The following is a 56622-nucleotide window of genomic DNA, read 5'->3' on the forward strand; positions in this document are numbered from 1 at the left end:
AGCCGCGCCTCGGCGAGGCGGGCGAGCTGCCCCCGTGGCTGGGCGACCGGGCGCTGCACCTCAGCCACAGGTCGGCCCTGGTCCGCAAGGACCCGTCCTTCTACGGCCCGATCTTCGCCGGCACCCCGGACGACCTCCCCTACCTCTGGCCCGCCTCCGACCGGGCCCCGTCCCGCCCGTGCTGAACCCACGGGCCGATCAGGAACCACACCGTCGTCGTCGCGCCGGTCCGGTGGACGCCCCAGCCGGACGACAGCAGGTCCACCAGCAGCAGCCCCCGCCCCCCGGGGCTGCCGGGAGCGGCCACGCGGAGGGCGGGGGCGCCGTTCCCGGGGTGGGACACCTCGGCGAGCAGCCGTCCGGCCGTGGCGGACAGCCGTACGGTCACCGGTCTCCGGCCGCCCTCCGGCGCGTGGACGACGGCGTTGGCGGCCAGCTCGCTGAGCAGCAGCACCGCGTCGTCCAGCCGCTCGCCCGCCATCCCGCGGGCCAGCACGCGCCGCGCCCACCGGCGGACGGCCCCCACGGCCGACCGCTCGCCGGGGAACGTCCGCAGCCCGAGCGGGTGGAGCACGACACGAGGCCCGGACTCCCGAGCCGTGCGCGAACGCGTCTCCACCGGCGCCGACGTGCTCTTCCGCATCGCTTCCACCACTTCTCCGGCAGGGTCGAGGGCAGGCCGGGAACTCAACCGGAACTCAGAAGGTGATCGACCAGGCGTCGATGGTCCCGGCGTCGTAGGAGTACAGGTCGCGCACCCGCAGTTGCCAGGCGCCGTTCCTGTTCTCCGCCGAGGTGTTCACCGTGTACGTCTGGTGAACCCCGTCGGCCGTGCCGACGCCGCCCGGCTTCTTGAGCGTGAAGACGGCGCCGCTCGGCCCCACCAGGTCGATGGCGAGGTCGGAGGTGAAGGAGTGGACGACGTCCACCTTCACGGAGGTCGAGGTCGTGCCCTTGCCCTCGCAGTTCTGGATCGTCACCGGGCTGTTCACGGCGGAGCCCGCGTCGGGGATCGCCACGTCGGCGTCGTTGCCGCCGCCCGCGCACGTCGGCGGGTTGGGGCCGCCGCCGCCGATGAACCCGGTGTAGAGCAGCTTGTTCGGCGACCCGGAGCCGGGGCTCTTGACCACGTTCGGGGTCGCGTTGCCGGTCAGCGCCTTGGTCACCTCGGCGGGCGTGGCCGACGGGTTGGCCGACAGGTACAGCGCCGCGGCCCCGGCGACGTGCGGCGACGCCATCGAGGTGCCGCTCATCGTCGCGGTGCCGCCGGAGTTGGCGGTGGAGACGATGCTCGACCCGGGCGCGAAGACGTCCAGGCAGGTGCCGACGTTGGAGAAGGAGGACCTGGTGTCGGAGGAGTCGGTCGCGCCGGCCGTGATCGCCGACGGCGCCCGCGCCGGGCTGTAGGAGCAGGAGTCGGCGCCGTTGTTGTTGCCGCCCGCGACGGCCATGGTGATGCCCGCGGAGGTGGCCCGCGCGACGGCGTCGTCCACCGAGGAGTCCGGGTCCCCGCTCAGGCTCATGTTCGCCACGGCGGGCTTCCTGACGTTCTTGACCATCCAGTCGATACCGGCGATGACCTGCGACCACTCGCCGTTGCCCGAGCAGTCCAGCACCCGGACGCCGACCAGCCTGACGCCCTTGGCGACGCCGTACGTGGCGCTGCCGACGGTGCCGGAGACGTGGGTGCCGTGCCCGTGGCAGTCGTTGGCGATCGCGTCGTCGTCGATGAAGTCGTACCCGTCCGAGGCCCGCCCGCCGAAGTCGCCGTGCGCCTTGTAGAGGCCCGTGTCCAGGATGTACGCGGTGACGTTCTCCGCCTTGTTCCCGTAGGTGTAGCCCTTGTCCACCGGCAGGGCGCGCTGGTCGACCCGGTCCAGGCCCCAGGAGGGCGGGTTGGTCTGGGTGTCGGCGATGTGGGCGCGGCCGTCCTGTTCCACGTACGCGACGCCCGGCTCCGCGGCCAGGCGCGCGGCGGCCTGCTCGCTCATCTTCACCGCGAAGCCGCGCAGCCCGGCGGTGTAGACGTAGGTCAGCCGGCCGCCGTGCCTGGCCGTCAGGTCCTTCGCCTTCGCGGTGGTGACCTCGGCGAGGGCGGTGGTGTCCTTCAGGACGACGATGTAGGCGCCGGGGACGGAACCGGGGCGGTTCGCGTTGCGGATCGGGTCCTGAGCGGCCTGCGCCGGTGTGGACCCCAGCCCCAGCAGCGCCGTTCCTGCCGCCAGGAGGCCGGCGAGCGCGCCGTGCCGCCAGGAGGGATGATCTCTCATGGGGGGTTCTCCGTTTCCTACGGCCGAGCGGTGGCCCGGCTCCAGAAAGTGACCGCCGCGCGGGCGGCGACCGGCGGTCGTATGCGAAGCACCATCCGGCTCCGGGGCGTGGCCGATCAATCCGTAGGGCCGTAGGTAGGGATACGTGATTCGGTGAAACATCCGATATTCCAAATACGAACCAGAAGTCCTAAGCTCGGCAGTCCACGGGGTTCAGCAAGGCGACGCGGACGGGACACGGAATGGCCGCAGCTCCGAGGCAGCGAACACCTGGACGGTCACAGACGGCGTCGCCGATCCTGATCGGACGCCGGAGCGAGCTGGAGGAGCTGACCGCCGCGCTCGTCTCGCCCCCGGCCGTCGCGATGATCGAGGGCGAGGCCGGCGTCGGCAAGAGCCGCCTGGTCCGCGAGCTGATCGCCCAACCGGCACTGAGGCGTCTGCGGATCCTCCCGGGGTACTGCCAGCCGCTGCGCGAGCCGTTCCGCTACGGCCCGATCCTGGAGGCGCTCGGCACCCTGCGCGGCCATCCGCCGCCCTTCGACCGCGACCGGCTGAGCCCGGTCACCGGTATGCTGCACGCCCTGCTGCCCGAGCTGTCCGAATTCCTGCCCGACCCGCCCGAGCCCACCGGCGACCCGCGCTCGGAACGCCACCGGGTGTACCGCGCGGTGCGCGAGCTGCTGTCCGCCGTCGGCCCCGCGATGCTGCTCGTCGAGGACCTGCACTGGACCGACGACGGCTCGCGCAGCCTGCTGAGCTTCCTGATGGCCGACCTGCCGCAGAACCTCGCGATCGTCGTGACCTACCGCCGTGAGGAGGCGCCCGGCGGGGTGCCGCTCGGCAGCGCCTACCGTCCCCCGCCCGGCGCGACCAGCGTCCTGGTGAGCCTGAAGCCCCTCGACCTGGCCGAGGTGCGCGCGCTGGCGTCCTCCATGCACGGCGGGCGCTCCATCACCCTGGACTTCGCGACCAAGCTGTACGAGCGCACCGCCGGCCTGCCGTTCGTCGTCGAGGAGACCATGCGGGCGCTCGGCGACCCGGCGGGCACGTCGCGCCTGGAGGGCCCGGCCGCGCGGCAGCTCTTGGAGAACGTCGAGGTGCCGGTCCTGCTGCGCGAGGCCATGGCGGAACGGCTCGCGGGGCTGCCCATCGCGGCGGTGCGGCTCGCCGAGGCCGCGGCCGTGCTCGGCGTGCCCGCGACCGTCGAGCTGTTGCAGGAGGTGGCCGGGCTGACCGGGCAGCGCTCCCGGGCCGCGCTGGCCGCCGCGCTGAGCAGCGGCGTGCTGCACGAGGCCGACGACTGCCTGTACGGGTACCGGCACACCCTCGCCCAGCAGGCCGTGTACGACACCATGGCCGGGTTCGAGCGCAGGCGGCTGCACGCCCGTGCCATCGAGGCGCTGCGGCGCCGCGAGCCGAGGCCGCTCGTCCGGCTCGCCGACCACAGCCACCGGGCCGGCCGCGCCGGGGACGCGCTGCGGTACGGCGAGGAGGCCGCCGACCGGGCCATCCGCGAGGGCGACGCCTCCACCGCCACCCAGCAGTTGCAGCGCCTGCTGCTGATGCCCGAACTGACCGCGGCCGACGTCGACCGCCTGGCGGTCAAGCTCGGCGAGATCGCGCACACCGGGCTCGACCAGCACGACCCCGCCGCCACGCTGGAGAGGGTCCTCGGCGACCCCCGGCTGTCCACCGCGGCGCGCGGCGAGGTGCGGCTGTTCCTCGGGCTGCTGCTGATCCGCCAGGCCGGCGGGCTGCAGGCGGGCCTCGACGCCATCGAGACCGCGATCGGCGAGCTGGACGAGCGCCCCGACCTGCTGGGCCGCGGCGTCGCCGTGCTCGCCCTGCCGTACTTCGGCACGACCCCGCTGCCTCGGATCAGGCCGTGGACCGAGCGCCTCGGCGCGATGATCGACGAGGCGACCGGCGAGGAGCTACGGCTCACGATGCTGGCCAACTACGCGCCGGCGCTGGTGCAGGTGGGGGAGCCGGGCGCGCTGCGCGCGTTCGCGCCGCCGGCGCGGGACGCGGCCATGACCCCCGCCGAGCAGCGCAACCTGTCGCGCCTGCACTGCAACCTCGCCGACGCCTGCGCCTGCACCGGCCACCACCGGGAGGCCGGGCCGCTGCTGCGGGAGGGGCTCCGGATGGCCGTCGAGGTCGGCGCGCCGTTCGTCGTCAGCACCGGACGTGCCACGACCGCGCGGCTGGACTGGCTGCTCGGCGAGTGGGACGGCCTGGAGGAGCGCGCCCTCGGCATGCTGGACGAGTACCACGACCTGCTGCCCAACGCCAGCGAGCTGTCCCTGGTGCTCGGCTGGCTGGCCGGCGCGCGCGGCGACTGGGACGAGGCCGAGGGGTGGCTGAACGCCACCGGCGTGGCCGCGCCGCACGACTCCATCACCCCGGTCGTGGTGAGCGGTTTCGCCGCCCTCGCCAAGGTGCGGCTCGCCCGGGGAGAGACCGATGCCGCGCTCGCCGACGCGCGGCGCGGCCTGGAGATCGTGCGGCGCAAAGAGGTGTGGGCCTGGGCGGGGGAGCTGGTCCCGGTGGCGGTGTCCGTCCTGCTCGAATGCGGCAGGTTCGGCGAGGCGCAGACCCTGGCGGGCGACCTCGCCCGCGGCGTGGCGGACAGGGACGCGCCCATGGCCAAGGCGGCGCTGGAGATGGCGAGCGCGCTGCTCGCCGAGGCCAAGGGCGAGGTGGGGCTCGCGCTGCGGCACTACGAGCGGGCCCGGCGGGCCTACGGGGAGCTGCCCGCGCCGTACTACGCGGCCCTGGCGGCCGAGCGCCTGTGGGTGTGCCGCTTGGAGAACGGGTCCCCCGGCGCCGCCGAGGAGCTGGCCGCGCTGGCCGACGCGTTCGCCGCGATGGGCGCCACCTGGGACGCCGACCGGTGCGGGCACCACCTGCGCGTCCACGGCGTCACGCGCTCGTCGCGGCGGGGGAGGCGCGGATACGGGGACACCTTGTCGCCCAGGGAGCAGGACGTGGCCCGGCTGCTCGCCCGGGGGCGGACGAACCGGGAGATCGCGGAGGTGCTGTTCCTGTCCCCGCGCACGGTCGAGCAGCACGTGGCCCGTACTCTGCGCAAGCTGGGCAAGCGCTCCAGGAACGACCTTCTCGACGGGTGATCCCGCGAGGCACCCGAGCACGTCCTCAAAGGTACGTATACCTACGCATATTTCCCCTGATTGTTCGGGCAAGGGCCCTGGCTGACAGTAGTCCGCAGCATCCCGCCTCCTCCTCCCCCGAGGAGTAAGGAAAGGACTACACGTGAATTCTCCCCACCTCCGGGGCCTCATCCCCCTGGCCGTCGCCGCGGCGGTCCTGGTCCCGATCGGGGCGTTCCCGGCCCACGCGCAGGGCGAGCCCACGCTTCCCGTGACCAGGACCGCGGCCAACTACGAGGGCGGTACGGTGCCCACGCCCTCGTCCGGCGGCGGCGCCTCCTTCTACGGCGGCCAGGACGCCACCGTCGACGAGTTCCCCGCCATCATCGCGGGCCTGCGCTCGGGCGGCTCCCGCCCCCAGGGCCAGTCCTGCACCGGCTCGGTGATCGCCCCGCGCAAGATACTCATCGCCGCGCACTGCGCCGACGCCGAGGGCGACAAGACGTTCCTGTACGGGCTCGACGACCTCAACGCCGGCGGCGGCTTCCGCACCCGCGTCGTCGAGTACAAGAAGCACCCGAAGTACGTGAACTTCGACCAGGGCTACGACGTGGCCGTCGTGACCGTCGCCGACGACATCCCGGTCCGCGGCGGCAGGTACGCCCAGTACGCCACCTCCGCCGACGCCGACCTCGCCACCCCGGGCAAGAACGGCCAGGGCTTCGGCTACGGCAAGAAGGACTTCAACGACACCTCCCAGGACGTGACCCTCGACAAGGCCACGCTGCCCATCGTGGACGGCGACCGCCTCTGCCAGGGCGTCGGCGCGGGCTTCAAGTCGGCCACCATGATCTGCGCCGGCTACTCCGACGGCCGTGTCACCATCCTGCCCGGCGACAGCGGCGGCCCGCTCGTCGTCGACGGCAAGATCGTGGGAGTGGCGTCATGGAGCCGCAGCGACTTCAAGTGGTACAGCGTCTACGGCCGCCTCACCAACGACATGGGCGACTGGGTCAAGGAGCAGGCCGGCGGCACGGACCCCGGCGACCCCGGCGCCTTCGAGCTCGCCGTCACCCCGGACGGCCTCAAGGTGTCCTCGGGCAAGTACATCTCCACCACGGTCACCAGCCTGCCCGACGGGGACGCGGAGTCCATCGACCTCACCGCTACCGGGCTGCCGTCCGGCGCCAAGGCGGTCTTCCAGCCCAGCAAGATCATGACCGGCCAGAACGCCAAGCTCACCATCGAGACCGCCGCCACCACGCCGTCCGGCGCCTACCAGGTCAAGGTCACCGGCACCACCGCGGGCGGTAAGACCGGCACGGCGAACGTCACCCTCACCGTCGAGGGCGGACAGCCGCCGACGGGCGAGGTGAAGGTCACGCTCAGCCCCGCCTCCGGCACGGTGACCCAGGGCTTCTTCGCGAACCTCTCCGCCACCGCCTCCGGCGGCACCGGCAACCTGAAGATCACGGTGTCCGGCCTGCCCGCCGGAGCGCAGTCGTTCATCACCCCGTCCACCATCGGCCAGGGCGGCCGCAGCGGCATCACCCTCATGACCGGCTTCCAGACCCCGCCGGGCACCTACCCCGTCACGGTGCGGGCCACCTCCGCCGACGGCAGGACCGGCACGGCCACCTACACCCTCACCGTCCAGAAGTTCGCCTGACGCCCGCCTCCGCGGAGCAGGTGACCCCGGGCCCGCGCCCCCGGGGTCACCGTGACGCCCCGCCTGACCTCGGTCGTAGGGTCGGCCCCGTCGCTCTTCTCGCCGGGCGGGGCCGGTCAGGACTCCTTCGTGCTCCTCCTGCCGAGGCGCCTGCGGGTCCAGCGGACGGCGCGCTGGGCGACCGGGCCGGCCAGGCTGATCTCCGAGGTCGCCTTGCGCAGCGCCGTGGTGGTGGCGCGGGACTCGGCGAGCGACCGCTTCAGGTCCTCGGACGTGCGCTTCAGCTCGGAACTGAGGCGGCGCAGGCTCGCCGCGTCCACCGGAGGCTCCGCGGGCTTCTTCTTCTCGTTGACGCGCAGCAGATCCCGGTCCCCGAGCGGGTCGACGGTGAACCACAGGTCGGAGCTCTTCTCCAGCCACGTCCGCAGGCGCGCCCGCAGCGGCTCGGGGTCGCCCCACGTGCCGTACAGCTTCTGCGTGCTGATCGCGACGGGCTCCAGGCCGAGGTTGGCCACCGCCTCCCACACCGCGAACGCGACGCCCGGCGTGTGGACGCTGCGGTAGTCGTCGAACACCACGACGCCGTCCGGCCTCAGCACCTGCCGCGCCGCCAGCACGTCGCCCCGGACGTGCGTGTAGAGGTGGGACGCGTCGACGTGGACGAACCTGCACGAGCCCGGCGCGACGTGGTCGAGGATCACCGACGTCGGACCGTGCACGATCCTCGGCAGCGCGTCGTGGAAGGCGAGGTAGTTCTCCTCGAACCTGTCCCGGGTGAGCGTGCTGTAGGAGCGGCTGGTCTCGGTGTTGTTGGTCTCCTCGGGCGCGTCGGACTCGAAGAGGTCGCACACGGTGAAGGTCTCGCCCTCGCGCAGGTGGGCGCCGATCAGGATCGCGCTCTTGCCCATATAGGCGCCGAGTTCGAGCAGGTCGCCCGGAGGCTCGTCGGCGGCCTTCTCCGAAAGGAGCCAGGTGAAAAGACGCTGGTCCGTACCCCAGAACCAGCCAGGGATCCGGTCGAGAGCCTTGGGGGTGAGTTCTTCCCTAGCCGCCATTGGCGCATCGTAACAGGACGAAGTTCTAGATCATGATTTATAGCCCTTTTATTACCTCATATAGCCCATTAGGCACCAAGTGTTTTCCCGTACGTCACTTTCCGTCCCCGCGACCGTCCATGGAACTCGACCCCTTGCCGTCCACGTTGACGTATCCGATGGTTTCGATGACGCATGGGGGAACCTTTGACACGGATGACGATGCGATTAGTGTGCCTCCCCGGGGTCGCCTGGTACTACCTGCCGATCAGGGCCAAGGTGCCCGCCGTCGGCGCGAAGGCCGCGCACGGCTCGTTCGAGCAGCCGTCCGGCACTCTCGTCCGGGCGCGCGGGAACGGCGGCGAGGGGCCCGCCGTGATCGTCGACGACATCGAGGACCGGGTCGAGATCTGCGTATTGAAGAAGACGCGTACCCGGGTGTCCGACGACGAATGCGATGACGTGGAGGAGCGCTACGCCTGGTACTACATCCGAATGGACGATCGCCGGGTGCCCGCGGTGGGAAAGAAGGCCGAGAAAGGCTCGTTCCGCGAACCGGACGGGATGACCCACCGGGCCCGAAGGTCGGGTGGCCCCGCGGAAACCGCCGCGATCGACGAGGAAGCCGACGACACCCGTGACGTGGATGACGACGTGCACGGCACCGACGGCACCGACGGCACGGGCGGCACACACGGCACGGATGACTGGAACCGTCTGCGCCGGCGCGGACGGCGATGACGGCCCCGGGAATGCGTCGCCGAATCCCCACGTCGGCGGGCGGCTGTGGCGAGCAGGTCCGTCGCATCTCCTGACTCCCAGCCGATCGCCGTCCCCATCCGCCACTCCGCCACGTTTGGAATAGGACTTCGCGGGGCAGAACGCCGCCTGCGTCACCGTCCGCCGATCCACCGGGCCGACGGTCTCATGGCACGACGACTCACACAGGCACGACGACCGGGCGTGGTACGTAACGCGCCGCCCGGCCGCGCACGTCGGTAACCGCCGCACCCCCTGACAGATGGGATGTCGTCCAATGAAGGTGGCAGCTTTCGTAACGGGGTTCCTCGCCCTCCTCGTGTCGACCCCGGCCGTCGCGACGGCCGAGGCCGCGACCGGAGCCGCGAGCCCCGCGTCCGCCTCCGCGAGCAAGCCCGCCTACCCGCCGGAGTTCTCCCTGCCGAACGGTTTCCAGCCGGAAGGGATCGCCATCGGCCCGGGACCGGCCGCGTACTTCGGCTCACGTGCGAACGGCGCGATCTACCGCGCCGACCTGCGCACCGGAGAAGGAAAGATCATCAACCCCGGGCCGGGCACCCCGTCCCTCGGCCTCAAGGTCGACCCGCGCGGCCGGCTCTTCGTGGCCGGAGGCAACGGCGGCAACGCCCGCGTGATCGACGCCCGCAGCGGCGAGGTCATCAAGAGCTACCAGCTCGCCGGCGGCGCCGCGTTCGTCAACGACGTCATCGTCACCCCCGACGCCGCGTACTTCACCGACTCCATCAACCCCGTCCTGTACAAGCTGCCGTTCGGGCACAGGGGAGCCCTGCCGGACGAGGCGGTGAAGGTGCCGCTGAGCGGCGACATCGTCTACACGAACGGCTTCAACGCCAACGGCATCACGCCGACCCCGGACCACAAGGCCCTGGTGATCGTCCAGTCCAGCACCGGCAAGCTGTTCCGCGTCGATCCCTCGACCGGTGTGGCGACCCTGGTGGACATCGGCGCCGAGACCCTGGTCAACGGGGACGGCCTGCTCCTCCAGGGCCGCACGCTCCGCGTCGTCCAGAACAGCCTCAACACGGTGACCTCCGTCGAACTGGACCGCCACGCCACCACCGGCAAGGTCGTCGGCAAGCTCACGGACCCGCGCTTCGACGTCCCCACGACGATCGCCGCCTTCCGTGACCGCCTTTACCTCCCCAACGCCCGCTTCTCCACGCCGCCCACTCCCACGACTCCCTATAACGCGGTCTCGGTGAAACGCCCCTGACCGCAGGCGCGAAGAATGCCATGGCGCTGTATTTGAGAACCGAATACCGCTGTGGCCGACCGTCCGCACGGAAAACGCCCTCTTGGCCGTCCTCGTATCGAGCGGCCAAGAGGGCGTTGCGCGTCCGTCCTGTTCACCCGGACCACCGGGACGCGGGCGCCTTGGAGCGGTGAATCAGCAGGCGTCGATGAGCTGACTCGCCCACTTCGCGGAGTCGGTCCCCAACTTCTCCAGTGCCTTGATGGCGGTGTCGTCGTTGGTGACGTCGAGGTTCTTCAGCTTCTCCGCGACCTCGGCGGCGGCCTTCTTGAGATCGTCGTCACCGGCCTTCTCGCCGAGCGCGGCCAGCTTGGCGGCTCCGTCGTTCAGAGCCTTTTCCATCGCCGCGGGGTTCTCGGAGGCGGCGGTGGCCTTCTGCACGGTGTCGGTGACGATACCGCCCGCGTCCAGGCACTCCTGGGTGCCACCGGAACACCCCGCGCTGACCAGGAAGGCGGTCAGCGTGGCTGCGGTGACGGCCGAGATACGTCCTAAAAAGGGCTGCATTAAATAATCCTAACTCGGATATAACGCGAGCAATTCCGAGAGCTCTGCTCAACGGGTCACCGCAGTATAGTGGAGCCCGCGACCTCTCGCCATCGCACTTACTTGAATCACATTCCGCGACAGCGCGACCACGATTTCCGCCGGTTTTGAACGCCGGATCGGGTCGAAATGGGCGTCGTCAACTGCGATCATCGCGCAGCGTCGGCCACTCGGCGCTTTCCGTTATTGCGCGCGCCCCTGTTGACGCCGGATCGGCAAGATCGGGACGCGATGGCATATAACGAACAACGGGCGCAGGGGGAGTACGGCCGGCCGGTGCCGCGACCGCCCGCACGGTCCGAGGGATGTATTGGAACCGTCCACAACGGGCGGCCCGCGTGCCAATTCAACGCGATATGTTCCGTCGCTAAAGGCCTTCGGCGATCACCGATACCTGATGCGGCGCCGCATGCCCCCTCTGACGGGCCGGGACGCCCGCCGCCGGGGAGACGGCCCCGGCGTGCCCGAGCCCGGCATCCCGGATGCGCGTGAGTTCAGTACTTCTGCTGAGGAACTCGGTATGCCCTCCTGCGTAGCGTGATCACTACGCCAGGACATCCCGGTCCGTCACGCCGGATGGCGCCGGACCTGACGAAGCCCCCGCATGATCCGTGATCGCTACCGGCCGTCGAAAGGCCCGACGGGGTGATCGACGAACACCGCCGAGCCGAGGAGGCGCATAGGGAATCACAGGCTTGACCATTGAATGCTGATTTTGCAGCGGCACAGGGGGCCGGGCGGGGAATTCGTGCTGCCTTGATATCCATCCCGCGACCCCCGATGTGCTGGTTTTTGAGGATTTATCGGATGTTGTAGGGATTTCATGGCCGTGATACGCCTGGCGTGAAATGACATCATCTGCGGATTCAGGAGGGAAACGTGTCGACCAGACCTTGGTTACGCGCCGCCGTCGCCGTAATAGGCGTCGCGACGGTGGCTCTCCCCCTCGCGACGACCACCGGCATCACCCGGCCCGCCGAGGCCGCGAAGCGCGCGTCCAGCGCCGAGACGATCCAGGACGCCCGGGCCGCGGGGCACGGCAAGCCCGACCTCGACAATCGGCGGGGCAGCGTCCCGCCCCCGTCGACCGGCCTGGCCGCGCGCGGCGCCGGGACGGGCACCCAGGTGCGCTGGAACGCGCTCGGCACCCCGGCCGTCATCACCGGGTCCACACCGCTGGCCGAACACCTGGGCGCCGACCCGGTCCAGGCCGCCCGCGCGTACCTCAAGAGCCATGAGGACCTCTTCGGCCTGTCCGCCGCGGAGGTGGACGCGCTGGAGCGGGTCGGGGTCAACCCGATCGGCCCCGGCCACGCCGTCCTGCTGCGGCAGCGCTTCGGCGGTCTGCCCGCGGGAGTGGACGGCATGGTCATCGTGGGGGTCGTGGGCGGGAAGGTGGAGTACGTGACCTCCTCGCTCTCGCGGGACACGGCGTCGCCGCCGGCCGCCGCGATCGCCGAGAAGCAGGCCGTGGACATCGCCGCGAAGGACGGCGGCATCGACCTCGCGGCGCTCACGGCCAAGCGCGTCACGCCCGTGGCCGTCCCGGCGCCCGACGGGGTGCACCGCGCGTACCAGGTCGTGCTGATCGCGGCGGGTCAGGACGGCGCCATCGCCGGATACACCACGCACGTGGACGCGGCCAGCGGCGCGATCCTGGTCCGCGACAACCTCGTGGACGGCTTCGCGCACGCCGACCCCGGTAACCCGTCCTGGACGGTCTTCCCCGCGAACCCGCCGAGCGACTACTCCTCGGCCGACACCCGGCGGCGCCTGTGCCACGCGCCCGGCCCCCGCTGTGACCTCGTGACCGGTGGTGACCCGGGGAGCGGACGGGCCTGGGACGTGGACCCCGTCACGAACACCCCGACCTTCACCAGCATGGGGAACGCCGTGCGGACCTTCGACGCCCAGGCGTACGAGGATCAGCATGGCGGCGGCACCCGCGGCAACGCGCCGTCGCCCAGCCGCGACTACACCTACCCCTGGACGAACGCCTGGTACGAGTCCAGGTGCGACCCGGCGACCATCACCCGGCCGGACAAGGGCGGCCTGGAGGCGGCGGTCGCCAACCTGCACGCGGCGGTCAACCGCCTGCACGACTGGTCCTACCGGCTCGGCTTCACCGAGACCGCATGGAACATGCAAGCCGACAACGGCGACCGCGGCGGGCGGGGCGGGGATCCCGAGCTGGCGAACGCCCAGTCGGGCGCCGCGGTGGGCAGCCGGGGTACGGCCGCTCAGATCAACACCCCTGACGGCATCTCGCCGGTCATCAGCATGGGGCTGTGGGGGCCGTTCGGCGCCGGCTTTTACACCCCCTGCGTGGACAGCGACTACGACATGACGGTCATCGGCCACGAATACACCCACGCGATATCGAGCCGCATGGTTGGCGGACCGGACGCCGGATGGGCCAGTTGGCAGGGCGGAGGGCTGGCGGAGTCCACCGGCGACCTGTTCGCCATAGAGTTCCTCAGCGAGTACGGCTTCCTCCCGTCCGGTGACACGCCGTACGTCATCGGCGGCTATGGCACCGGCGACACCGGGCACGGCATCAGGAACTACGACATGTCGAAGTCGCCGCTCAACTTCAGCGACATCGGATACGACCTGTGGGGTCTGCAGACCCATTCGGAGGGTGAGATCTGGTCGGCGACCCAGTTCGAGCTGCACACGGCCTTCCTCAAGCGGTACGGCAAGGGCACCCTCGCCCAGCAGCGGGCCTGCGCCGACGGCCTGCGGCCCATCGATCGGTGCCCGGGGAACCGGCGGTGGGTCCAGCTTCTCTTCGACGCGCTGCTGCTGACGGACTCGAGCGCGGACGGCTTCGTCGACGAGCGCGACGCCCTGCTCGCCGCCGACCGCATCCGGTTCGGCGGCGCGAACCAGGACATCATCTGGCGGGTGTTCGCGGGGCGCGGCATGGGTGAAGGCGCGGACGGCACCGATCCGAACGACCAGGATCCGGCGCCGAGTTTCGTGAACCCCAAGGGCGAGAACGGCTCCCTCCGTCTGACCTCCGACGACGCCGGGGCGGTGCTGCGGCTCTACGTCGGCGACTACGAGGCCCGCGCGCTCCCCGTCGCCGACACCGATCCGGCGACCCCGCTCGGCGACACCGTCGAGATGACGCCCGGCACCTACCGCCTCCTGGTCGTCGGCGCCGGCTACGGCCACACCCGGCTCACCACCGCCGTCAAGCCCGGCCGGACACAACGGCTCCGGGCACCCCTGTCGCGCAACCTCGCCTCGGCCGCCGGCGGGGCGACGGTCTCCGGTGACGGCGAGAACCAGGACAAGCTGATCGACGACACCGAGGCGTCCAACTGGGTCTCCAGAAGCGGCCCGGTCGCCGGCAAGTCGGTCGTCGTGGACCTGGCGGGCGACCGTCCGGTCACCGTCCGCCGGGTCCAGGTCAGCGCCATGCTCAGGCTCGACTGGGCGGACCCGGTCGACCCCGGCTCCCAGGACCGCTTCACGGCCCTGCGCTCCTTCGAGGTGCTCGCGTGCCGCGCCGGCTGCGCCGACACGGCCAACTTCCACTCCATCCACACCAGCCGGCCGGACGCGTTCCCCGCGGTCCGTCCCCGGCCGATGAGCACCGAGCTGATCATCAGGTCGTTCCGCGTGCCGGCGACCGACGCCACGCACCTGATGCTGCGCGCGCTCACCTCGCAGTGCACCGGCAACCCGCTGTACGCGGGCCAGCAACTCAGCGACCCGAGCGAGCCGACCGACTGCACGACGGCCAGCCCCAGGCGCGACGAGGTGCGGGCGGCCGAGTTCCAGGCGTTCTCCCACTGACGCCCCAGCGCAGGGCGGCGGCACCCCCGCCGCCCTGCCCGTCCTGGCGTCCACGTGGGAGGACGTCGTCTCATCTCCTCGACGGGGGCGGTGCTAGCGTCCACGTCCGTGACAGAGAACGTCTACGTGGGGAACGCCAACCTCGATTCGGTCACCGACCGTGGCTGGCTGCTCGGTCATTTCAAGCCCGTCGATGACGTACGGCACAGCGACGACGTCGAGATCAAGTGGTACGCGCATCCCGCCGGGGACCGGCGTGCCCAATGGGTCACCGAGGAGAAGCGCACCGCGCTCCTCATCCTGATCAGCGGCCGTTTCCGCGTCGACCTCCCTGGCCGTAGCGTGCTCCTGACCGAGCAGGGCGACTACGTGGTCTGGGGCCACGGCGTCGACCACTCCTGGCACGCCGAGGAGGAGTCGGTCGTCCTGACCGTCCGATGGCCGTCCATCCCCGGCTACGCGCTCCCCGCCCCGGGCGTCACCTGCGAGGAGGACGACGACCACTCTTTCCGGTCGATTCACGAGTGAGACCACTTCCACGACCGAAACTCGTCGCCGCCCGGCCGGGGTCTCGATGAATAATGCGGTGGGCGCTGATCCGGGGGAGCGCTCTTCCCCCGGATCAGCGCTTACTCAGGCCGAGGCCAGGCTGAACCGTTGCTTCTCCGCGTCGATCGCGAGAATCCGGACCGAGACGCGGGTACCGACCGGCCAGGTCTGCTGGTACGCGAGACCGGTGAACCCGTCGGATTCGACGAACGACCCGAACGGCACCTGCTGGGTCACCACGCCCTCGATGACGTCACCGATCTTGTGACGAACGAGAAAATCCTGCCAGCTCATAGATTTCACCTCCTTCCGTTACGAGCGGCCGTGGCACTTCTCGCAACGAAGGGCGGGCCTCTCGCCCGCACGGTGATCAAGCAGTGGCCGGGTACCCGTCCTGTGCGCGGCGCAAGGCCGACCCGGCAGTCATGGCCCAAGATTATCTATCTCCGGCGAAGACCGACAACCCCCGGCGACCGTGAACCAGACCGACCGCTCCGAGATGACTGAGCCGGGCCGGCGACGGAGTAAAAGGCTCTACGAATCGGTGATCACTGATCGCCGAGAAATCCGCTCGATGATGAGTATGAATATGGAGATGGACGGCGAAAGCCGGCGACATGTGATCTCGCCGGGAGACATCGGTCCTCGCTCCCGGGTGACTTCTTCACCCGCACGCATCGCGCGGGATCCCCGTGCCGAGACAGCCGGCTGGCTGCTTCTGGCCGTCACGTCGCTGAGCGCGCTACCGATGATCTTCGACCTGGACTTCGCGCCGGCCGTGCGACTGTGCCTGGTCGCGATGACGGTCGTGGCGTACGGCGCCGGGCATGATCGTTGTGGACCAACGCGGATCCCCAGAGGAACTACCCCGCGACCGGGAACATCATCAAGTCGAACACTTCGAGAATCCAGCCCAGCCGATGCCCGTCCATGCTCGCTGAGGCCCGTCGATCTTCCCCGTCGCTCATCCGTGACCGCTACTCGGCGGACCCGAGCCATCACAGATAGTCGATTTCGGGCCGGCGTTGACACAGCCGGGCGGGAACTCGACATGAAGGGGCATGAGTATCCACGACACCGGACCGCCGGAGCGGGAGCGACGGTTCGCCGATCTCTTCACGGCGACCTATCCGGCCGTGCTGCGTTTCGCCGAACGCCGGGTCCATCCGAGCCACGCCGAAGACGTCGCCGCCGAAGTGTTCGTCGTGGCCTGGCGCCGTCTCGACGACGTCCCGGCCCATGTGGACGACGCACGCGCCTGGCTGTTCGGCATCGCCCGCCTGACCCTGATGGCCAGCATCCGAGGCGAGCGGAGACGACAGGCGCTGGCCGTGCGCGTCTCCGAGGACCCGACGGCTCACGGTCACGTCGCGGACCTCGACCCCGATCTGGTCGCCCGGCGGGTCGACCTGGCCCGGGCGTGGTCCCGGCTGTCCGCGGCACATCAGGAGGCGCTGGCCCTGACCGTGTGGGACGGGCTGGACGCGCCCCGCGCGGCCCAGGTCCTGGGCATCTCCCCGGTCGCCTACCGCCTGCGCCTGAGCCGTGCCCGCAAGGCCCTGCGCGCCCACGCCAAGGCCTTGCCCCAGACCCCTGCCAGCCGTGCGGTCCCCGCCACGCCCCGAGGGAGTTCGACATGAACGACACCGAGAACACGTTCACCGACGGCCGGCTCGACCAGATCCTCACCGGCCTCGACCCGGCCGTGACAAGCCCCGGCCTCGTCACCGGCTCTGACGCCAAGGCGCAGGCCGTGCTGCGTCGGGTGCTCTCCGGGGCCGAGGACCAGACATCCGTAACGACGGCGGTGCCCCCGCAGCCCCGACGGCTGCTGACGGCGGCACGACGAGCAGCCGTCTTCGGCGCCGTCGCGGCCACCATCACCGCCGGTTTCGTCGTCGGCCCGTCCTTGTTCCGCGGCGGTCAGGCGCTGGCCTGGTCGGCGACACCACAAGCCCTGTCCACAAGCGCGGCACACCAGGCCGAGACGGCGTGCGTCAAGGCGGTCCTCGACGACCCTGCGCCCGTCGAGGGCGCGGACCGGTCGAGGATGCGTCCGGTGATCACCGAGGCGCGTGGTTCCCTGGTCCTGGTCTACCTGACCGATCGCGCGCCGAGCCCGAGCGAGTCGACGTGCTACGTGCGCGACGGATCGGTCGTGGGCATGGGCGGCAGCCTCGCGACTCCGCAGTCACCCCCGGCGCCGGCCGTGGCGCCTAAGTCGGTGCTCGTCGCGCTGGGAGGGGTGTTGAGCACGTCGTCGGGCAGCATCCGGGGCGTCAGCGGGCGCGTCGGCGCCGATGTCGTCGGGGTCGTCTTCGACACCGTGGCCAAGGGGCCGGTGACCGCGACCGTCCGGGAGGGACACGTCGCCGTATGGTGGCCCGACGCTCCGACGACCGAAAGCCGGGAGAACGCGGCGACCGCGCCGGAGATCCGCGGCGCCACCCTGACGCTCCGCGACGGCTCCACCCGGCAGGTCACCGTCGAGGAACTCACCGGCCGCACAACCCAGGAGCTGAACCGGCCCGCCTCGGGCGGATCCGCCACGGAATGACGGATCCGGCCTATATGGTCCCGGCATGAATTCCGCTTCCACCAACATTTCGGGCCCGTGGCGCGACCAGCTGACCGGAGCCTTCGAGATCCTGCTCGGCCGTCCGCTGGCGAGTTTCGACGCCGACGCCGTCTATGCGACGTTCTTCGGCGGCAACCTCATCAACGAGCTCGGCTTCGCGCGGGACTCGGCCTGGGTGAACCCGGCAGCCCTCCGCGGCGCCGAGCCGGTCGTCTGGGACTGCCCGATCTTCGACCTGGAGGAGCCGCTGCCGGAGTTCGACGCGAGCCGGTCGGTCTTCGAGTTCGACAAGGCCGGGCTGCCGCCGGAGTTCGAGGCGGATCTGGCGGCGGCGTGCTTCGCGGACCGGCTCGTCCTCGGCGGCGACCTGGCTCCGCTGCTGGCGCGGCACGACCTCGCCGCGTCCGATCTGCGCGACACCTGGACCGTCTGTTATCCCAGACTCGTCTCCGACGGCACCCTCTTCGACGCGATGCGGGTCGCCACCGCGCTCGGCACGGGCCCGGAAAGCCTCATCCCCTTCGAGGCGGAGGCGGCCGAGGAGTGGCAGGAGGCCCTCGCCGACCTCACGCCACCCGAGCTCGTCGCCCACCTGAGCTTCTTCTGCACCGACGGCGACGAGGGGCTGATGTACCTGCGAACCGAGCGGTCCGGCGGCGACCTGCTCGCCGACGAGGGCTGCACGCTGATCGCCAACTGGGAGGAGGGCCAGGGCCAGGTCGAGTTCGCGGTCGTCCGGCTCGGCGAGCGCCTGACAACCGGGTGACCGGGTTGTCCTTCGAACGAATCAGGCGGTCGCGGTGAGGGGGACGCCCGCCAGCAGGCGGTCGCGCAGGGCGTCGCCGCGAACGCCGATCTCGGCGAGGTCGTCCGGGCCAGGGGTGCCGTCGACCAGCAGCTCAGGCACGAGCAGGCTGCTGAGCGGGGCCTCGGGCGCCGGGTCGTCCAGACCGCCGATGGAGGCGGTGGACAGGTCGAGGTAGGCGGGGGCGAGGGTCCTGCCGTGGAGGGTGCCGGCGACCAGGTCAGGACAGAACTCGTTCCAGAAGATCGAGACGGTGACGCGCAGGTCTCCGTGGATCATCACCAGCTTGTCGGTCATGTCGCCGACGAAGGTCTCGGCCGTCACGTGGCCGCGCACGATCAGCTTCGCGTCACCGGCCAGGTAGATGTTCCTCGCCCGCAGGTCCCCGAGGACGATCAGCGCGGCGGCTCCGTCGTCCACATTGGTGATGTTCCCGTCGACGACCAGGTCGCCGTCCACGACGTACCCGGTCGCCGCCTCGGGCGTACCCTTCCGCCACGGCGTCCGCTCGTGCTCGTCGAGGGCGAGTTCACCGCTCACCGTGGCGGGCCCCGGCACCAGGACGTACTCCTCCTCGTACAGGTTCTCGTACGTCCCCTCCGGCAGCCCACGCCGCTCGAACAGGTCCACCGCACCGTCCCAAGCGAGGTAACTCGATCGCATGCGCGCGACCATAGCAGTGAAACCGGTGCGTACCAGCTCGAACCAACGCCGGATGTGGCGCACACACGCTCACGGACGGAGCGTCGTCGTCCTGATACCTGTGAACGAGTTCCGGCGAGATGTCCGGCGTACACCTGCGCTACGCGTGCGCGCCACCGTCACCGAGGTCGCGATGAGGTGAAGGAGTCCCCTTACCCGGTGGTGCGGGGAACGAGTTGGGAGATGCGCTGGTGGGACAAGCCCAGCGCACTGCCCGTGTCGCGAGTGCTCCACCCCTTGTCGATCAGAAGCCGAGCGGCACGCCGAACCGCCTCCCGCTCGGCTTGCTCGGCGTCGACGCGCCCAGCACGAGCTTGTGAGACGGCCGCCAGCGCGGCCGCGGCTTCGGGATCGGCGGGCAGAGCCTGGAGAGCGATGACACTGGGCTCAGTCGGAAGCAGCTCAAAAATGCAATCGACGACGTTCTGCTTGACCTCACTCCAACTCGCACCCTGAACTCGGACGAGGCGCCCGCCGGGAAGGTCCCGGACGGTGGCGGTCCACTGCTTTCCTGTACGAGCGAGGGTGGCGTGGTAGGTGGTGGCTTCACCCTCACCGAGGTTCTCCAAGGTGTCGGAGCCGACCTCGTCAAAGATCTTCTCGCGGCGTGAGTTCATAGGAGCACTGTAAGATCGTCGCCCTCTATTGTCTAGCCCGATAGACGGATCTCGGCTATCAAAGTAGCCAGGAGCGCTGCCAGGCCGAATGCGACCCGCAGTTTGGAGAGCGGAAGGTAAAGCACCGAAGCTTTCGTCCAGAGCCGCCGTACCCCCTGACCGAGCTGGCCGAGGGTGCTCACGGTCGGCTCACCCGCAGATGCAGGTGACCGAGGTGACCGCGTCAGGGCCGGTGTTGTTGGCGGTCAGGGTGAGTGGGATCAGGCACCAATATGCCCAGGTGAGATTGGACGCCGAGGTTGACGTCGATGCTCGCCGAGCCCCGTAGGCGTACTGGCCGACTGCGGTGACGGCGCTGGTGCCACCCGGGTCGGTGGGCCCGGCGCTCTGAGATGTTGAGGCCGGCGCCTGCAACCTCGTGCTAGCAACTGCAGCCCTGCGAGGGCTTCCCGATCATGAGATCCAGGAGTCTGCCCAATTCATTGATGGTGTGTCGCCAGGGACTCGAACCCTGAACTCACGGATCAGAAGAAATCGATTCGATCAAGGTCAGAGGCTCTGACCTGCGAGGACGGTGGCCGTGGACGTCCGCCGCGTTCCGCTACCGTTCGCCCTCCCTTGGCTGTACTCGTGGCTGTGCAACCGGGCTCGCTATGGGCCGTAGACCTCTGCCTTGTCAGCACGATCGATCGTTCTGCAGTACGGCTTCCATCTCGCTCAAGACCGAGGTCGCTGAGCGGGATCAACCGCGGCAGTTCGGGGACGTCGCCGTCAGCGCTGCCGTCGTACACCTGATCTCGCGCTCGAACTGCATGGATGTGGTTTCGGCAGACACACCCACGCCGGTTACGGCTTCTCGCTTCTCCTGTTGTTCCTCACCACGTTTCGTTATAAGCTCTAACTATTGCTAGTGATGCTAACTCGACCGGCCGGACCGGTCGATGAACAGAGGAGAAGGATGTTCGGTACTCGCTCGGCCACCTCACGAACCCCGCGCCGCCGGACCGGCGCGCGTGCCGCCCTGCTCGCGGTCCCGCTGGCTGTCGCCGGTGTCCTCGGCACCCCTGCCGCACCCGCCCAGGCCACCACCCCCGGCCACGGCACCAGCCCGGCCTCACTGACCTGCCAAGGCAAAGGCGTCGACCCGGCCGCCAAGGCCCGCTACCGGACCGAGATCTTCATCCAGGCGCCGCTCCGCACGATCTGGGACCTGCAGACCGACGTGGAAGGCTGGCCCTCCTGGCAGAAACCCGTCGCCCCCATGACCATGAAGCGCCTCGACTCGGGCCCACTGCGCAAGCACTCACAGTTCCAGGCGACCATTCACCTACCCCCCGACCCCCCGTCCCCGCCCCCCACGGTGATCATCACCTCAACTGTCCGGCAACTCCAGTACGGCAAGTGCATCCGCTGGACCGGACCTGCCGACGGCCCCGGATTCCACATCGACGGCATCCATGTCTGGAATTTCATCAAAGTCCCCGGCGGCACCCTCGTCCGCACCGAAGAAAGCCACACCGGCCCCCAAGCCAACCCCAATTCAGACATGGGCCTCGAAACCTGGCTCAACGACCTCAAAGCCACCGCCGAATCCGCCCCCCGCAACTGACCAGCCGACGTCGTCCACGCTGTGGACGTGCAAGTGCCGGACGCGGGTCTACTACCTGCTCGCCGGCGGCGGCCAGACGCACATCGCACGCGTCGACCGCGACGGCCAGGTGGTCAAGGTTCCAGGCGGTCAGGGTCTTGCGGACGGTGGCGCGGGTCCCGAGCGTGACGATCTTCGAGAAAAGGCGACCTACTACGATCCGCCGCCCTACGCCGGGGGAGATGCTTCGGACCTGGGCCGAGAACAAGACCATCTTCTACGCCATCTGGATGCCCAAGCAGTTCATCGAGAAGCAGGTGACGACGAGAAACCTTCACCCGCAATTGCCCAGCGGCGCATCCCAGGTCGACGTGCCGTACAGCACCGCGTACCGCGCAACCGATATGACGATGTCCGCCGTCTCAACCGGTTGGGCGTCGGCATAGTACGTGCGCTCGATGGTCAAGACGATGTCTCCGGGTGGCACATCCAGCAGCCGGGTTTCCGGTGTGCTGACGAGACGCGCGGACACCAACTCTGCCGCGTGCGTGACCGTGATCTCGATCTGCCGCATCCGATCGACGACGCCTTTGCCGGCGTGCGGCCCCTCCTCGGGCAGCATGATCGGCGTTTCACGGATCAGCGCCAGGGGCTCCCACGAGGTTGCCAGCTGTACAGGTTCGCTGTCCCCTCGAAACAGATACTTTGTCTCGATCACGTCTGGCTTGTCACCGTCGGGGCCTCCCAGACCCAGGCGGCGGCGTACGTCATCTGAAGCAGTAGCCGTGCGGCTGGTGTAGTCCCGGAATCCGATGCGGGCCTGCCTCGCCATTTCGATCGCGAAGGGACTGCCACCCTGAGCGTTGCGGTGCCAGCTACGCGCCAAGACCTGCCGTTGCGCCTGTTCTCGCACATAGGTTCCCGACCCTGTCCGAGCTATGCGAGTCCCTCGCTCACAAGCGTGCGCGGCACCCTACGAGCTACAGCGTTAGACCATGCCAACACGCCGAACGTCTGGAGTAATCGGACCGGGCGCTCGATACGCTCCTTTCGGTCTTCGTCGCTTTGCCATCCAGACCGCTCCGGGACCACCTATGTGATCCGGTGCGACCAGAGGGAAGGCTGGAGGTATGGGCGAGCGTCGATTGCATCTGGCGGAGGTGCTCCAAGAGGCTGAGGACGCCGCGCCGATGGAGTCGCTGGATGTGGTGGCGCGGAACCTGCGGGAGCGGTTCGGAGCCGAGCGGGTGTCCTTCCTGCACGTCGACTTCATCGAACACGAGCTGGTGCGGGTGAGTGAGACCCCCGAGTCCCAGAACGGAGACCATGCCGAGCGCGTCCTGCTCGACGGCAGCGACTACGAGAGGGTGCTGTGCACGCAGGACCCGTACCAGGTGCCGGACGGTGGAACGACGCAGCGGGTGATCGCGCCGGTCACCAACCGCGGCGACACGATCGGCGTCCTGGAGGTGACCCTGCCCCACTGCGACGCGGAAGTGCTGGACCAAGTGGCCGAGGCCGCGCACGCGCTGGCCTACATCATCGTCACCGATCGGCGCTTCACCGACCTCTACCAGTGGGGCCGGCGCACCACGCCGCTCAGCCTGGCCGCCGAGATCCAGCACCAGCTCCTGCCGGACGCCTCCTGCTGTGAGGCCAACACCTTCACCCTCGCCGCGGGCTTGGTGCCCGCCGACGCCATCGGCGGCGACACCTACGACTACACCCTCGACCGTGAGACCCTGCACGTCTCGATCACCGACGCCATGGGTCATGACGTCGACGCGGCGCTGCTGGCCACCCTCACGGTGAACGCCCTGCGCGGAGCCCGCCGCGCGGAGGCCGGCATCGCCGAGCAGGCACGCCGCACCAACCAGGCCCTGATCGACCACGCCCGCGGCGCTTTGACCACCGGGCAACTGCTGCGCATCCGCCTGGACGGGACCAAGGTCGAGCTGGTCAACGCCGGTCACCCGCACCCGCTGCGCCTGCGCGACGGCGCGGTGACGGAGGTGCCCCTCGACGCCGACCTCCCCTTCGGCGTGGACGATCTTGGCTCCTACCACGTCCAGCAGCTGGACCTGCGCCCCGGGGACCGGCTGATCCTGCTGACCGACGGCATGCAGGAGCGCGTGGCCGAAGCCGTCGACCTGCCCGCCCTCCTGCGTGAGACCCACGACCTGCACCCCAGACAGGTCGTCCAAGCGCTGACCGCTGCGGTGCTGCGGGCCTGCGACGGTCACATGCCCGACGACGCCACCGTCATATGCCTCGACTGGCACGGCCCCGCGCCCCACCACGGCACCGAGGGCTCTACCTCCCACAACGGCACAGCCGGTGACCATAGCCGCTGATCACCGCACTGATCCCGGCATGCTGGGCGCCGACCACCCCCACACCCTTGCCAGCCGCAACAACCTCGCTGGTGCCTACCGGTCGACGGGCGACCTAGCCCGCGCGATCCCCCTGCTCGAGCAGGCGCTTGCCGGCTGCGAGCATCGGCGGCCGACGTGTTCGCTTAAACGCTGAAGCCGACCCCGTGGGCGGCTGTTAACGGGAGTGTTAGCAAACACCCTCGCACGGTCACCGTTCCGGGGTGTTTTGGCTGGTGGGCCGCCACGGACTCGAACCCTGAACCTACGGATCAAAGCTCGGACGATCATGGTTCTAGACAGTTCAATGCAGGTCAGCGGGCATACGTGGTCCACCTTGAACGACTTTGGATCCCCTGAATTGCAACCCGAACTGCAACCCGTGCCGGGTGGTGATCACTGGCGACCGCTTCCTTTATCAGGACCATTCGTCCCGTGATCCTGAGGCTGCGGCCTCAACCGGGAAACTTGAGCAGCGAGGAGGACGGAACCGCAGTACCGCGCTGGCCATCAGCTCTGGAGCCTTCGGCGCATCGACTCCAGCTCAGTGGCGACCTGGTCTACCTCGGTCGGGCGGTGGGCTGTCCAAAATGACCCGCCGAACCAACGATCAAAGACCGCAGCGACGGAATCCGCGGTGATCACTTCTTTCCCTCGTACCAACACGACGAGGTCCTTAACCTCGGAGTCGTACTCATCAAGAGGCGCACCGGCCTCCAGCAATCCCTCAGGATCACGCAGATTGATTATTTGACGAACTGACTCAAACAACGGATCATCGTCCATTCACCCATGATCGCATGCATGTTACGAGAACATCCGCCAGTACCTAGCTCCCGACCTCACCGGTTTGAGGCTGTCTGCCCAAGCGAACCATGAGGACGGTCGGTGGAGCGACGGCGCGTCTCTGGTCAGCGGGTGTGGCTTGGTGCGGCGGGTGCTTGGTGCAGCGGGCGGCGGGCCGTGCGGCGGCGCGGAGAACCGTCGCCTTGACGCTTACACGTCTGGCTCGGAAAGCAGAATCTCGCCGAGAACAGGGCGTTGCAGATTCCCCGCATTCTGTCCAGGGCCTGAAGATCGCCGTACGCCGTGAGGTGATCGCTCGGAACGTCTGCACGCTCATCGACGCCCCGACCGGTGAGGAAGTCGAGATCGAGCCCCTGACGGCCGCTGAGGCGCGTGCCGTACTGGAGAGCGCCAAAGACCGGCGAAACGGTACGCGGTGGTCTGTGGCCCTCGCTCTAGGACTTCGGCAGTGTGAGGCACTCGGGCTGCGATGGAAGTACATCGATCTGGACAGGGGCGTTATCCAGGTCTTCTGGCAGATCAAGCGGCAGCGTTTCCGTCATGGGTGCGACGATCCCCATGCGTGCGGTGAACGGCTGCACCAGTACCCATGTCCGAAAGACTGCGCAAAGGCCAAGCGGACGTCTGGCCGGCGGCATGTGTGTCTTCGGCGGTGCCCTCCGAGGTGCCGGGAACACGGGGGCAAGTGCCCAAGATTCTGTCCTCCCGATTGCGCCGGTCACGCTCCGTCCTGCCCTGATCGGATCGGGGGCTGGGCGTTCGTGAAGCCAAAGGGCAAGGGAAGACGGACGGTGTTGATTCCACCGCCGCTTATCCCGCTGCTGAAGCTGCATCAGGCGGCACAGCGTTCCGAGGAGAAAGCCGCGGGCAAGAAGTGGCGCGGTATGGATCTCGTCTGGATGCGGGTGGATGGCTCCCCGATCGATCCCGGGGACGACTGGGACGAGTGGAAAGACCTTCTCCGGGCCGCCCAGGTCAGCAAGGATGCCCGCGTACACGATGCCCGCCACACGGCGGCCACGTTGCTCCTGGAGCAAGGCGTGGATATCAGCGTCGTGCAAGAGATCCTCGGCCATTCACAGCTCACCACGACCAAGCGGTACACCCACGTCACGTCGAAGCTGGCAAGCGATGCGGCGGCGCGGATGGGTCCGGGCGCTGTGGGATGACTGAGGCCGGCGACTGCAACCCGCTTCTAACAACTGCAACCCGAACTGCAACCCTGGGCAGGCACTTCCGGATCATGGGATCTGAGCGTCTGCCCAGTTCATTGGTGGTGGGCCGCCAGGGACTCGAACCCTGAACCTACGGATTAAAAGAAGACGATTCGATCAAGCTAGGGAGCTCCGACCTGCGGGCGTGGTGTCCGTGGACGTTCGCGGACTTCCGCCGTCGGCCGCCCTCTTGGCTGTAGCTGTACAGCCAAGGCATTGCACAATCGGCAGGCTATGGGCAGCGAGCGAAGCCACATGACCAGGGGATAAGAACCCCCACCCGGGATGTCAACCCACCTGTATCCCGCTTCCACGCGGGCTCCCCCGCTTCGATTCATCTTGTCGGACGGATCTTCATCCCAGAGGCATTCGGGTCGGTCTCCGTGATGCTGGTTGCCCTCTCGATCGGTCCATGGCACCTCTCCCGGGACGAGGGCGGTCAGACCGTTGTCCGTCTGGAAGGAACCGCTGACACCTGGCCCGTTCAGCATGGCGTGTCCCTCTGCCAGCGTGAGGCGGACGCTACCAAGTCGTAGGTGGATCGCTACGAGGCTGCCTATAACTAGAGCAAAACCTATTAGAGCGAGACCTATTCCCCTGGAGAGCGTGACCTGGCCTGTCAGCAGGCGGCGCGTTCGTTGATTGAGGGGCATGGGCGAACAGTAGGCGAAAAAGGTGGGCTCTGCCGACATATCCGCACTACTTCATCTGCCCGATCGTCCCGTCTGTCATCCATAACCCCCGGCACGGCCGCTTACCGCAACCTGGCCATCCGATAGGCCGGGGCTGAGGAACGAAGTCCCGGACCCTCGATCGCCCTCAACCCCGTATAGTGACCAGCCACAGCGCGATCGCAACCTGTAGTGGTGTGACGGCTCACCCATACCTCGGCCACCTACGACCCTTCAATCAAAGCCACCAAGGTGCACACTTGGCTCATGCGCCAGCGGAGGCTTCTCTTTTCATCTCAGCGGCCACAAGTGCGATGGCGGCGGCGTTTATGCCCCTGTCGCTGCCAGTGGGGCTCGCTCTTTGGGTGCTCACTCTGGCGGTCGCTATGGGCCTGGCTTTCTGGACGCTGCACCACGTGAATGCGGAACGTGATCGATGCGAGCAGGTACAAGGGAATGCATCCGAGGAGGCTCGGAGCGCCTGGGCGGCGGCGGGCCGTTGGTTGGCGAGGCACCGAGGTACGGCGGGGGGCGCCTACGGGGATGCCCCGCGCGGTGCCCGCGCCGTGACCGACCCCCAGGCCGCATGCGCGCGCGGGGCGTACGGCGGCGCGGCGCGCCGCCGCTTGACTGGCTGCGGCTGCACGACCTTCGCCACGCCTGCGCGTCGTTCCTGATCGCCTGTGGGGCCTCGCCGAGGACGGTGATAAAGACCCTGGGGCACAGTCAGATCGGGCTCACTATGAACACGTACGCGCATGTGCTGCCCGAGGTGGAGCGGGCGGCCGTCGATGCGGTGGCCAAGAAGTTGTTCGCATGAGGACACGAGAACGAGGGTCGGTCTCCCTGAGCAGGAGTCCGGCCCTCTTGGCTGTAGTGGATGGCTGTAGTGGCGGGAAAATCAAGATCCACGACAGGTGTTTTGGCTGGTGGGCCGCCAGGGACTCGAACCCTGAACCTACGGATTAAAAGTCGGCCGAAGATCGTCCATGGACGTCCACTGCTGCGGCCGCGCCCAGCCCAGAGGGCGTACAAAATTGATCATTTTCCATGCTCATCTGTCGGTGTCCACGGACGTTGTTAGCACCTCCGTTAGCAAGATCCCGACCGCGAGTGACAGCCGCAATCCGCTCTCCCGATGGCAAGTCGGCCCCGGAGCGCAGGCCTGCCAGGGCCCAGCACCGGGGCGGTGCGGCAGCCGATCGCCCGAACCACCTACGAGGAGACCCGAAGTCGGCGATCGTCCCACCTCAGCCCCAAGGCCGCCAAGTAGCGTGGCACTGTGCAGCAATGCGCCGAAGGGGTCCGCAAGCCAGATGTCAGCCTGTTCGAGACCGCCGCGCATCGGTGCGGGGCATCGTTGAGAAACGGCGGCTGGATGGTGGGCGATAATCCCATCAAGGACATCATCGGCGGTCGCACAGCCGGCCTAAGCACGATGTGGGTCAACCACGGAGCTCAACCCGATCCTTCCACATCAGCAGGATCGTGTCGTAACTGACGTGATGGACGCACTGGCACACCTACACAGATTTCCGCCACTCACCATCACTGATAGGTAACGCTTTCACATCAGTAGTGAACTTGCTGATCCCGAAGGGCGCCTAGTGGTCATTCTGGACGGTGCGCAGCCGCTCGCAACCGCAGTCGATGCCGAGCACAACCAGACCGAAAGGTTGCCAATGGACGTAAATACACAATACCAGCAATATGTTCATCACTACGATCACACATTAACTCGCACCGGGTTTGTTCGTTTATGTGATTATCGGCATCGCATTACCGCTGGGGATCTGGTGGCCCTTAGATCCGAAATCGAATCGGCGAGTAACGAGGCCCCAATGCAAGCATTTCTCAAAGAACGGCCCCACCTGCTCGTGAATACAGACGTAGCATACGGCTGCCGTTGGTTCAAAGCATCCCCGCGCCTCGGAGCGAATTACGTACCAGACTTCGCAATCGCGCGGATGGATAGCGGTGGATTAGCGTGGACGCTAATTGAACTCCAGAGTCCGAAATCCACCCTCTTCGTCGACACTGCGAAGCCGGGTCAAGCTAAGCCTGACGAACAGCTCAGAGAAGGCATCGATCAGATCAGCCGGTGGCGAGGATGGATCGAACGGCGAGGCTCAAACGGCACCTCCCTTGAAGGATATCCCCGTCTCGCACCGAATTTCCGAGGCGTGATTATCATCGGCAGAAGCGAGAAGAAATTCCACGATTTAAACGGTGACGATCGAATTAGGGAGCTTGAAGCGCACAATCGCGTGGAAATCCAATCCTATGACCGTATCTTTCGTGCAGCATGGGAGGTGATTCACGACTGCGGCGTTGATCATACGATTACGCATTAGTACATTTAGCCAACCTATACATGTCGTTCCTGCCCGCAAGACGCTGACGGAGCTGCCCAAGGTGCCAGCCGAAGGAACTCCATTCCCGGTCCAAAAGTAGACGGTCGCTTGACTTCCTGAACTATCGTCGCAAACAGGTTGTGAGCGAGGAATGGTTCTCCAAGCCCTACGGAGGGTGCGAGAGCGTTAGTTCGACCACACCTGATCTACGGCTCCGCTGTCAGTATCAAAGCCCTTGGCCTGATCCGCTCGGGGCTTTTGGGCTTTCAGGTATGGTAGTTAGGGCAGAGCCGAACTACCGCCTTCCGCTTTTCAGGCGGGCCGACCGCCCTAGCGCCGATGACCCCAGTGGAGGTCAGGGGTGGCTGTCCATATGCATCACTACGTAGGATTTCTCGTAATCACGCCCGAGGCACTCGACATCCGGCATAATGTACGCATGGCATCTGATACAACTCCCAACTCTCCGAATCTCAGCGATCGTCAGGAAGAAACTGATGCGGCCCTCGGATATATGGTCCGAAACGCTGCAATGGTGGAGTTCTTTCTTGATCAGACCATTCGACGCCTGATCCAAAACCCGTACACACCTCTTGTAACTGCCAGCCTCTCTGCATCTGGCAGTTTGGATGTAATCAAGCGCATCGTTGAAGCAGGACCTTTTAGCGACGAGGCAGCGCAGGAGATGGCGGCGATAATAGGTCGATGCCGTGCAGCCTTTCCTCAAAGGAACCAGCATGTTCATGGGCTTCGCGTCATAGGAGATGAGCGGGATGCCACCTGGACCAAGAATCGCAGGACCGGCAGCCTAAATCAGACGTTTTTCGAAGTCGACGAATTGCGAGATCTTGGTCGAGAATTCTCTCAGATAGCCAGTTTGATCCTCGGCTGGTCCGGCTATTATCTGGAGGGAAAGTCAAGGCCTGGTCGTCGCGAAACACAGAACCGAGAGTCTGAGAATTAGGACACGCCTTTAGGTGACCACGGCCAAGCGATCGGGAAGCAGTAGATCGGCTTCCGTATGAGGCGGACAGGCGAATTGGTGGGATTAGGCGGGACGGGACGCATGCCAAGAGCACAGGATGCTGCGTTGTCCACGCGCGCCATGCACTCATCGCTTCCCAGCACACTTGAACAGCACGATCATCCGGTGGCAAGGACCGACGAAGTCGGTCCGCGGCAGTCGATCGCCCCAGCCTCTATGGCGAGAACCAAAGCCAGCGATCGTCACGGCCTCAACCCGATCACTAGATGAGTGAAACGGAGAGCTGCGGTCGAGCGCTGGCGCTGCTGTTCGGCCGTGCATCCAGCTTATTTTCCTTAATCTGATGAGTCACCGGAACCAAGGACATCGAGCAGCTCGCCAAAGTGACCAAAGACCCAGTTATCGATCATCGTTGGGTACGCTTCGATGAAGAAGCTTGGCAGAGGCCCTTTTGGCTCTTCGATACCGTGACACCACTGCGAAATGATGTTATCTCCATGCGCCAGATCTGTTACGGCAGCACGCAGACGAAGCATGTGATCCAGGATTTGATTGCTTCTCGCAGCCCACATCGCCCCAATCGCTACGCCTTCGTGAGCGATGAAATTCCGAGCCTTCCGCGCCTTGTCTAGAACATCGATATCCTCGGAGTTGAACCCTCCTAACGCGTGCTGGGTAAGCTCCTTCAACGTAGGCCCCAGCATCTTTTCGCCAGGAAGCGATGAAATTGCCTCTTGTAGGCTCAGGACCGGATCGTCTTGCACGACCGCAATGAGATTCGAGATTCTTAGCACAAATTGGCATTTCGACTCGAATGCGTTAGCCAGGTAGAGCGCTCGTCCAGCCGACAAGAACGTCGCATCAAGCAATTCTGGCTCACGAGGCTTAAGGCGGCTCAGTGACCAGCTCATGGCATGCAAGCTTAGCGATGTTTCTGCCGATTGGTGCGCCTTTTCTTCTGGCCCGTCCCATCTGATGACTGAGCGCGCGGGCAGTGCTGGCCGCGACCGGCCGGAGAGCCGCAGCGCGGCCAGCGGCTGCCCGACGCGCGGCAGGCCGCCGTAGGCGGGCTACCCTTGACAGACGTACACAGACGTACAGATAAGTTACTTTCTGATCTTGATCAGGTGCCTTGGTCGTCGGCCTGCCCGAATGGGGCGGCACGGGCCCAGGTGTGGTCGATGCTGGTGAGGTAGGTCGTTGCGGTGCTGGTGTCGTCGCTGGCTTGGATGTGCATGACGGGGGCTTGGGCGGCGGGGGTGGCGTAGGCGTGGAGGTTGATCAGGAGGTTGTCGTCTGCGCGGTAGATGGAGTTGTAGAGGACCGTGCGGTGTAGGCGGACCTCTACGCCTTCGGTGGCCTGGAGCGGTTCGTAGAGTTTGATGGCGTTCTTGATGCGGGCGATCATGAGGTCGGGGCCGATGCCTTCGTCTGCTCCGCGGGCGGTGACGTGGGGGCTGGTGGGGTCGCCGAGCATGATGCGGACCTGGGCGCCGGCTTGGGCTCGTTCGGTGATGATCTGGAGGATGCCGGCGTTCTCGGCGAGGAACAGGCCGCTGTAGACCAGGATGTCAATCTGGTGGCGGGCGGAGGCGAAGAGCTGGCGCCAGAGGGGCTGGGGGACTGTCCAGCGGTGGGGGTAGACGGCTTTGATGTCCCGTCCGATGGGGCGCTGCGGTTTGGCGGCTTCGGGCGCGGTCCTGGTCGCCGTGTCGATGCTCGAACGCCGCTCGTCCGTACCCCGTCCCATGCCGTCTACGGTTCCGTCCTCGGTGACGGCCACCTCGTCCCCGTCCTCAACGGCATCCGTCCCATCGTCCTTGACGGCCCCGGCGCTCGTCCCAGGCCACCAGGACGGCCAAGACGAGCCATCAGGACCGTCTCCGGAACTGCTCGACTACGCCCGCAAGGTCGCCACCGACCACCAGGCCCAGCACCACAAACCGATCAGCAGGGACGCCCTGCGCGCCCGACTCGGCGTGTCCAACCAGCTCGCATCCGACCTGCTCCGCCACCTGGGAACCGCGAACGTATCGACCTGACCACCTGACGAAGGGGGAACACCACATGACCTATGACCGGACCGCCTACATCTCCGGCCTTCGCGACCTGGCCGACTTCCTCGACACCAACCCCGGCTTCCCCACCCCCTGCCAGGCCGTCACCGCCTACTACATGCCCGAGCGCGCCACCGACGATCAGATGCGTGAGGAAGTCGACAAGATCGCCGCCTACCTGGGCAGCGAGGTAGACCCCAACGGGATACCCGGCGGCCACTACCGCACCTCGATCCGATTCGGCCCTGTCGAGTACCGTGCCGCGGCCGTCCTGGCCAAGGTTCGCGCCCGCTTCACCGCAGAAACGAGTTACGCCGGATGCGTTATCCCCGACAGCCCTGATGAGTGAGAGCGACCTGGCGTATGAGGTGATCGTCATCCGCTACCGCTGCTGTACCTGCAACGGCACCGGACTCGACAGCCTCGGCGCCACCTGCGCCGACTGCTTCGGCACCGGCATCGACGACCACGGGGCATAGCCCCGGCGCCCCCGGCCTGGCCGCACATCCGCCAAGACACACGCCAGGTCGGGGGCCATCCCTCCACCCGAACGAGTGAAAGGAGGACTCCATCTTGCCCGCAACATCCATTGCCCCGCACGCCATCGCAGGGATGATCGCCCGCCTCGACGCACCCGACTACGACCGGTGGGCCGCCCAGATCCGCAGGACCGGGGGATGCCGCCAACCCATCAACATACGCGGCACCGTCACCCACGTCGACCCCGCCACCGGCAAGCGCCTGCACACCTACACCACGCACACCGAACCCGGCGGCATCCTGCGCCTGCCCTGTAAGACCCGCCGAGCCAGCCGCTGCCCTGCCTGCGCCAAGACCTACCGTGGCGACACCTACCAGCTCATCCGCGCCGGTCTAATCGGTGGCAAGGGCGTCCCGGCCTCGGTCAGCGAACATCCGTGCCTGTTCGTCACCCTGACCGCGCCCTCCTTCGGTCTCGTGCACACCAGACGAGAGCAGGGCGGCAAGGTCTCGCCCTGCCGCCCCCGGCGTGACGCCAGGCCCTGCCCACACGGACGCGTCAGCTCCTGCATCGCCCGCCACACCGGCGACGATCCGCAGCTCGGCGAACCCCTGTGCCCGGACTGCTACGACTACACCGGCTCGGTGCTGTTCAACGCCACCGCCTCCCTGTTGTGGGCCCGCTTCGCCGACGCCCTCCGCCGCCGACTCGCCACAGTCGGTGGACTCAGGCTGTGCGAACTTCGCCAACACCTGGTCGTCTCCTTCGCCAAGGTCGCCGAATACCAGCGCCGTGGCGTCGTCCACCTGCACGCCGTCATCCGCCTCGACGGGCCTGATGGACCACCCTCACCGCCACCACCCTGGGCCACCAGCGACGTCTTGACCACAGCCGTACAAGGCGCTGCCCTGGCCGTCTCCGTCCGTATCTCCACCACCGCCCACGACCCGGTGCAGGTCCTGCGGTGGGGGCGCCAGCTCGACATTCGCCCCATCACCACCAACGGCGGCCTGTCCGAACAGAACATCGCCGCCTACATCGCCAAGTACGCCACCAAAGCCGCCGAATGCTTCGGTACTCTCGACCACCCCATCCGTCCCCTGGAGGACCTCGACGCCCTCGGCCTGCGCGACCACCCCCGCCGACTGATCGCCGAGTGCTTCCGCCTCGGAGCCCTGCCCCGTCTGGCCGAACTCCGCCTCACCCACTGGGCCCATATGCTCGGCTACCGCGGCCACTACTCCACCCGAAGCCGCCGCTACTCCCTCACCCTGGGCCAACTCCGCACCATCCGCATGGACCACGTCCGGCAACAGGAAATCGCCACCGGCCATCTTCCCTTGTTCTCGGACGACACCCCTCTCAAGGTCGCCCGCTGGCGCTACGTCGGAAGAGGGCTGCCCGCCGGTGACGCCGTCCTTGCCGATGCATTGACCGGCGGATCTGTTGCGGCAGTCGAGGGGGTGAGCGCGTGACCAAGCTCCTGCTGACCGTGTCTGAAGCGGTGGAAGCGCTGTCGATTTCCCGCGCCAAGCTCTACCAGCTCATGAATTCCGGCGCCGTTCCTTACCTCCACATCGACCGATCCCGGCGCGTCCCCGTTGCTGGCCTTGAGGCCTACATCGCGGGCCTGCTCACGGAAAGGGAGAACGCGGCGTGACCAGATCTTCCGCTACTCCTCCGAACGGTCGGGCAGGAGATGAGCCGGCCAGCAAGAAGAAGGGGGCCAAGCCGCAGACCAAATTGCGGGACGGCGTTATGAAGCGCGGGAACACCTGGTCGTACGTCATTCGTGTCAAAGACCCGGAGACCGGAATAAGCAAACCCAAGTGGGTGGGCGGATTCGTGACCGAGGACGAGGCCAAGGAAGCACGGGACGAGGCCCGGGTGAAGGCACGTCGTGGCGATTACGTCGACCGGAACAGGGTCACCGTGGCTGAGTATCTCGATGACTGGATCGAGACGCACGCGATGGAGATCAAGCCGCGGACCCTCAAGGACTACAAGATGATCATTCGGCTCTACGTGCGGCCCAACATCGGCAACATGCGGTTACAGGCGGTCCGGCCGAGCACGATCACCAAGCTGTACGGCCACCTGCGAACCAAAGGCAGCAAGGATGGGAAACCGCTGTCGACACGATCGGTCAACCACGTGCACGCCGTGTTGCGCAAGGCGTTCGGTGACGCGGTGAAAGTGGAAGAACTGCTCACCTCCAATCCAGTCGAGCGGGCCAAGCGGCCGAAACACACCTATACCGAACCGGGGAGCGTCTGGACTCCTGACCAGCTTCGGACCTTCCTGTCCATCGCGCGGTCGCACCGGCTGTTCGCCTTCTTCCACCTGGCCGCGTACACCGGTGCTCGACGTGGTGAGCTGGTCAACCTCCGCTGGTCGAACGTCAACCTCGATGGCAAGGTGATCACCATTGCCGGGTCGGCCGGCATCATCGACGGCGAACGCATCGAGGGAACCACGAAGAGCGGGCGGATCCGCGTCGTCAGCCTCGACGACGAGACCGTTGCCGTCCTCAAGGCACACAAGTCACGGCAGGAGGTCGACGAGGACACCGCGGACGACGAATGGCAGGGAGAGAAGGACCCCTACGTCTTCACTACGGGCCTCGGGCGGCCGATCTACCCCGACACCGTCACCCAGCTCATCAGAGATCTTGTGAAGGCGTACAACGCCCCTGCCAAGGGACGAACGCCGTCACCACCGCTCCCGCTCGCCCGCCTGCACGACCTTCGCCACGTTCACGCGACCACACTCCTGCTCGCTGGCGTTCCGGTGCATGTGGTCGCCGCACGCCTCGGCCACGCCGATCCCGCGATCACACTCAGGGTCTATGCGCACGTGATTCGATCTGCCGAAGCGTCGGCGGCTGACATCTTCGCCCACGCGCGCTGAGACCGGCCCCGTAGAGGGCGATTTCCTTCGCACCATGGCTGTGGTGGCTGCCCGGCTCTTGGCTGTAGCGATGGATGTACAGCCAAGAGCCGGGATCGCTCTGCGTCTACCGGTCACGCATTTGCCGGGGCGGTTACCCGAGGGCCCCGGATGCTCCGTTAGGCGCTGCAAGCAGGACGGTGATGCGCCGCCACTTGACCTTGCCCGTAACTGCGCTGAGAGCTCTAAGGAGAGAGCGGATCAGACTCACGAGCCAAAGCAGCATCATGATCAGTGCCGCTAAGAGGAGCGAGTCGTCCTGAGCCAAAGAAGAGATGTTCACCATACCTCCGGTCGTTGGGACCGAAGGAACCCACGCAAACCCGTAGACGTCCAGCCAAATGTACACGCTTATTTGATCATGACGTCCGCGGGGTAAATAGGGTGTACTCTTTCTAGGGTGTGAGGGGGGAGCGCGAGTTCCTCCGATGATTGGCATGCCTGAGACCACGTTGAAGCGATCGCGAGTCACCTCAACGTGGTCTTTCGGCTCTAGGTAGAGTATCGCAAGTTACCCGTAGCGCCGTGCGGATCACAGTTTAACTACGGCCACATGTCTGCCCCCACTTGAGGCCTAGATCTGCATGCGTAAGCGGTGCCCAACACAGTTGATGACTCGATGGGTGGCGTTGAAGAACGACTCACCGGACTTTCGATCTCCCCGTCCCAATAATGGCTGGTTGCCAAGGCGATCGTCGTGCTGATGGCGGTCCGGGCTCAGCGTCGGTTACGTCTCACCAGATGAGCATCTTATGGTGGCCATGGCCGAATGTAGGTTAGGGACAGCGCTGCAGCGGCTTCAGGGGGCGTCAGAGAAGCTGTGCAGCGGCGTCCGGACCCACCTAGGGCGGCCAACACGTCCTACCCAAGCTACGTAGACAGCCATGCTGGAGAGTAGGTATGTCCTCGCGACCATGCTGCTGCTCGCCGGTGTGGTGGCGCATGAGGTTCTGCCCACCTCGGTCATGCCGACCCCGTGATCACGCTCAGGGCTACGCGCACGTGATCCGATCGCTGGTGGCGTCGGCGGCCGACGTCTCGCCCGCGCGCTGAGACGGCCTGTAGACCGTTGTTAGCAGAACTGTTAGCAAACACCCTTGCAGGCAGACCGGCCCGTGGGTGTTTGTGCAGGTGGGCCGCCAGGGACTCGAACCCTGAACCTACGGATTAAAAGTCCGCAGCTCTGCCATTGAGCTAGCGGCCCGGTACGTGTTGCAGGGTACGAGAGTACCGCGCATCGTGCGAGTGGCTTGCCGGTTGCCGGGGGATGTGGGTGCGTCCGGTGGCCGGGGTGTCACTCAACTGGTTCCCTGTCAGGGGTGGGTCGAAGCGTCGGGGAAGGGGCGAGGGGGGTTCAGGGCGTCACCAGGGTATGGCCAGGGGGAATCCCGATGTGCGAGGAGCGGCCCTAAGGGCAGTCTTGAGACATGAACGAGATGAACATCCACGGCCACTCCACAGCCAAGCAACTGCGCCGCACCCGTGAGGGCAGGATCGTCGCCGGTGTCTGCTCCGGCGCCGCCGAGTTCATCGGTGTCGACGCCAACGTCCTGCGGATCGGGCTCGCGGTCGCCACCTTCTTCGGTGGGCTCGGGGTCGGCATCTACGCCGTCGCGTGGCTGCTGATCCCCGAGGAGAACAAGCCGACCTCGATCGTCCAGGACCTGATCGGCAAGCAGAAGAGCGACCCCGGGTCGGCGTGGCACCAGGCCGCGGCGTACTGGGAGCAGGGCGTGAAGAGCGCCCGTGGCGCCCGTACCCCGCAGGACGCCGCGCCGTCGTACGCCGACCAGTACCCCGCGCCGGGACAGCAGCAGGGCCGTGCGGGCTCGCCGGCGGACGAGCGTCCCACGAACCTCTAGCCCGCCTGGGTGCGGACCTTGGTGATTATCTCGGCACGGGACTCGGCCCAGAGCATGGCGAGCAGCGCCGCGACCGTGAGCCCGGAGGCTCCGGCGAGCGCGACCACCGGCTCTGGGCCCAGCGCCTGGGCGGCGGCGCCTCCGGCGAGGATGCCGATGCCCTGGGCCGCGAGCAGCCCCGACTGCACGAGCCCGAACGCCTGCGCCCGCCGGTTCGGCGGCACGCATTGGACGAAGGCCGCGTTCGCGGCGAGCTGGTAGGCGCCTCCCATTCCCGCGAGGACCCACAGGAAGAGGACGACGGCCAGCGGCGGCCGTAGCGCGCATCCGATGAGCGGGGCGCAGCTGAGCATGGCCATCCACCCCATCACGCGCAGGCGTCCCGTAGGGGTCACGAGGCGGCTGAAGACGGCGGCCCCGATGACCGTGCCCGTCGGCATGGCCGCCATGAGGAGCCCGGTGATCAGCGTGACGTCCCGCGAATCCTCCCCCAGAGTGGCGGCGTACGGCACGGCGATGCCCTCGGGAAGCACGTAGAAGCCGCAGAGCCAGGCGAACATCACCAGGGTTCTGAGCCGCCGGTCGCCGAAGACGAGGCGGGCCCCGGCCTTCGTGGAGCTCCACATGGAGGCGTGGACGCCGTCCTCGGGGTCAGGCGGAGGACGGCGGCGCACACCGGCCGCGATGATCAGAGCGGACGCCAGGAAGGTGACGGCGTCGAGCGCCAGGCCGGAGTACGGCCCTATGGCGGCGATCACGGCGGCTCCGGCGGCGAACCCGAGCATCTGGACCGCCTGGTTGGTCATGTTCTGCAGGGCCGAGCCGGCGACGTAACGGTCCCCTTCGAGGATGTCGGGGAGGAGCGCCGCGCGGGCGGCCGTGAACGGCGAGCTGAGCAGCACCACGCAGAAGACGAGCCCGCACAGGACCGGGAACGGCATGCTGGGGACGGCCATGAGGCCGACGAGCAGCGCCCGCACGAGGTCGCATGTGATCATGATGCCGCGGCGGCCGTACCGGTCGGCGAGCCCCGCGAGAAGCGGGCCGCCGACGATGGTCGGCAGGTAGGTGAGGGCGTAGACGGCGGCGGTGGCGAGCGGGGAGCGGGTTCTCTCGTAGACGAGGAGCGCCAGCGCGACCTGGGCGAGCTGGTCGCCCAGAAGTGAGAGGCACTGACCGAGCCATAGCGAACGGAACTCGCCGATGGCGATGACCTCGCTGTACGTGGCCTGGCTTTCGGATGCGCGGCGGTGCCGCCCCGGCAGCCGACCTGGCCTCGTCGCCGCCATATGTCTCCGCTGGGCTCGCTGGGCCGTACTGACACACCGTGTTCAGTATGTCACCGACGGTGCCTGATCCGCTCGCGGTTGGCGAAGCCCGAGCGCGCGAGGAATGGCGCGGCAGTTCGTTCTGACCGGCTATTCACAGAAAAATGATGCCGGAGGTGGTGTGCTGTCCCGGCATTAGAGGCAATAGCTGGAATCCCAGCTTGTCGCGGCCGCGGACTCACCAGCCCAGTTCGTGGAGGCGGTCATCATTGATGCCGAAATGGTGTGCTATTTCGTGGACTACCGTTATCCGCACCTCCTCGATGACATCGTGCTCCGTGTCGCAGATCTCCAGGATCGAGTTGCGGTAGATCTCGATCCTGTCCGGCAGCACCCCCGAGTACCACTCGCCGCGCTCGGTGAGGGGGATCCCGGTGTACAGCCCGAGAAGTCCGGATTCGGGGGGATCGTCCACTACGACGATGACCACGTTCTCCATGACCTTGGCCAGCTCGGGCGGGATCGTGTCCAGCGCCTCGGCCACAAGCTCCTCGAACTTCTCCCGCGATACGTCGATCACCCTTCAATCGTGTCACCGCCCGGCCGCGGCGCGCGAACCAGGAGTCGCGCCCGGACCAGCGGTCCCGCCGTCCTGACGGATCCCGACACGCCTGTTGACTCGCGACTGCTATGAGTGCGCCCGCGTTTTCGGGTAGGCAGTAAGGCGATGAATTCCATGCGCTGGAGGGAAGCCGCGCGGCGGCTGAACGAGAGACGTGCCGTACGCGGGACCGGCCGGGTCCTTCTGATCGGCCTCGTCGCGTTGGCGGGGGCCTGGCTCGGGATCGCGATGGGCGCCAGTGTGAGCACCGCGGTGGGTCCGGCGCAGATAGGGATGAGCCTGCAGCCGTCCTGGCAAGGCCAGACCGTCCTGGACGTCCGCCCGCTCGGCACGCTCAGATTCGATTCTCATCACGGCCCGATCCGGCTCCGCCTGAGCCTGGACGGCATCCACGCCGACGTCGCCCAGCAGCTGCTCGAGAGCCCGCGCTGGGCCGAGACCCTGCCCGACCTCATCGAGGCCGACCTCCAGGCCGGCCTGCGCGAGCTGATCATCAGGTCCGCCCTCTGCGCCGTGGCCGGGGGCTTCCTGGCGGGCCTGGTCGTCTTCCGCGCATGGCGGCGCGCCCTGTGGACGTCCCTCGGCAGCCTCCTGGCCGTGGGCCTCGTCACGGCCCTCTCCGCGGCGACCTTCAACCCCCGCTCCATCGCCGAGCCGCGCTACACCGGGCTGCTCACCGGCGTGCCCTCGCTCATCGGCAGCGCGGAGTCGATCGTGACCCGCTTCTCCGAGTACCGGAACCAGCTCGCCAAGCTGGTGACCAACGTCTCCCAGCTCTACCACGCGGGGACCACGCTGCCGGTGTACTCGCCCGACCCGAACACGCTGCGGGTCCTGCACGTGTCCGACATCCACCTCAACCCCCTCGCGTGGAACACGATCCGCTCCCTGAAGGAACAGTTCAAGATCAACCTAGTGGTCGACACCGGCGACATCGCCGATCACGGGACCAAGGCCGAGAACAGGTTCGTCGAGGAAATCGGCAAGCTGGGAGTGCCGTACGTCTACGTACGCGGCAACCACGACTCCATGGGGACGCAGCGGGCCGTCGCCGAGCAGAAGAACGCCGTCGTGCTCGACGGCGGCGCCAAGACCGTCGAGGGCCTCCGGATCTACGGGGTCGGCGACCCCCGCTTCACACCGGACAAATCTGTCGACGTCAACTCGGACGCCTCGATGCTCGCCCAGCTCGGACGCGCCCACGCCGAACGGCTGGCGCTCGACACGACCGGCCGCAAGCCGTCCTCGTCCAAGGCCTCCCGCGGCAAGGCCGCCCCGACCCCCACGCCGTCCCCTGGGGCCGGTCCTGCGGCCGACAAGGCCGCGGGGAAGACGGTCGCTGACCTGGTCGCCGTCCACGACCCCACCATCGGACGGGCGTTCGGCGGGGCCGTGCCGCTCGTGCTGGCCGGCCACGTCCACCAGCGCTCGACCGAGATGATGCCCTCGGGCACGCGGCTGATCATCCAGGGTTCCACGGGCGGCGCCGGGCTGCGCGGCCTCGAACACGACGATCCCACGCCGATCCAGGCGTCCGTTCTCTACTTCGACCGGACCACACACCGCCTGCAGGCCTGGGACGACGTCACCCTCGGCGGGCTCGGGGAGCAGTGGGTGCAGATACAGCGTCACCTGGAAGCCGCCCCAGGTCGTACAATTCTGCCAGAGCCGGTTCCCACCCCGTCGCCAACGGGAGGGGGCACCGCCACCGTGACGCCGACCAGACGGTGACCGCTTTGGCATCGGGGCGCGAAGTCCCCTATGCTTCAGAAGTCCCCGACGGAAGACGTCACGGATCCAGGGCGAGAGTCCTGAGCCCCCATCGTCTAGCGGCCTAGGACACCGCCCTTTCAAGGCGGCGGCACGGGTTCGAATCCCGTTGGGGGCACGCGCGAGCCACGGCTCACCAGCACGACGGAAGGTCGAAGACCACCGAAGAACTGGTAGGCTAAGCGAGCGCAAAGAGCCAGGAGCGGCGCTCCGGGCAGCTAGCAAGGTCCTGTAGAGCAGTTTGGAGTGCTCGCCACCCTGTCAAGGTGGAGGTCGCGGGTTCAAGTCCCGTCAGGACCGCTCTGGTAGGTGTAACACCACCACCGGGTCAGGTAGCTCAGTCGGTACGAGCGTCCGCCTGAAAAGCGGAAGGTCGGCGGTTCGACCCCGCCCCTGACCACCCCTCCTGAACAGCCAAAACGCCCCGAGCCATCCGGCTACGGGGCGTTTTTGATCTCCAGTGACAGCAACCCTGACAGCAACGAGTCGCACGTTCGGGCGCTAGTACCAGTCGACTTCGCGTGCCATCTCGGCTTCGTACTCAGCGCGCTGAGAAGTCATCTCGGCTAAGTAGCCGTCCGCCGCATCGAGGAAGCTGGACACCCGGCCCATAGCTTCATGGAACCGTCTGATGTGGAGACGGCCGAGGTTGGGAAGCGTAGGAGCTCCGTGATTGGTGACGGGATAGCGGAAGTGCTCGGCGGAGGTCGGATCGAGCTGATCCAACTGGAGGAGGATCCTCTGGACGTTGTCTAGGTCATCATCAGACACCGCATCCCAGCGCTTCAGCAGGGGGCGCGCCCGTTCCCAAAGCGGTCTGATGTTGTGGGTTCGCAACTGAGCCTCTGAGGGCTCGCCAAACCAGCGGCGAAGGTCGTTGATCAACTTTTTCAGTACTAGCTCAGTGTGGTGTCTCCAGCAAAAAGCGAATGGAAAGACGAGAAGATCCTGACCGGCTCGGGTGCCGGATATGTGCTGAAAGATCACATCTGCAGCTTCCTTGAAGCCTTCCGTGTAGCCATGCCACTCGCCCTTCTGGAAATCGAGGCAGGCCACGAACCACCAATCGGGATCTTCGGCGAGAAGATCGTCGTCGGCAGTCGGCCATAGGGCTTCTAGCGGTTCGAAGTCGTCGAAGATCCCGCTAATGAATGGTTCGTTGTTCGTCATAGCTGCAGTATGTACGCATATGACTAAGGGCCTCGACTGTTTTAGTGACGAGGCCCTTAACCGCTTGCGATCAGCCCAGTGCCTCTCCGAGCTTGCCGAGGGCGGTGCGCTTGTCATCCAGGGAGGCGTGAGCGTAGATGGTCATGGTTACTTCGATGTCGCTGTGGCCGACGATGTCGCGGACGACCTGGGGCGGTACGCCGAGGTTGAGTAGGAGCGTGACGCAGGTGTGCCGTAGGTCGTGAAAGCGCATGTCGCCGAGGCCGGCCGCCGTGCGGATCGCTCCCCAGCTACGCCGGAGGTTGTCTGGCTCCATGGGCGTCCCACGGCGGGAGGGGAAGACGAGGCCGTATTCCTCCCACTCCTGCCAGCGGTCGGACCGTTCGGCGAACTGCCGCTTACGGTGCTCTCTGAGAGCTTCCACGCAGATCGAGGGGAGCGGGACGGTACGCGCTGAGTCTTCGGTCTTCGGCCGGACGAACTGAAGGCGGCCAGCGACACGCTGAAGGGTCTGCACGACTTCCAACTTTTCGCCGTCGAGGTCGACGTCTTCCCAGCGGAGCCCGAGCAGTTCGCCGCGTCGCAGGCCGAGGCAGAGCGCCAGGACGTACAAGGCGTAGAGCCGATGTTCCTGTGCAGCCTTGAGCACTGCACGGGCTTGGGGCACGGTGAGACCACGGTTCACCTTGTACTTCGGCACGGGGACTTTGACGAGCTTGGCCGCGTTCCGGGGGATGATCTCCTCTCTGACGGCGCACTCCAAGGCGTTTCGAAGCACGGCATGGACAGACTGAACCATCCGGGTCGACAGCCGCGACTCGCAGCACTGGCCTTTCTTGGCAGCACAGCAGACGGGCACCTCACGGGAGGCGTCCCAACCGTGCTTACAGCACTGACACTCGGTGCGAGTGCGGGTGACGAAGAGGCGAACATCCTGAGCATTGAGCTTGTTCAGCCGCCGGCTACCGAGGCCAGGAACCAGGTGGAGACGGACGACGCTCTCATAGCCCTGGTACGTCTTCGGACGCCGTTCTTCTTTGACGATGTGCTTGAGCCAGTAGTTCAGGTAGTCGCCGAGCGTCCAGTTCTCCGACGAGACGGGGATCCCCTCGTCGGCGTTCTTGAGGAGCTCCGTGAGCTTCTTTCGGGCCTCGTCCTGAGACCGGGCTGATCCCTGCACCCGCTTGACCGCGCCGCCAGTCGTAGGGACGAAGACCGCGTAGCCGTACCGGCCGTCCTTACGGGGCCAGATGCTGCCCTCCCCGTTCGACCGCTTCCTGATCCGCCGTCCCGAACGGCGCCTAGGTTCCTCGTCAGGGAGGCCAACGGTCGTCTTGGCCATCACGCCACCGCCTTGAGAGAATCGATGCACTCGACCAGCGAGTCGACCGGGACCAGGCGACGGCGGCCGATCTTTATGGTCTTGAGCTGGTTGGAGTGGATCAGGGTGTAGAGGATCCATCGGCTGATGCGAAGCCGCTCAGCGGCCTCGTCGAGGGTGAGCACGAGGTCATCCATCTGAGGGCTCCATATGGGTTGTGTCTTCCGGCAGGGGCATTCCGATCAGGGCGGCAGCTAGGACGGAGTCGCCGATGGACAGGCCCTTACCGGCGTACTCCCAGTGCGCGACGACGAGGACGGTGTCCTCGTCGAACAGGGGCAGGCGTCCGGTGCTGATCTCCTCGTCGCGCATGTGGTCGACGCGAGCGGCGCGCAGGGCGCCCAGGGTGGTGGAGTAGCGCCGTGACTTGGTGGAGAAGTGGCCGCGGAAGCCGAGCATGTGAGCCCACTGGGCAAGCCGTAGCTCGTTGAGCCGGTCGAGTTCGGCCAGGCGGAAGCACTCGGCGATCAGCCGCCGGGCGTGGTCACGCAGGCCCAGCCCGGTGACCTCTTCGGGTGAGTTGATGCGCCGGTCGACGGTGCCGACGCATTCGGCGGCTTTGGTGGCGTACTTGGCGATATAGCCGGCGACCGCCTGCTCTGTCAGTTCTCTGTCCATGGCGATGGGCCGGACGTCGAGCTGTGCGCCCCAGCGCAGGACGCGGGCAGGCTCACCGGCCAGCGCTGGAACGGGGACGCTGACCGCACTGGCCGCGTGCCGTACGGCTTGCGCCAGGGTGTCACGGTCAGCCCACGCCGGAGGCGGGGTGTGTGGTCCGCCGGGTCCGTCGAGGCGGATCACGGCGTGGAAGTGGACGACGCCGCGCCGTTGGTACTCGGCGACTTTGGCGAAGGAGATGACCAGATGTTCGGCCAGTCCCTTGACCGTCAGGCCGTGGAGCTTGGCCAGGTGGCGACGCAGCGCGAGGGTGAAGCGGCGCCACAGCTCAGGGGCCAGGGCGTTGAACAGCACGCTTGAGCCGTAGTCGTAACAGTCCGGGCAGAGCGGTTCGCCCAGGCGGTTTTCTTCGGCCCCGTGCCGGGCGGTGCAGGACAGGGGACGTCCGTGCGGGCAGGTGCCCGCGTCGCGCCGGGGGTGGCAGGGCAGGACCTTGCCGCCGTGCTCGCGCCGGGTGTGGACCGCGCCGAAGGACGGGGCGGTGAGGGTGACGAACAGCGCGGGGTGAGCACTGACGGTCTCGGGGACGCCTTTGCCGCCGGCCAGGCCCGCGCGGATGAGCTGGTAGGTGTCGGCGCGGTAGATCTCGGCGCAGGCGGGGCAGCGGGAGGCGCGCCGGGTCTTGCACTGGACGCGCAGGACGCCGCCGGGTTCGCGGTTGGTGTTGTAGGTGTGCAGGACGTGGCCGGTCGCGGCGTCGATGTGCCGGACCCGTCCGCGTAGGTGGATGGGTTGGCGGCATCCGCCGGTCGCGCGGATTTGGGCGGCCCAGCGGTCGTATTGGGGGTCGTGGAGTCGGGCGATGATGCCGGTTACCGCGTGCTGAGCGCGGGGGTTGGGGATGATGGGCGTGTCCCTTCCGGGTCTTTGCGGGTTCGGTTGGGGATGGCCCCCGACGTGGCGCGGAACTTGGCGGTTGTGTGGCCACGCCGGGGGCGCCGAGGCTCTAGGCCCCGTGGTTGTCTGCTCCGGTGCCGTCGCAGTCGCGGCAGGTGTCGGCCATGCTGTCGACGCCAGTCCCGCCGCAGGTGGCGCAGCGGTAGCGGACCACCGGAAGCGGTTCGGTCATCGTCCGTTCTGGGGTCTCCTGAGCCGGGGCGTGTTGTGAATGGTCGTCGAGATGGGCGCCCATGGTGGTGGCCCCTTGGTCAGGCGGTGGAGACGGCCGTGTGGTCGGGGATGACGCAGCCGTGGTAGGTGCTGAATGCTTCGTGCCTGGCGCGGGCGTCGGCGAGGATCGCGAACGCCTCGTAGCGGACCGGCCCGAAGTGCAGAGCGGTCAAGTAGTGGTCGTGAGCCAGGGCGCCGGAGTCGATCTTCGTGCCGCACAACGCGGCGATCCGGTCGATCTCAGCGCACATCTCCGCATCGGCCGTGCGCTCGGCGCAGTAGCCGATGGTGGTGGAGTACCTGGGCACGGGGACTTCGGGATTGGCCTCCAGGAAGGTGGCCAGCCGTCGTAGTCCGGTGATGAAGGCCGTCCGGTGGTCGGGGTCGACAGACATGGATGGTGCTCCCTTCACGGTGTTTCCGGTGCGGTGCGCAGGTGGTGGAGTAGGTCGGCGGCGAGTTGGCGCGATACGCCTAGCCGAGCGCGCAGCAGGTCGAGGGTGATGGGCTTGCCGTGCTTGGCGCTGTGCTCGTCGACCACGCGCCGGGCGTAGTCGAGGAGCGCGGGAGAGGGTTCGGTGACGTCGCCCTGGGCGCGGTCGGAGGCAGGTAGGAGGGTGGGAAGCGCAGTGGCCGGCGCGGCGACGGCCGAGGCCGGGGAGGGTTCGGCGCGGGGGCCGGTCGCGCGTCGTTCCAGCATCGAGACGGCGACGAGGAAGGCTGCCGCGGGTGTCGCGGCGGTCAGCCAGCCCCACACCGAGGGTTCGGCTTGGTGGAGGTTGGCGGCCAGGGACAGGATGATTCCGGCGACCAGGACGCAGGTGGGCCAGGAGAGCGGGCCGGTGCGGTGGCGGCCGGTCTTCTTGTCGCGTTGACGTTCGCGGGCGGCCATGACGCAGGTGAGGTCGACGCATACGGCCACCGCCCAGGCCATTGGGCCCGTCTGCCCGTGCTCCACCGCTGTCTGTCGTACGTGGGAGAAGGAGCCGGCGCCCGCGATCAGTGCCAGGACGATGACGGGGCCGGAGTCCAGTAGCCAGGAGGCGAGGCGTCGCATGCCGGTCAGCCCTCCAGGACGGCGGTTTCAGGGGCGAGGAACTCGGCGAGGTCGGCATCGCTCAACTCGGCGCAATGGGTACCGGCCATGACTTCGGCCCAGGACGGAGTGAGACCGGCGTAGGTGCGGGTGGCGACTTCGGCGGCTTGCTCAGAGACGTAGAAGGAGCGTGCCCGATACCACTGGCCGTCCTGGCCAGCCACGATCGCGACACCGGGGGTCTCGGAGGCGATGGCCCGCGCGGAGACCAGGGCCGCGGGGTCGAGGTCGCCGAGGGTCATGGTCGCGGTCTCGGGATCGTTGACGCGATGGCAGATCCGCCCCGAGCACTGGGCACGCAGCGCGGTCACTCCGGGGCCGAGGTCGGAGCCGATGCGCTGGCCACAGCAGAACAGGTAGATCCCGAATGCCCGTCCAAGCTGGGCGACTCGCAGCAGCGCTGTCGAGGTCTTGGCTATTTCGTCTTTCTCGGACTTGTCGGCCATCAGGTACAGCTCTGCCAGCTCATCGACCAGGACCACCACGGGGACCGGTCGCCGGGTGTCGGGCAACTGCCAGATGTTGCGCGCTCCGGCCGTGCGGCAGGCGGCCATCCGGTCCACCATGAGCGAGACCAGGTCATCGAGCAGGTTGACGCATTCGGCGCGCGAGGTGGCCAGGGCCGACAGGCGGGGTTCGTACGGCGTGAACTCCACGCCGCCTTTGAGGTCGAAGCCGACCATTGCCACCGGTTGCGGGGACAGTCCGATGATCAGGGCGTTGGCGAGGTTCGACTTTCCCGATTGGGTGGCGCCGGCGTTGAGCCAGTGCGGGACGGTGCGGAAGTCGATGACCCAGGGGGAGCCGGTCTCTAACCGGCCGACGGTGACCTTGAGCAGTTCGGTGGAGACGGGGAGCTGGTCGATTCTGACCAGCGGATCGCGGATGGTCGCGGCCAGGGTGACGCGACCGCGCTTCTTGGAGGAGACACGTACGGCGTGGACGCGCCAGGAGTGCGCGAGCCGTTCGGCGACCTGGGCGTAGTCCTCGGGGATCTGACCTTCCAGGAGGCGAATGGTGACGCGCCAGCCGTGACGGGTCGGCATGGGCAGCCACATCCACGGCTTGGTGTCGACCGCGACCCGTTGCAACCGCCGTTTGACGCGGACGAGGCCGGTGGAGGAGATCAGGCCGGGGACGGTGGTGAACCAGAAGCGCTGCCGCTTCTTGGTCAGGCCGCAGCCGAGGGCGACCTTGCGCCAGGTGAGGCGGATCGTGATGGCGGTCATCGGGTAGCGCAGGCACAGCCAGAAGGACGGGTAGTGCCAGCGGCGCCAGGCCCAGAGCCCGGCCGCCGAGGCGGCCAGGACTCCGAGGGTGAGGAGGAGATGGTCAGACACCGCGAGCCTCCGCGATGATGGCGGGCAGGAGCGAGGTGGCGCGGTAGGCGATGCCCCAGCGTCCCGACAGTTCCCACACGTAGCCGACCAGGCCGACAGGCTTGACCTCGTTGCCGGGGTGGACCGAGGGCTCTCCGACGACGCCGATCTTGACCAGCTCGATTTTGCCGAAGGCGTCCTCCACGGAGAACAGCACCTCATAGACGGTCTGGCCGGTGGTCTTGTCGGTCTTGAGTTCGCCGGTCTCCTTGTTCATGATGCGCGGGCACGGAGCCTTCACGCAGATGAACTGGAGCCGGGAGACGTCGACCGGGATGGGGATGTTGCGCATGCTGAACACACCTCTCGTCTGCCTGCTGAGCAGGCGTGGGGGACGAGGGAGATCACGCGCCGTCAGAATCCGGAGGCGATAGCATCGAAGCGCCAACTAGGGTGCTGACCGCATCCGGCCTGGGCGGGTCTCCCGCTCAGGCCACTTTCATGTGTGGCCTGTACCGCTCCGGGGTGAGCGGTCGTTCTGTTTCTGGCCCTGAAACGCAGAAGAGCGTTTGTGTTGGGCTGTCACCTCCTGTCCAGGAGAGCTTCAGCGACAACACAAACGCTACCTCGCACCGCGAGTATCTGCTAGTACTTTTAGTATTAGTGCACGTATTTTTTCTACACGCCGATCCGGTCGGCGAGTTCCCGCAGCTCAGGAGAGGGCGGGTCTTGCATGGTCAGCAAATCGGACACCAACTGGTAGGTGATTCGGTGGTTCCGTATCTGCTCCGGCGTGATCGTCTCAGCCTCCAGGAGGGCGGATACGGCCTCCTCGACCTGACGGCGCTGCGCATGAGCGCGAGCCAGGTCGACATAAAGCCGGGCACGCCGCTCAGGTGACAGCGCCGAGGTGTCCACCGCCGTCCCGACCCGAAGCGCGTGACCGGCATCGCCCAGCTCGACCCCCACGGCCACCTCATGCAGCGTGACGTTGGCCGGCCCGAACTCGGTGTTGTAGTCGTTGCGCCCCTCTCCCAGCCGCTCCGCGACCTCACGAGCCCGCGCCAGATGTTCATAGGCGGTAGTGGCCTCGTTCAACCGGGACGCGGCCACGGCCCGTTGCAGGGTAAGACCACCCCACAACGACATGGCCTCCGGCTTGCCCTCATCGACCAGGAACCACAGCGCCTCCGAGGCCGTCCGCGCCGTCTCCTCCACCTGGTCGAAGTGACGCGCGCCCAAGAAGACGAAGCCGAGCCGGAAAGCGCCGGCCGCCATCATCAGCGGATCGCCCGCTCGTTCCGCCGCGACGATCGCCCGATCAGCGGCGATCCACGCCGCCTCCGGCTCGCCGAGCTTGGCCAGCGCCGCCGAGCACGCCTGATAGGTCACCGCCAGCAGTTGGAACAGCTCCGCCCGCCGCTCCTCGGGAGCCGAGCGGGCAGCGGTCTCCAACGCGGGCACCAACCCGCGCAGCAGGTCGGCCAGCTCGACATACCGGCTCTCGTGCGTCAGCTCCCAAGCCCGATCGACCCGCGGCTTGATCTCCGATGTAGGCGGGACAGGCGCCGAGTGCAGCATGGCCCGCAGCGAATGGGCCCCCGAGAGCACCAGACGCAGACTCGCCGTTCCCGGTATCTCCTCAGCGGAGGCCGCGACGACCGGCGCCTCCGCCGCCAGCTCCGACAACGGGATGTCCAGAGCCTCGGCGACCTTCTCCAGGACCGACATGCGGTCGACCTTGCGGACACCGCGCTCTACCTGGGAGATCCACGCCACCGACCGGTCGACCAGCCGCGCCAGCTCCGGTTGCGACAGGCCGCGTCGCTTACGTTCCTGGGCGATCCGCCGGCCTAGTGCCCGTTGGTATTCGGTGCTCACCCTGCCGTTCCCTTACCGGTCTGGAGCGACAGCCAGTCGACCTCGACCGAGGCCAGCAGCTCATCCCGCGCCCCGAGGAACCGCCGGGTGTGCTCCTGCTCCTCGTGGGTGTCGAAGGCCGCCCGGTCCCGGTACAGCTCGTAGAAGATCCGCTGGAGCGGCTGGCCCTCCACCAGGTGGGACGCGTACACCAGTGTCCCCGGCTCTTCTGTGCGGATCTTCTCGATGGTCTCGGCGACCAGTTGATCGAACGCCGCCGCGCTCGCCTCGTCCTTACAGGTGAATCGGACCACCAGACCGAACATGAACTCCTCCTTCGTCGCAGCCTCTACCAGAGCAGTACTTATTGTGCGTGGCAAGTACTGCAAGTGGCTTGCACTCTAAGTACTGTACTCGTACTTTAAGTATCAGGCATAGATGCAGTGCCCCTGACCTGCTTGATCGCGAGGTGAGCCCACGTGACCGCACCCACAAACAGCCGCAAAGGCACCGGAGAATGGCAACAAACCTTCCTCGGACGAGTGGAGCAGGTGCGCGCGGTCCGCCGCTTCGTCAAGACCCATCTCCCCGACCACGCCGACGCCGATCTCATCGCCAGCGAACTCGCCACCAACGCCGTCGAGCACACCCACACCGGACAACCCGGCGGAACCTTCACCGCCACCGTCAAGCACCACCCCGATGGAACCGCCTACATCGAGATCGCCGACCAAGGCGGCCCCATCGCGTTCGGCGCCCGCACCTCCACCCGCGAAGGCGGACGAGGACTCCACCTCGTCACCGCCCTCACCACAACCTGGGGAGTCAAAGGCGACGCCGCCGGCCGCATCGTCTGGGCCGAGCTACCCCCACCCACCCCATGAACGACACACCATCGGCCTTACGCGCCCTCCGCGAACGCTTCCCCCACTGGGCCTTCCTCTACAACCCCTTTGCCTACCGCTGGTACGCCCTCCACGGCCGCACCACCACCCTCACCGCCGACACCCCCCAAGAACTCGCCGAACGCATCGTCCGCCACCAAGTACGCCAACGCCTCACCAGACCCCAACCACGGCAATGAGCGGCATCTAGCATCAACCGGCAAAGCGCCAGACCAGAGGCATGGCGAAGGTCGTGACACGTTCAAGATCATCGGAACCCGCGTTTTCAGCTGTGGGCCCGCTATCGGCGGCGCATGCCGCACCTCGTGCGATGCCGACCGCAGGTGTTGGAAGGGACATTGCAGGCGGACGCGGGGCAGGTCTCCAGACCATCTGGATCGACCGGGGCATCTGGCCCGGCGTCGACCACCAGGCTGGCCATGTGGTCGCCGATGTACTCGACACCATCGAGATCCTTCAGGGTGGCGGCTCGCCGTGACAGCAGCGATGACAGTAACGTCGGCTATCAAGGGTGGCCGGCGGTAGCCGTTCACCACCCTCTAGCCGCGGTCAACGGTGGAGGAGCAGGGGGGTCCGCTTGAAAAGCGGAAGATGGGCAGTTCGCCCCGCCCTTGACCGCGCACTTGAACATCCTAAACGCCCCCTGATCGCGAGTTGAGCCACTGCCCCACACTTCCGGATCTATCGGTAGTGTCTTGCCTAGCGAATCGACAACAAGGTTGCGGCCCCCATCACAACGAACGTGGTGATGACGCACAGGCGGGCGGTTCGCGGCCAACTGTCCAACGACATCCGGACCGTCCGTCCTGCTTCTTTTACTGCACAGCTAAGCCATTCCATTAGTGATCACCCTCTTTGGATGCAGATGACTGCACACAGGATTTATGTTAATGCGACCGGTAGCGATTTAGGCCGGTCCAAGATTTAAATCGTCTTTGAGTTGTTGGTGGATATATGCCCGAAGATCCTCCGCTTTATCTCTAGCACTACTTGCGGCCGCAAACCACTCGATCTCTGCGCCATCCAATCTTGTGAGTTCCGCATAAATCACGGCCTGGTGTCTAATGATTCGATGCAATTGCTTCGCTTGCTGGAGGTTGGACGCATTCATGGCGAGCTCTTGCTTCCGCAGTCTATTTAAAGTAATAAGGAGACGCAGGCGGCGGATCCCCTGAGCCGTACTTGAACCCGTCTCGCCATGCCAGCGATCCAGTTCCTTTGCTTGCTTATCTTGCAACTTTTCTAGAGCTTCGACATTCCCAATGTGGAGTCGGTTGTGAATGCGTTGGCCTGCTTTTTGATAATCGCGGCGCGCTGCCTCTGATGTGAAGCCGATGGATTGATATACACCTGGCCGCGGTGCCCCACACATGCGCTTATACACGGCCGCTTTGTCGATGATTTCCTCGGCTTTAAGTCGCAAATCCTTCGCTTGCTTCAGAATTTTGGTAGATGTATCAGGTTGTTCGTTAGTCGGGATGGCGGCAAGCTGCTTAGCGCTCTCAGATAGAGAGCGAGCAGCTTCACATAGGTCGAGCCGGGCTTGAACGACCCCGTAGGCCGTATCATGGTCCGTTAGATGGCCGAAGGTGCCATCGGGATTCTGAACTGTCGGTTCCCTGGGACTATCAGGACTACGGACCTCCACAGTCTCAGCCACTATGACGGAACCGCGTTGTTGGCCTCGCCATGTCTCGATGGTCGTCCGTCTCCAGACTTGCTTTCGCCCTCGGAATTCCTCGTGCTTGGGGAATTGCTGCCGGTGGATATAGGAACTGACGGTCGCTGGCTTCACTTTCAGGTAACTTGCGATCTCATGTCTATCCCACCACTGCTCCTCCACCTGTTCTGGCTTGTTCCCGCCAAGCGTGCACATGAGTAGAAGGAGTGCAAGGACATTGACGTCACTCATCAGCTTTCCCATCGACAGGACGAGGTGAGACACATCTTCTCTCATGCCTGAAGAATGCTGCCTCAATGTCCGATTGCAAGGACAGGTTTGCACAGTTGCGATGCTGAGCCTAGCTGCGCAAACACTGCTTGGATCTTGAAGTAGGGGCCGGCTAGTTGCTGTGGAGGGTCATCAGAGCTAGGTGCTGCGGAGGAAGCTGCAGCTACGGCCAACCGTGTGATCTTGCGACCGTGGCGGTGGCGGCAGCCCAGTGTCCTGACTGGTGGGACGCCTGCTGGACGGCAGTCACATAAAGCTGGGCTCTGAGCAGGGGGAAGAGAGATCGAGACACGGGTACATGTTCTCCACTCGGCTACGGACCAGAAGGCGACGGTGGCTGAGGCCGTGACGATCGCCGACTGCGGTGCTCGTCGTACGGCTAGTGATCGCCGGTAGGACCCCCAACCAGTCGGCCTTACCGGCGGGTGACCACGGCCGAGATGACAGCAGCGTCCCTACACCTCGCCGCATCCACGCGTGCACCCACATGCGTCTGACCATGGTGTTGATGTAACGAGCGAGGCGATCGGTCCGCCTGGAAAGAGGAAGGTCGTGAGTGAACCTGGAAGGGTTCCTGCGATAGCGATGAGTGCAGCGAAGACAACCTGCATAACCTCAATTGGGCACTACTGTGCTCGATGACAAACTCGGCCCTACCCCCGAGGTGTGGACACCTTTAGTGCCTGATGATGGAGATCTGGAGACAAGGACTTCCACGTGGCGATGAGTCGTACCTGCCGGTGTTCAAGGCGGACGCCCTCGGTCCGATCCGGGACGGACGCTGGCCTCGGTGGCTGAGGACTTGGGGATGCGCAGGCTGAGGCTAGCTGGGGTAGCTGGGCCGTCCTACGCCGAAGTTAGCTTGATCCCATTTCAGCCATAACGTGGAATATGTCCCGAAATTTCACCTTGACCTGCATTGATCATTTAGCTGAAAAGGCCGCCCAAGTCGTGATCATGCACCTGCGGGCCTATCATCTGGGTCAACAAGTGGTGCTCCTGAGGGGGATGCGCCCGTTGGTGCGTCTCGCGGGAGACACATGGAACAGTACGTTGACGTCGAGGGGCTATCGATCGAATTGCCTTCTCGATGGTCCGATTCGATCAAAGTTGACAAGAACATCGCACGCCAGCTCCTTTGTCCACCACGCAAGGCCCGTCTTGTCAATGAGAACCAGTCAGTATGGGCGGTCGCGGAGGACCAGCGCTGGCCTGTCATCAAAGGTCCCGCCCCGGAATACGTGCACCTCGTCCGGAAGAAGGAGCGGTTCGCCTGGGGCGGTCCCGCCGCGGCGCACGCTCCAGCCGAAGTAAGGGCATCTCTCGAGGGAGCCTTTCGCCTACCCGGCCTCGACGCGCAGAGCCCGCGAGGGTTGCGTGCACCCCAGACTGGCGCTCTCCTGGCCGTCTTCGCCCACTGGACCACCGGAAGCCAGCACCCGGCAACGGTCGTGATGCCCACCGGCACGGGCAAGACCGACACTATGGTGGCGATCTATGCAGCCGCGCGCCCGGAGCGCTTGCTGGTCCTCGTACCCTCCGACGTGCTGCGCGGTCAGACTGCGGGCAAGTTCGAGGCCCTTGGCATCCTGCCTGAACTGGGCATCGTCACCGGCCCGTTCGAACGCCCTGTGGTAGGCCGCGTGGAGCACCACTTCGAGTCGGGCGACAGCGCCCGCTCCTTCGCGCAGGCGTGCAACGTGGTGGTCACTACCCCCGCCGCCCTTGCGGGCTTCTCCGAGGACGTCCGGACCGTCTTCCTGGCCGAGTTCAGCCACCTGTTCATCGACGAGGCACACCACGTGGCGGCCAGAACCTGGAGCGAGATCCGCGACGCCTTCGACGGCCGGCCCGTCGTCCAGTTCACCGCCACCCCCTTCCGGACGGACGGGCGCCCCCTTGGCGGACGAGTTGTTTACGCCTTTCCGCTGCGCGAAGCGCAGGCTCAGGGATATTTCGCCGGCATCGACTACATCTCCGTGCTGAGCTTCGACGACCCGGACAGGGACATCGCCGAACGCGCCCTGTCGTGCCTGCGCACCGACCTCGACAACGGCCGCGATCACCTCCTCATGGCGCGGACCAGCTCGATCAATCGGGCCAACGAGCTGCTGAACCTGTACGAGGGGCTCGCGCCGGACCTCAACCCCATGGTCATCCACAGCAAGCTCAGCGGCAGGAAGGCCAAGGCCGCCCTCGACGCACTCGATCAACGCCACTCCCACGTGATCATCTGCGTGGGGATGCTGGGAGAAGGTTTCGACCTGCCGCAGCTCAAGGTCGCGGCACTCCACGACACGCATAAGAGCCTCGGCATCACGCTGCAGTTCATCGGCCGTTTTGCCCGCGTGTCCTCAACGACGGTGGGCAACGCGACCGTGGTGGCCTCACGATCCGACGCACCCTTCGACGAGCAGCTTCGTCAGCTTTATGCGGAGGATGCCGACTGGAATCTCATCGTCCGCGACCTGTCCCAGCAGGCCGTCGGCGAGCAGGAGGACGTCAGCGACTTCGAGGCCGCATTCGGCTCCGGGCCGGAAGAGGTGTCCATCAAGTCGGTGCTGCCGAAGATGAGCGCGGTGGTGTACAGAACCGGCTGCCATGACTGGACCCCGACGAAGGTCTACCAGGTCTTCCCTGAGGAGAATCTGCTCACCTACCCCATCGCCGTCAACAGGCGCGATCGTGTGCTCTGGTTCGTCACCCAGGAGCAGGCTCCCGTCCAGTGGGGCCAGCTTCCCGCCGTGGAAGAAGTCGTTCACCACCTTTACGTCATGTCCTGGGACGAAGCCCACGGCCTGCTGTACATCAACAGCACCAACAACGACAGCCTCCACGAGGACCTGGCCACGGCCGTGTGCGGGCAGACCGCGGACCGCATCACCGGCAAGCGGGTCTACCGCGTCATGGGCGGCATCGACCGGCTCGTGCCCACGAACGTCGGTGTCCTGGACGTCAGGAACCGTAACCGGCGCTTCTCCATGCACGTCGGAGCCGACGTCGCGGAGGGCTTCGCCGATGCCGAGAAACACACCAAGGCTCAGACCAACATCTTCGCGACCGGGTTCGCCGCCGGCGTCCGCACCAGCGTCGGAGCCTCACTCAAGGGCCGGATCTGGAGCCGCCGAACCGCCGAGTCGCTCAAGCACTGGGTCGACTGGTGCAATGAGATGGGGCTGAAGCTGCTCGACGACAGCATCAACATCGCCCATGTCATGGACAACTTCATCCAGCCCGAGGACCTCGAGGACTGGCCGGAGCTGACCGTCCTGGCTGTGGAGTGGCCGCTGGCACTCCTGGCCCGTAATGAGGACTCCGTCCAGCTTTCCTACGGCGGCGTCTCCTATTCCTTCCTGGAAGCCGAGCTTGAGGTGACACCCCACGTCCCAGACGAAGCCGTCCACTTCGTCATCCGCACGCCTGCCTGGCAGGTGCCCTACGCCATCTTCATCGAAGACGGCCTGATGCGGGTCAGAGCCGCGGGCGACGGTGAAGTGATGATCTCCACGTCCCGTCGCGACCTCTCCGCCACCGAGTTCTTCGCTCGCCGCGACAACGTGCTCCAGGTCCTCTTCGAGAACGACACCCTTGTCTGCGCGCCCGCCCGCCTCCTGCATCCCGTACGCGACATCCCACCCTTCGATTCTGCCCGGCTTCAAGTACCGGACTGGACGGGCATCGACATCACCAAGGAGTCGCAGGGACGCACCCGCGACGCCGACTCCATCCAGGCACGGATGATCCAAGTGGTCCTGGCGCGTGGCCCCTGGGATGTGGTCGTCGATGACGACGGCTCCGGCGAGATCGCCGACATCGTTGCTCTCCGCGAGACGGAGCGCGAGCTGCATATCCTGCTCGTGCACTGCAAGTACTCATCGGAGCCGCAGGCAGGCGCACGGGTAGAAGATCTCTACGAAGTGTGCGGCCAGGCCAACAAGTCAGCCGCCTACCGCCGCGACATTACCGCCATGCTGAACACCCTGATTAACCGCGCCCGGAACAGGCAAAGGAAATACGGTCACAGCGGCATCGAGGCCGGCACCTCCGAAAGACTCGTCCGCTTGCGCGACACGGCCAGGACTCGTAAGCCGCACCTCACCATCGCCATCGCGCAGCCTGGTCTGAGCCAGACCAGAGCCAGACGTAAGCAGATGGAACTCCTGGCCAGTACCGAGGTCTATCTCCGCGAGATCGCGAATGCCGGTCTCGAGGTGTATTGCAACGCATAGATGAAGATCGGGCGACGGACTGACCAGATCGACGAGGAACTTCACCGCCGGGCACACCCGCGGCGGGGAAGCGGTACTGGACTTCCTGGCGCCGCAGGCGATGGCCCGTCATGACAGCAGCGGTGACAGCAACATCCGCCACCAAGGGCATGCGACGGCAGCCGTTCACCACCCTCTGACCTTGGTCTTCGGTAGGGG

General features: G+C 66.7%; 55 protein-coding genes and 5 tRNA genes (2 of these 60 cut by a window edge). 34 read left to right on the forward strand and 26 right to left on the reverse strand.

The annotated features are described in order from the left end of the window. Positions 1-185, forward strand: the end of a protein-coding gene (locus BJ981_RS12515) for an MSMEG_6728 family protein (protein WP_239139801.1). It extends 250 nt beyond the left edge of the window; only the last 185 of its 435 coding nucleotides appear in the window; its start codon lies off the left edge, out of view; it ends in the stop codon at positions 183-185. On the opposite strand, the gene BJ981_RS12520 is transcribed toward BJ981_RS12515, so the two are convergent. Beyond that, the gene (locus BJ981_RS12520; protein ID WP_184611006.1) at positions 140-643 is read right to left on the reverse strand and encodes an ATP-binding protein; all 504 of its coding nucleotides are present in this window, start codon (positions 641-643) and stop codon (positions 140-142) included. The two genes, BJ981_RS12515 and BJ981_RS12520, sit on opposite strands and share 46 nt — an antisense overlap. A 55-nt stretch (positions 644-698) precedes the next feature. Continuing rightward, positions 699-2270 carry a S8 family peptidase gene (locus BJ981_RS12525; protein ID WP_184611008.1) on the reverse strand — a complete coding sequence of 524 codons (1572 nt, stop codon included), beginning with the start codon at positions 2268-2270 and terminating at the stop codon, positions 699-701. 242 nt (positions 2271-2512) lie between these two features. Between BJ981_RS12525 and BJ981_RS39115 the strand changes: the two genes are divergently transcribed. Both BJ981_RS39115 and BJ981_RS12535 read left to right on the forward strand, forming a co-directional pair. Next, positions 2513-5407, forward strand: coding sequence for an ATP-binding protein (locus BJ981_RS39115; RefSeq protein WP_204070770.1), 2895 nt, complete (start codon positions 2513-2515; stop codon positions 5405-5407). Between the two features lie 142 nt (positions 5408-5549). Then, positions 5550-7055 (forward strand): trypsin-like serine protease, encoded by a 1506-nt coding sequence (locus BJ981_RS12535; protein WP_204070769.1) that lies wholly within the window; start codon positions 5550-5552, stop codon positions 7053-7055. Positions 7056-7171: 116 nt separating this feature from the next. Here BJ981_RS12535 and BJ981_RS12540 read toward each other — a convergent pair whose 3' ends face one another. Beyond that, positions 7172-8110 carry a class I SAM-dependent methyltransferase gene (locus BJ981_RS12540; protein WP_184611010.1) on the reverse strand — a complete coding sequence of 313 codons (939 nt, stop codon included), beginning with the start codon at positions 8108-8110 and terminating at the stop codon, positions 7172-7174. 210 nt (positions 8111-8320) lie between these two features. Between BJ981_RS12540 and BJ981_RS12545 the strand changes: the two genes are divergently transcribed. After that, entirely contained in the window at positions 8321-8830 is a 510-nt protein-coding gene (locus BJ981_RS12545; RefSeq protein WP_184611012.1) for a hypothetical protein, read from the forward strand. A 295-nt stretch (positions 8831-9125) separates the two neighbouring features. Next, positions 9126-10082, forward strand: coding sequence for an NHL repeat-containing protein (locus BJ981_RS12550; protein ID WP_184611014.1), 957 nt, complete (start codon positions 9126-9128; stop codon positions 10080-10082). 174 nt (positions 10083-10256) lie between these two features. Here BJ981_RS12550 and BJ981_RS12555 read toward each other — a convergent pair whose 3' ends face one another. After that, positions 10257-10628 carry a DUF8711 family protein gene (locus tag BJ981_RS12555; RefSeq protein ID WP_184611016.1) on the reverse strand — a complete coding sequence of 124 codons (372 nt, stop codon included), beginning with the start codon at positions 10626-10628 and terminating at the stop codon, positions 10257-10259. A gap of 918 nt (positions 10629-11546) precedes the next feature. Between BJ981_RS12555 and BJ981_RS12560 the strand changes: the two genes are divergently transcribed. Both BJ981_RS12560 and BJ981_RS12565 read left to right on the forward strand, forming a co-directional pair. Further along, positions 11547-14474 (forward strand): M36 family metallopeptidase, encoded by a 2928-nt coding sequence (locus BJ981_RS12560; RefSeq protein WP_239139800.1) that lies wholly within the window; start codon positions 11547-11549, stop codon positions 14472-14474. 108 nt (positions 14475-14582) lie between these two features. Further along, on the forward strand, positions 14583-15002 hold the full coding sequence (locus tag BJ981_RS12565) for a cupin domain-containing protein (RefSeq protein WP_184611018.1): 420 nt from the start codon (positions 14583-14585) through the stop codon (positions 15000-15002). Positions 15003-15107: 105 nt separating this feature from the next. Here the strand turns inward: BJ981_RS12565 and BJ981_RS12570 are convergent, their stop codons facing one another. After that, positions 15108-15317, reverse strand: coding sequence for a S1 RNA-binding domain-containing protein (locus tag BJ981_RS12570; RefSeq protein WP_184611020.1), 210 nt, complete (start codon positions 15315-15317; stop codon positions 15108-15110). Between the two features lie 767 nt (positions 15318-16084). Between BJ981_RS12570 and BJ981_RS12575 the strand changes: the two genes are divergently transcribed. From BJ981_RS12575 to BJ981_RS12585, 3 genes are read left to right on the forward strand one after another with little or no spacing between them, the layout of a single operon-like run. Then, positions 16085-16663, forward strand: coding sequence for an RNA polymerase sigma factor (locus BJ981_RS12575; RefSeq protein WP_184611022.1), 579 nt, complete (start codon positions 16085-16087; stop codon positions 16661-16663). Next, positions 16660-17580 carry a hypothetical protein gene (locus tag BJ981_RS12580; protein WP_184611024.1) on the forward strand — a complete coding sequence of 307 codons (921 nt, stop codon included), beginning with the start codon at positions 16660-16662 and terminating at the stop codon, positions 17578-17580. Before BJ981_RS12575 ends, BJ981_RS12580 begins: the two co-directional genes overlap by 4 nt. A 25-nt stretch (positions 17581-17605) precedes the next feature. Beyond that, entirely contained in the window at positions 17606-18367 is a 762-nt protein-coding gene (locus tag BJ981_RS12585; RefSeq protein ID WP_184611026.1) for a hypothetical protein, read from the forward strand. Positions 18368-18388: 21 nt separating this feature from the next. On the opposite strand, the gene BJ981_RS12590 is transcribed toward BJ981_RS12585, so the two are convergent. Together BJ981_RS12590 and BJ981_RS12595 are read right to left on the reverse strand one after the other, a co-directional pair. After that, a complete protein-coding gene (locus BJ981_RS12590; protein ID WP_184611028.1) occupies positions 18389-19069 on the reverse strand; it encodes a hypothetical protein in 681 nt (226 codons plus the stop codon). Positions 19070-19260: 191 nt separating this feature from the next. Beyond that, a complete protein-coding gene (locus BJ981_RS12595) occupies positions 19261-19725 on the reverse strand; it encodes a hypothetical protein (protein WP_184611030.1) in 465 nt (154 codons plus the stop codon). Positions 19726-20683: 958 nt separating this feature from the next. Here BJ981_RS12595 and BJ981_RS12600 point away from each other — a divergent pair. Further along, positions 20684-21334, forward strand: coding sequence for an SRPBCC family protein (locus BJ981_RS12600; protein WP_184611032.1), 651 nt, complete (start codon positions 20684-20686; stop codon positions 21332-21334). Positions 21335-21647: 313 nt separating this feature from the next. Here the strand turns inward: BJ981_RS12600 and BJ981_RS12605 are convergent, their stop codons facing one another. Beyond that, positions 21648-22226, reverse strand: coding sequence for a UTRA domain-containing protein (locus BJ981_RS12605; RefSeq protein ID WP_184611034.1), 579 nt, complete (start codon positions 22224-22226; stop codon positions 21648-21650). A gap of 217 nt (positions 22227-22443) precedes the next feature. Here BJ981_RS12605 and BJ981_RS12610 point away from each other — a divergent pair, with 217 nt between their 5' ends. Both BJ981_RS12610 and BJ981_RS39630 read left to right on the forward strand, forming a co-directional pair. After that, a complete protein-coding gene (locus tag BJ981_RS12610; RefSeq protein ID WP_184611036.1) occupies positions 22444-23667 on the forward strand; it encodes a PP2C family protein-serine/threonine phosphatase in 1224 nt (407 codons plus the stop codon). 19 nt (positions 23668-23686) lie between these two features. Continuing rightward, a complete protein-coding gene (locus tag BJ981_RS39630) occupies positions 23687-23842 on the forward strand; it encodes a tetratricopeptide repeat protein (protein WP_184611038.1) in 156 nt (51 codons plus the stop codon). 353 nt (positions 23843-24195) lie between these two features. Here the strand turns inward: BJ981_RS39630 and BJ981_RS12620 are convergent, their stop codons facing one another. Beyond that, entirely contained in the window at positions 24196-24471 is a 276-nt protein-coding gene (locus BJ981_RS12620) for a hypothetical protein (protein ID WP_184611040.1), read from the reverse strand. 89 nt (positions 24472-24560) lie between these two features. Here BJ981_RS12620 and BJ981_RS38015 point away from each other — a divergent pair, with 89 nt between their 5' ends. The 5 genes from BJ981_RS38015 (at position 24561) to BJ981_RS12645 (ending at position 29695) form a co-directional block, all read left to right on the forward strand. After that, positions 24561-25661: a tyrosine-type recombinase/integrase gene (locus BJ981_RS38015; RefSeq protein WP_239139798.1), complete on the forward strand. Its 1101-nt coding sequence runs from the start codon at positions 24561-24563 to the stop codon at positions 25659-25661. A 1302-nt stretch (positions 25662-26963) separates the two neighbouring features. Then, a complete protein-coding gene (locus BJ981_RS37480; RefSeq protein WP_204070768.1) occupies positions 26964-27197 on the forward strand; it encodes a tyrosine-type recombinase/integrase in 234 nt (77 codons plus the stop codon). A gap of 462 nt (positions 27198-27659) precedes the next feature. Next, positions 27660-27878 (forward strand): HAD hydrolase-like protein, encoded by a 219-nt coding sequence (locus BJ981_RS39120; RefSeq protein WP_184611045.1) that lies wholly within the window; start codon positions 27660-27662, stop codon positions 27876-27878. 106 nt (positions 27879-27984) lie between these two features. Further along, the gene (locus tag BJ981_RS12640; RefSeq protein WP_184611047.1) at positions 27985-28731 is read left to right on the forward strand and encodes a Shedu anti-phage system protein SduA domain-containing protein; all 747 of its coding nucleotides are present in this window, start codon (positions 27985-27987) and stop codon (positions 28729-28731) included. 439 nt (positions 28732-29170) lie between these two features. Then, positions 29171-29695, forward strand: a complete 525-nt coding sequence (locus BJ981_RS12645) for a hypothetical protein (RefSeq protein WP_184611049.1) — start codon at positions 29171-29173, stop codon at positions 29693-29695. 356 nt (positions 29696-30051) lie between these two features. Here BJ981_RS12645 and BJ981_RS12650 read toward each other — a convergent pair whose 3' ends face one another. Next, entirely contained in the window at positions 30052-30627 is a 576-nt protein-coding gene (locus BJ981_RS12650; protein ID WP_184611051.1) for a hypothetical protein, read from the reverse strand. Between the two features lie 212 nt (positions 30628-30839). Further along, the gene (locus tag BJ981_RS12655; RefSeq protein WP_184611053.1) at positions 30840-31499 is read right to left on the reverse strand and encodes a phospholipase D-like domain-containing protein; all 660 of its coding nucleotides are present in this window, start codon (positions 31497-31499) and stop codon (positions 30840-30842) included. Positions 31500-31536: 37 nt separating this feature from the next. Here BJ981_RS12655 and BJ981_RS12660 point away from each other — a divergent pair, with 37 nt between their 5' ends. From BJ981_RS12660 to BJ981_RS12685, 6 genes are all read left to right on the forward strand, one after another. Next, complete coding sequence (locus BJ981_RS12660) at positions 31537-31758, forward strand: hypothetical protein (RefSeq protein WP_184611055.1); 222 nt, start codon at positions 31537-31539, stop codon at positions 31756-31758. Positions 31759-31783: 25 nt separating this feature from the next. Further along, positions 31784-32122, forward strand: coding sequence for a hypothetical protein (locus BJ981_RS12665; RefSeq protein WP_184611058.1), 339 nt, complete (start codon positions 31784-31786; stop codon positions 32120-32122). Continuing rightward, positions 32115-32252, forward strand: coding sequence for a hypothetical protein (locus tag BJ981_RS12670; protein WP_184611060.1), 138 nt, complete (start codon positions 32115-32117; stop codon positions 32250-32252). The genes BJ981_RS12665 and BJ981_RS12670 overlap by 8 nt, the downstream gene beginning before the upstream one ends. A gap of 133 nt (positions 32253-32385) precedes the next feature. After that, positions 32386-33729 carry a replication initiator gene (locus tag BJ981_RS12675; RefSeq protein WP_184611062.1) on the forward strand — a complete coding sequence of 448 codons (1344 nt, stop codon included), beginning with the start codon at positions 32386-32388 and terminating at the stop codon, positions 33727-33729. After that, a complete protein-coding gene (locus BJ981_RS12680) occupies positions 33726-33914 on the forward strand; it encodes a helix-turn-helix domain-containing protein (RefSeq protein ID WP_184611064.1) in 189 nt (62 codons plus the stop codon). Before BJ981_RS12675 ends, BJ981_RS12680 begins: the two co-directional genes overlap by 4 nt. Further along, positions 33911-35164, forward strand: coding sequence for a site-specific integrase (locus tag BJ981_RS12685; RefSeq protein WP_239139797.1), 1254 nt, complete (start codon positions 33911-33913; stop codon positions 35162-35164). Before BJ981_RS12680 ends, BJ981_RS12685 begins: the two co-directional genes overlap by 4 nt. Positions 35165-36335: 1171 nt before the next feature. On the opposite strand, the gene BJ981_RS12690 is transcribed toward BJ981_RS12685, so the two are convergent. Then, a tRNA-Lys gene (locus tag BJ981_RS12690) sits at positions 36336-36407 on the reverse strand. Between the two features lie 223 nt (positions 36408-36630). Between BJ981_RS12690 and BJ981_RS12695 the strand changes: the two genes are divergently transcribed. Further along, positions 36631-37065, forward strand: coding sequence for a PspC domain-containing protein (locus BJ981_RS12695; RefSeq protein ID WP_239139796.1), 435 nt, complete (start codon positions 36631-36633; stop codon positions 37063-37065). On the opposite strand, the gene BJ981_RS12700 is transcribed toward BJ981_RS12695, so the two are convergent. Together BJ981_RS12700 and BJ981_RS12705 are read right to left on the reverse strand one after the other, a co-directional pair. Further along, positions 37062-38354: an MFS transporter gene (locus BJ981_RS12700; RefSeq protein WP_184611066.1), complete on the reverse strand. Its 1293-nt coding sequence runs from the start codon at positions 38352-38354 to the stop codon at positions 37062-37064. The two genes, BJ981_RS12695 and BJ981_RS12700, sit on opposite strands and share 4 nt — an antisense overlap. 217 nt (positions 38355-38571) lie before the next feature. Then, complete coding sequence (locus BJ981_RS12705) at positions 38572-38913, reverse strand: metallopeptidase family protein (RefSeq protein ID WP_184611068.1); 342 nt, start codon at positions 38911-38913, stop codon at positions 38572-38574. A 156-nt stretch (positions 38914-39069) separates the two neighbouring features. On the opposite strand from BJ981_RS12705, the gene BJ981_RS12710 reads away from it, so the two are divergent. The 4 genes from BJ981_RS12710 to BJ981_RS12725 all read left to right on the forward strand — a co-directional run bounded on the left by BJ981_RS12710 (position 39070) and on the right by BJ981_RS12725 (position 41125). Beyond that, the gene (locus tag BJ981_RS12710) at positions 39070-40686 is read left to right on the forward strand and encodes a metallophosphoesterase family protein (protein ID WP_239139795.1); all 1617 of its coding nucleotides are present in this window, start codon (positions 39070-39072) and stop codon (positions 40684-40686) included. Positions 40687-40770: 84 nt separating this feature from the next. Beyond that, positions 40771-40843 (forward strand) — tRNA-Glu (locus BJ981_RS12715). A 107-nt stretch (positions 40844-40950) separates the two neighbouring features. Then, a tRNA-Asp gene (locus BJ981_RS12720) sits at positions 40951-41025 on the forward strand. A gap of 26 nt (positions 41026-41051) precedes the next feature. Then, positions 41052-41125: transfer RNA gene (locus tag BJ981_RS12725), tRNA-Phe, on the forward strand. A gap of 101 nt (positions 41126-41226) precedes the next feature. Here BJ981_RS12725 and BJ981_RS12730 read toward each other — a convergent pair. The 11 genes from BJ981_RS12730 to BJ981_RS12775 form a co-directional block, all read right to left on the reverse strand. Next, entirely contained in the window at positions 41227-41895 is a 669-nt protein-coding gene (locus BJ981_RS12730) for a hypothetical protein (protein WP_184611072.1), read from the reverse strand. A gap of 70 nt (positions 41896-41965) precedes the next feature. Next, the gene (locus BJ981_RS12735; RefSeq protein WP_184611074.1) at positions 41966-43237 is read right to left on the reverse strand and encodes a tyrosine-type recombinase/integrase; all 1272 of its coding nucleotides are present in this window, start codon (positions 43235-43237) and stop codon (positions 41966-41968) included. Further along, positions 43237-43413: a helix-turn-helix domain-containing protein gene (locus BJ981_RS12740; protein WP_184611076.1), complete on the reverse strand. Its 177-nt coding sequence runs from the start codon at positions 43411-43413 to the stop codon at positions 43237-43239. The genes BJ981_RS12735 and BJ981_RS12740 overlap by 1 nt, the downstream gene beginning before the upstream one ends. After that, complete coding sequence (locus BJ981_RS39125; RefSeq protein ID WP_311745742.1) at positions 43406-44800, reverse strand: replication initiator; 1395 nt, start codon at positions 44798-44800, stop codon at positions 43406-43408. The genes BJ981_RS12740 and BJ981_RS39125 overlap by 8 nt, the downstream gene beginning before the upstream one ends. Positions 44801-44900: 100 nt before the next feature. Then, on the reverse strand, positions 44901-45023 hold the full coding sequence (locus BJ981_RS38035) for a hypothetical protein (RefSeq protein ID WP_260324633.1): 123 nt from the start codon (positions 45021-45023) through the stop codon (positions 44901-44903). A gap of 79 nt (positions 45024-45102) precedes the next feature. Next, a complete protein-coding gene (locus BJ981_RS12750) occupies positions 45103-45459 on the reverse strand; it encodes a hypothetical protein (protein ID WP_184611078.1) in 357 nt (118 codons plus the stop codon). A gap of 14 nt (positions 45460-45473) precedes the next feature. Then, complete coding sequence (locus BJ981_RS12755) at positions 45474-46121, reverse strand: DUF2637 domain-containing protein (RefSeq protein WP_184611080.1); 648 nt, start codon at positions 46119-46121, stop codon at positions 45474-45476. Between the two features lie 5 nt (positions 46122-46126). Continuing rightward, the gene (locus BJ981_RS12760; RefSeq protein ID WP_184611082.1) at positions 46127-47500 is read right to left on the reverse strand and encodes an FtsK/SpoIIIE domain-containing protein; all 1374 of its coding nucleotides are present in this window, start codon (positions 47498-47500) and stop codon (positions 46127-46129) included. Beyond that, positions 47493-47831 (reverse strand): SCO3933 family regulatory protein, encoded by a 339-nt coding sequence (locus BJ981_RS12765; protein WP_184611084.1) that lies wholly within the window; start codon positions 47829-47831, stop codon positions 47493-47495. The genes BJ981_RS12760 and BJ981_RS12765 overlap by 8 nt, the downstream gene beginning before the upstream one ends. Positions 47832-48157: 326 nt before the next feature. Beyond that, positions 48158-49360, reverse strand: a complete 1203-nt coding sequence (locus tag BJ981_RS12770) for a helix-turn-helix domain-containing protein (RefSeq protein WP_184611086.1) — start codon at positions 49358-49360, stop codon at positions 48158-48160. Continuing rightward, positions 49357-49665 (reverse strand): putative quinol monooxygenase, encoded by a 309-nt coding sequence (locus tag BJ981_RS12775; RefSeq protein WP_184611088.1) that lies wholly within the window; start codon positions 49663-49665, stop codon positions 49357-49359. The genes BJ981_RS12770 and BJ981_RS12775 overlap by 4 nt, the downstream gene beginning before the upstream one ends. A 153-nt stretch (positions 49666-49818) precedes the next feature. Between BJ981_RS12775 and BJ981_RS12780 the strand changes: the two genes are divergently transcribed. Genes BJ981_RS12780 through BJ981_RS12790 form a run of 3 tightly spaced genes read left to right on the forward strand, consistent with a single transcriptional unit; the run spans position 49819 to position 50722 of the window. Beyond that, a complete protein-coding gene (locus BJ981_RS12780; protein WP_184611090.1) occupies positions 49819-50223 on the forward strand; it encodes an ATP-binding protein in 405 nt (134 codons plus the stop codon). After that, entirely contained in the window at positions 50220-50423 is a 204-nt protein-coding gene (locus tag BJ981_RS12785; RefSeq protein WP_184611092.1) for a hypothetical protein, read from the forward strand. The genes BJ981_RS12780 and BJ981_RS12785 overlap by 4 nt, the downstream gene beginning before the upstream one ends. 41 nt (positions 50424-50464) lie before the next feature. After that, positions 50465-50722, forward strand: a complete 258-nt coding sequence (locus BJ981_RS12790) for a hypothetical protein (RefSeq protein WP_184611094.1) — start codon at positions 50465-50467, stop codon at positions 50720-50722. A gap of 429 nt (positions 50723-51151) precedes the next feature. Here BJ981_RS12790 and BJ981_RS12795 read toward each other — a convergent pair whose 3' ends face one another. Beyond that, positions 51152-52201, reverse strand: coding sequence for a helix-turn-helix transcriptional regulator (locus tag BJ981_RS12795; RefSeq protein WP_184611097.1), 1050 nt, complete (start codon positions 52199-52201; stop codon positions 51152-51154). A gap of 1034 nt (positions 52202-53235) precedes the next feature. Between BJ981_RS12795 and BJ981_RS12800 the strand changes: the two genes are divergently transcribed. Next, positions 53236-56424: a DEAD/DEAH box helicase gene (locus tag BJ981_RS12800; protein ID WP_184611098.1), complete on the forward strand. Its 3189-nt coding sequence runs from the start codon at positions 53236-53238 to the stop codon at positions 56422-56424. A 191-nt stretch (positions 56425-56615) separates the two neighbouring features. After that, positions 56616-56622 (forward strand) — tRNA-OTHER (locus BJ981_RS12805) (it continues 61 nt past the right edge of the window).

The organism is Sphaerisporangium krabiense (assembly GCF_014200435.1).
GTDB lineage: Bacteria > Actinomycetota > Actinomycetes > Streptosporangiales > Streptosporangiaceae > Sphaerisporangium > Sphaerisporangium krabiense.

Bases quoted from the DNA above. Each gene is read 5' to 3' on its own strand.
- BJ981_RS12775 (WP_184611088.1), bottom strand. From the start codon at position 49,665: ATGTTCGGTCTGGTGGTCCGATTCACCTGTAAGGACGAGGCGAGCGCG.
- BJ981_RS12735 (WP_184611074.1), bottom strand. From the start codon at position 43,237: ATGGCCAAGACGACCGTTGGCCTCCCTGACGAGGAACCTAGGCGCCGT.
- BJ981_RS12645 (WP_184611049.1), top strand. From the start codon at position 29,171: ATGGCATCTGATACAACTCCCAACTCTCCGAATCTCAGCGATCGTCAG.
- BJ981_RS12740 (WP_184611076.1), bottom strand. From the start codon at position 43,413: ATGGATGACCTCGTGCTCACCCTCGACGAGGCCGCTGAGCGGCTTCGC.
- BJ981_RS12520 (WP_184611006.1), bottom strand. From the start codon at position 643: ATGCGGAAGAGCACGTCGGCGCCGGTGGAGACGCGTTCGCGCACGGCT.
- BJ981_RS12580 (WP_184611024.1), top strand. From the start codon at position 16,660: ATGAACGACACCGAGAACACGTTCACCGACGGCCGGCTCGACCAGATC.
- BJ981_RS39115 (WP_204070770.1), top strand. From the start codon at position 2,513: ATGGCCGCAGCTCCGAGGCAGCGAACACCTGGACGGTCACAGACGGCG.
- BJ981_RS12525 (WP_184611008.1), bottom strand. From the start codon at position 2,270: ATGAGAGATCATCCCTCCTGGCGGCACGGCGCGCTCGCCGGCCTCCTG.
- BJ981_RS12765 (WP_184611084.1), bottom strand. From the start codon at position 47,831: ATGCGCAACATCCCCATCCCGGTCGACGTCTCCCGGCTCCAGTTCATC.
- BJ981_RS12600 (WP_184611032.1), top strand. From the start codon at position 20,684: ATGTTCGGTACTCGCTCGGCCACCTCACGAACCCCGCGCCGCCGGACC.
- BJ981_RS12730 (WP_184611072.1), bottom strand. From the start codon at position 41,895: ATGACGAACAACGAACCATTCATTAGCGGGATCTTCGACGACTTCGAA.
- BJ981_RS12665 (WP_184611058.1), top strand. From the start codon at position 31,784: ATGACCTATGACCGGACCGCCTACATCTCCGGCCTTCGCGACCTGGCC.
- BJ981_RS12570 (WP_184611020.1), bottom strand. From the start codon at position 15,317: ATGAGCTGGCAGGATTTTCTCGTTCGTCACAAGATCGGTGACGTCATC.
- BJ981_RS12750 (WP_184611078.1), bottom strand. From the start codon at position 45,459: ATGTCTGTCGACCCCGACCACCGGACGGCCTTCATCACCGGACTACGA.
- BJ981_RS12550 (WP_184611014.1), top strand. From the start codon at position 9,126: ATGAAGGTGGCAGCTTTCGTAACGGGGTTCCTCGCCCTCCTCGTGTCG.
- BJ981_RS12790 (WP_184611094.1), top strand. From the start codon at position 50,465: ATGGCGAAGGTCGTGACACGTTCAAGATCATCGGAACCCGCGTTTTCA.
- BJ981_RS37480 (WP_204070768.1), top strand. From the start codon at position 26,964: ATGCGCGCGCGGGGCGTACGGCGGCGCGGCGCGCCGCCGCTTGACTGG.
- BJ981_RS12675 (WP_184611062.1), top strand. From the start codon at position 32,386: ATGATCGCCCGCCTCGACGCACCCGACTACGACCGGTGGGCCGCCCAG.
- BJ981_RS12700 (WP_184611066.1), bottom strand. From the start codon at position 38,354: ATGGCGGCGACGAGGCCAGGTCGGCTGCCGGGGCGGCACCGCCGCGCA.
- BJ981_RS12555 (WP_184611016.1), bottom strand. From the start codon at position 10,628: ATGCAGCCCTTTTTAGGACGTATCTCGGCCGTCACCGCAGCCACGCTG.
- BJ981_RS12595 (WP_184611030.1), bottom strand. From the start codon at position 19,725: ATGAACTCACGCCGCGAGAAGATCTTTGACGAGGTCGGCTCCGACACC.
- BJ981_RS12670 (WP_184611060.1), top strand. From the start codon at position 32,115: ATGAGTGAGAGCGACCTGGCGTATGAGGTGATCGTCATCCGCTACCGC.
- BJ981_RS12610 (WP_184611036.1), top strand. From the start codon at position 22,444: ATGGGCGAGCGTCGATTGCATCTGGCGGAGGTGCTCCAAGAGGCTGAG.
- BJ981_RS12695 (WP_239139796.1), top strand. From the start codon at position 36,631: ATGAACGAGATGAACATCCACGGCCACTCCACAGCCAAGCAACTGCGC.
- BJ981_RS12795 (WP_184611097.1), bottom strand. From the start codon at position 52,201: ATGAGAGAAGATGTGTCTCACCTCGTCCTGTCGATGGGAAAGCTGATG.
- BJ981_RS12650 (WP_184611051.1), bottom strand. From the start codon at position 30,627: ATGAGCTGGTCACTGAGCCGCCTTAAGCCTCGTGAGCCAGAATTGCTT.
- BJ981_RS12585 (WP_184611026.1), top strand. From the start codon at position 17,606: ATGAATTCCGCTTCCACCAACATTTCGGGCCCGTGGCGCGACCAGCTG.
- BJ981_RS12710 (WP_239139795.1), top strand. From the start codon at position 39,070: ATGCGCTGGAGGGAAGCCGCGCGGCGGCTGAACGAGAGACGTGCCGTA.
- BJ981_RS12755 (WP_184611080.1), bottom strand. From the start codon at position 46,121: ATGCGACGCCTCGCCTCCTGGCTACTGGACTCCGGCCCCGTCATCGTC.
- BJ981_RS12620 (WP_184611040.1), bottom strand. From the start codon at position 24,471: ATGGACGATGATCCGTTGTTTGAGTCAGTTCGTCAAATAATCAATCTG.
- BJ981_RS12590 (WP_184611028.1), bottom strand. From the start codon at position 19,069: ATGCGATCGAGTTACCTCGCTTGGGACGGTGCGGTGGACCTGTTCGAG.
- BJ981_RS12575 (WP_184611022.1), top strand. From the start codon at position 16,085: ATGAGTATCCACGACACCGGACCGCCGGAGCGGGAGCGACGGTTCGCC.
- BJ981_RS12800 (WP_184611098.1), top strand. From the start codon at position 53,236: ATGGAACAGTACGTTGACGTCGAGGGGCTATCGATCGAATTGCCTTCT.
- BJ981_RS38035 (WP_260324633.1), bottom strand. From the start codon at position 45,023: ATGACCGAACCGCTTCCGGTGGTCCGCTACCGCTGCGCCACCTGCGGC.
- BJ981_RS38015 (WP_239139798.1), top strand. From the start codon at position 24,561: ATGAGGACGGTCGGTGGAGCGACGGCGCGTCTCTGGTCAGCGGGTGTG.
- BJ981_RS39630 (WP_184611038.1), top strand. From the start codon at position 23,687: ATGCTGGGCGCCGACCACCCCCACACCCTTGCCAGCCGCAACAACCTC.
- BJ981_RS12785 (WP_184611092.1), top strand. From the start codon at position 50,220: ATGAACGACACACCATCGGCCTTACGCGCCCTCCGCGAACGCTTCCCC.
- BJ981_RS12540 (WP_184611010.1), bottom strand. From the start codon at position 8,110: ATGGCGGCTAGGGAAGAACTCACCCCCAAGGCTCTCGACCGGATCCCT.